The following is a 42,639-nucleotide window of genomic DNA, read 5'->3' as shown; positions in this document are numbered from 1 at the left end:
TCAATTCGTCGAATTATCAAAATGCACGGGTAAGAAAGTAATGGCCATCGTCATGAATGCAGAAACTTTCGATACCGCCACTGAAATAGATTATTTGATGAGTAATGTTGACTTGTCAACAGCGACAGAGGAGTGGATAGTAAAAACTTATTCAGAAAGAAATTGGGTTGAAGTTTTCTATCGGGAAGCCAAGGGATGGTTGGGATTAAATGAATATCAAGTCAGAGATGAAACCAGCCTAAAAAGACATTTCATTCTGGTGCAAACCTTTAAACACTTTTAATGATGCACTCCAAGCATTTCGGACAGCCATATCTTTTAGATTTGTGAAATGGTTGAACCAAAATTGGGACGTATTCTCGGCTTATAAAGCCAGTTTAGGCCTTGTTTGGGCTTAAAATTTGTTTAAGTCCCGCTAACAACTGCCCACTGTCAACTAACAACTGCCAACTGCCAACTGCCCACTGCCAACTGCCAACTGCCCACTGCCAACTGCCCACTGCCAACTGCCAACTGCCCACTGCCAACTGCCCACTGCCAACTGCCCACTGCCCACTGACAATTGACTATCCAATCACTTGAATTGGGCCGGTAACGCTGCCACTAAAAAATTGTTTAATTAACAAATTATCTGTCGATGCAATGTCGCTGACAGTTCCCTCCCACTGCACTTTGCCTTGATAGAGAAACACGATGCGATCGGCAGTCCGGCGAATGGTACTGTCTTGGTGAGTGACGATCGCATAAGTGCTACAAACTCCCTGAGCTCTCTGCAAATCCCGAATTAAATCTTCAATTACCGTCGAAGCGATCGGATCTAAACCCGCCGTCGGTTCGTCATACAGCAAAACCTCCGGATTGTCCCTCGCATTATCGGGATTTGCCATGATGGCGCGGGCAAAACTTACCCGCTTCCGCATTCCCCCAGACAACTGCGCTGGATAGCGTTCGCCAATTCCCCGCAAACCCACCATCTCTAACTTCTCCTCCACCAATTCCCGAATCCGGCGGCGCGGCAGCTTAGAATGCTGGTACAGTAAAAAACCGACATTCTCCTCTACCGTAAGCGAATCAAACAAAGCAGCTTGCTGAAACACCATCCCAATCCCGATCGGATCTGCCACGTCGTCCACCCATCCCATCCGTCGCTGTCCCTGAACGAAAACCTCGCCCGCATCCGGGGCCAACAAACCCGCAATTATCCGCAAAATCGTAGATTTCCCCGTCCCGGAAGGGCCAATAATTGCCAGGGCCTCTCCCCGATATATCCTCAGATCCACTCGATCGAGGATCGGGTTATCCCCGAAGGACTTACTTACCCCCTTGAGTTCGATTAGCGGCTCAGCCATAAGATGCGATCGATTATTATGTTGTCAGTCATCAGTCATCAGTCTAGCTAATGACTAATGACTAATGATTAATGACTAATGACTTAAATTGACTGCCAGAATCAAAACTCTCTTGTATTGTAAATTTGTCAGCTTGAGCTATTCCAATACCATTAAGACTAATTAACCATGTCAATTAGTTCATTTCCTAAAGCCCTGCGAGTCTTTGCCAAAGCTAAGCAGGTTTTTGTCCAATCCAGAAATCCTTACCCTCCCTCTTTGCGGAACGGGCGAGTTCACCAGTGGTTTAAGTGGTTGGCCCCCGGACTGTTGGTGAAACGGTGGCTGCTGATCAGTGCTAGCGGTGTGGTACTTGCCACTTTGGGTTTAGCGATTTGGACTGGGATGACTCCGATCTTTTTCATGTTGCAATTGTTGAGAAATTTTTTGACCTGGATTGCGGAAGTTATTCCCAATTACGTCTCTGGCCCGATCGTGATTGCAGGCGGAATTTTGTTAATTCTGTGGGGTCAAACTCGCAGTTTGAACTCGATTACCCAAGTGCTGATGCCGGAAGGGAATGAGGAATTGGTCGATCGACTCCTCAACCACCGCCGCTTGCACCGCGGCCCGAAAATTGTCGCAATTGGGGGGGGTACAGGCCTTTCTCATTTGCTTAGGGGATTGAAAGATTACAGTGCCAAAATTACTGCGATCGTCACGGTGGCCGATGATGGCGGGTCTTCCGGGCGGCTGCGGCGGGAAATTGGGGTATTGCCGCCGGGAGATATTCGCAATTGTTTGGCCGCTTTGGCCGATGAGGAAAAGTTATTAACTGAGTTATTTCAATATCGCTTTCAAGCCGGTGACGGTTTGGTTGGTCACAGTTTTGGGAATTTGTTTTTGACTGCGATGAGCGATATTGCTGGAGATTTGGAACAGGCGATCGCCGCCAGTTCTAAAGTTTTAGCTGTGAGGGGGGAGGTGCTGCCGGCTACTCTGAGCGACGTTTCTTTGTGGGCAGAACTGTCTGATGGCCGAAGAATTGAGGGGGAGTCCAGCATCACCAAAGCTAACGGAAAAATCGTCAAAATTGGCTGCAATCCGGCTAATCCTCCGGCTTTGCCCAGGGCCGTCGAAGCGCTGCGGGAAGCGGATTTTATTATTATTGGGCCGGGGAGTCTTTATACGAGTGTGATTCCGAATTTGTTGGTGAAGGAAATTGCTGATGCGATCGCCAATAGTGAAGTTCCGCGCATTTATGTGTGCAATATTATGACTCAGCCGGGAGAAACAGACGGATACAGCGTTGCCGATCACATTCGGGCGATCGATCGGGCTTGCGGCCGCCCCCTATTCGATGCTGTAGTAGTTCAAGGAAAAGTCCCATCTGCAAAATCTTTGATCCGCTATTCTCAGGAGAATTCCTATCCAGTTGTGCTCGATAGAGAAGCCATAACGCAACTGGGGCGGCGAATTGTCATCGCCAATGTCATGGATGAAGATAAAAATACCGGTTTAATTCGCCACAATTCCCAAAGATTGGCGGGGATGTTGCTGCGTTGGTACAGCCGCGCCCAGAATATTTAAGCTGCTGACTGTTGACTGTTAACTGTTGACTGTTGGGGAGCATCTCATGTTTGTAAAAAGGATTTTTTTATTTGAGTGCGAGCTTAAGAGCTCGCGTATTGTACAATACGCGAGCTCTTAAGCTCGCACTATAAATGAAAAACTGAGATGCTCCCTAACTGTTGACTAATGACTACTGGCTACTGACTACTGACTAATGACTACTGACTAATGACTAAAATGAAAACTTTGCTGCCAGATTTTGAGGCTACGCGCCAGTTTGGTATTGCGTTAGGTCGATCGCTTCCCCCAGGCACTGTAATCTTGTTACAAGGAGACTTAGGCGCCGGCAAAACCACCTTGGTTCAAGGTATCGCCGAAGGTTTGGGAATCTCCGAATCTGTGGAAAGTCCTACTTTCACCCTGATTAACGAGTATTTTGCAGGGCGGATTCCGCTGTACCATCTAGACTTGTATCGACTCGCACCCGAAGAAGCGGAGGCTTTGCACTTAGAGAGTTATTGGGACGGATTAGAAAGGGATTTGGGGATTGTGGCGATCGAATGGGCCGAAAGATTGCAGTACAAACCCGAAAAATATTTGCAAATTTCTTTGATTTATCTCGATAACGGGCGCCAAATTGAAGTGATGGGAACTGGCGAGTTATTGGATTGGGAATGGGAAAATTGAGAAAATGGCTATTCCCTACGGGATAGCTACAGCGCGTACTTACTGCGGCGGGCGGTTGACTCGAATCAATTTGCCCCTCAAAGTTTCTTCACCAGCAATAGCATCATTAATGCGTGTTGCCAATATTTCTACATTCCGATTTTTAGTGCAGACAATAATACCTGCATGGTCTGGCTTTCGGTTGTGCAGTCCGATAAAATCAAACCGATTTAATGTCAAAATAGCGCGATCGTTACTCACAGCAAATTCTAGCACTTCAGGATCGGGAATGCCCAGATTTGCTTTTCCTGCTTCCTGAACTGTAAGCACATTGTGACCAAAAGCCCGCAGCAATTCCACAACTGGCAAAGGAAATTGTTCGTCTGCATATAATAATGCCATAAGTTATGCTTCCTCATTTTTGCTGATTGCTTGTTCAATTTCCTCTATATGTGAATCAGCATAAGTCCAAACATTGACCAAATCAGCAGCACTTAGATGGGGATAAAATTGGAGAAGTTCGGAATCGCTTGAACCTTCATTGCGAAAACCAACAAGCAGCCACACTGGAATGCGAGTTTTGGCAATACAAGCATCGCCGCCGCACACTTCGGGAGTCTTGGTAATTCCCGGCCAGCTATTGCTTAAACTTTGGGTTAACAGCCGTATTGCTTCAGATTTCTCGGTCGGAGTTAAGGCAAGAAGTTGTGTTTCTAGTTCTTGGAGCATAGGTAATATCGCCTCGATCGTAAGGGAATATACTCTGATAATTTTAGCACAACTTTTGCTGTAATGTTTTAGGTATGTAGTTGCGCTTCAGCGCTGAAGCGCAACTACATACCTTTGTTTATATAAATTGACTACTCAACGTCAAATCTCAAGGCTTCTCCCCTCACATTTGTATCTAATTTACCGTTCTCAAAAACAACTTTTCCTCCCACAACTGTCACCACGGGCCATCCAGTTAAATTCCAACCTTCAAAGGAACTCCAGCCGCATTTGCTCGCCATTTCTGCTCCGATCACCGGGCGGTAGTTGTCCAAATCAACTAAGACTAAATCGGCGTCAAAACCCGGAGCGATCGCCCCTTTGTTCGGAATCTTATAAGCCTTAGCAACCGCCCCCGACATCCAATTAGCAACTTGTGCAACTGTACACCTTCCCTCGACTGCTTGCGTCAACATCAAAGGCAAAGAAGTTTCAACTCCGGGCATTCCCGATGGGCTATTTGGATATTCTTGAGCTTTTTCTTCTAAGGTGTGCGGCGCGTGATCGGTGGCGATAAAATCAATTACGCCGTCTAATAAGGCTTGCCAAAGTATTTCGTTATCGCGGGTATCGCGCAACGGCGGATTCATCTGGGCTAAACTACCAATCTTCTCATAGGCGCTGGTATTTAACAACAAATGCTGCGGCGTTACTTCCGCTGTTACCCAACTGGGTTTTTCTTGTCGCAAAAACTCAGCTTCGTCGCCAGTTGAAAGATGCAGGATATGCAAACGTCGCTGATATTTCTTAGAAAGTTTTACGGCTAGCTGAGTTGCTAACAAGGCTGCTTGATTGTCTTGAATTTGGGAGTGCACAGCTAAATCGGTACTGCCGGCAAATTCCTGACGGCGCTGATTAATTCTAGTTTGATCTTCGGCGTGTACTGCAATTAATCGATCGCCCTTTGCGAAAACTCGCTCTAAATTTTCCTCTCCATCCATCAACAACTGTCCGTGCATCGAACCCATAAACACCTTAATCCCCGGAGTCGGATTCGCATCCAACAAATCCGGTAAATTCTCCGGCGTCGCCCCAATAAAAAAGCCGTAATTGACCAAACACTTGTCAGCAGCGCGCCTTAGCTTGTCATCTAAGGCCGCTTGGGTTGTGGTTAGGGGGCGGGTATTCGGCATTTCCAAAAACGATGTCACGCCGCCCTTAGCGCAGGCACAGCTAGCCGTAAACAAATCTTCCTTGTGTTCCAAACCCGGTTCGCGGAAGTGTACCTGCGGGTCAATTACTCCGGGTAACAGAGTTAAGCCGATCGCATTTATTTCGCGATCGCCGGACATGGCAATCTCCGGAGCAACCCGAACAATTTTGCCATCGCTAATTTGCACGTCCCCTACCAAAAATTCGCCGTCAGGTAACAGAATGCGAGCGCGACGGATTAACAAACTTGATGTGGTCGGCATAAGCTATAATTAAATAGGTAATGTACGTAGAAGCCCAGACAAATTTTATCCTCAAAAGAGTTAGAAAAATACTAATAAATATAACTAGCTTTCAGGAAAATTGTAATTTTTACGATCGACCTCGGCGCACTTTACTCAACCAGATAGTACAAAAACTCACGTCTGGGGCGCAGATTTTGCAGATTTCCTCAAAAAACCCCGAAATAAGTTTATAATTTGTATCCAGCCCAGTGACTTAAATACTTATGACTCGTCTAGACAAGTCAGCCGACCAAAAACCCCCGCAAGATACCGAAAATCCTTGGATAGAAGGAATTAAGACGATCGGCTTAGCAGCATTCTTAGCCTTTGGTATCCGCACCCTGGTTGCTGAAGCTCGCTACATTCCCACCGGCTCAATGCTCCCAACCTTGCAAATTAACGATCGATTAATTATAGACAAGGTGAGCTATCGACTTCAAGACCCGCAGCGAGGAGATATTATCGTGTTTATGCCTCCCGATCCGGCGAGTTTGTGCACGGGACAGCCGCCGCCGATCAAAGATGCCTACATCAAGCGAGTGATCGGACTTCCGGGCGATACTGTGGAAGTCAAAGATGGAAAAGTTTATATCAACAAGCAGCCGCTACAGGAAAAATATATTGAAGAAATTCCGCAGTATCCCTACGGGCCTGTAGTTGTATCTCAAAATTCTTACTTGGTACTCGGGGACAACCGCAACGCAAGCTGTGACAGCCATTATTGGGGCTTTGTACCCAGACAAAATATCATCGGTAGGGCGATCGTCCGTTTTTGGCCTCTCAACCGCACAGGCTCGATCGACCCCACACCGATTTATCCCGCTAAAAAATAGCTACAACCTACAATTCCGCAGGGTAAAACCTGCGGTTGTCAGCTTAAATTACCAATTAACCCTTTCTGGCGATCGAGCAATCAACGGTTAAACGAGATTTAATATGAGATTTCGCGAGCCAGCACTTTCACAACTTTATGAGCTCAGAAACCTGGTTTCTCGCGCGCAAATCTCAAATGGAAAACCTGAAATAGACTTATAGCATTTATCAGAAAGATGAGGTATAGCGGTTCTCATAAAGATGAGGTACGTTGTTGGGCTTCAGCCCTCTTAGTTTAGTGGTTATACAAGATGTCAGTCATACCTCATCTTTTTGAGAAAGGCTATATAGCGGTTCTCATAAAGATTCGCGGACGTTGTTGGGCTTGGGCCCTCTTGGTTTAAGCGGTTATATAAGCTGTCAGTCATACCTCATCTTTTTGAGAAAGGCTATATGAATGTAAATGGAGTTTTTGATGCAACCTCGCTTACTATCCTCATAATAAAGATAAGAGGGCTAAAGCCCAACAACGTACCTCAACTATCAACTGAATGACGTTTCGCGATCGAGCACTTTCACAACCTTGTTATACATATCCTCAGCTTCTTGTGGCGAATTGCCAATACTCGTCAATCCCAATTTGCCAAACTCCGACAAACAACCCATTAAATGAAACACGCTCCCCGTCTCAGTACCAGTGTCAAAATGCAGTTGATTGTCAGCAATAATATCCATCAAATCATTCGGCAACAATCCCCGATACCGCTCCTTTTTCAAATTATCCGAAGCCACATAATATTTCGGACGCCCCTGCTGGCTGTAAAATAATCCCGTAGTTCGCTCGTACCGACCGTTTGTTAACAGCTTCAAAGCCATAAACGGATGAGTTGTACCTCCTTTACGCAAGTTAATTTCTATTGCTTGAATATCCCATTTCCCGTCCGATTGCTTGACAGCAACATAATCCACTCCAAATCGCTCCAAAGCACCTTTTGCTGCTAAATTTTTTCCCACTTTCCATCCCAATTCTTGCAACGCCAACCGATAGGATTCATCCGCCGGAAATCGGCAACCCAAGAAAATTTGACCGTCTGGGCCGCCTAAAATCTGGTCGTGGGTTGACAGAATTTCAACTTCGCCACTGGGGACAATTCGACCTTGAACGCTGGGCGATCGCTTTTCTTCTCCTTCGATAAATGCTTCGGCGATCGCCCCTAATTCGGGAATGCGGCTGCTGAAATTTTCCCAGGTTTCGCCTGTTGCTTGAAAGCGCAAATTGTGGAAGCAATCGCCAATTGCTTTAACTCTTTCTTGAGGTGCTTTACCTGCGATCGGCTTCAAATCTAAAATTGCATTTCCTTCCCCCGAAAAACCTTCATTTAACTTAATTACCATCCGCTGCAAATCCGGCTGTCTTTCCCACAACGCAGCCGCAGCTTGGGCCAAATCTTCTGCATTCCAAACCAACTCGGAACCGTCAGGATAAGGTACGCCAGCTTCTTGAAAAATTTGCCTGCTGCCGCTTTTTGTTCCCCAATCAATAAAGCAAATCCGGATCGCTAGCCCACAAAGGAATTCCCAATTTAACAGATAACTCGCGCTCTAAGGGCGTCGAGTTGTAACAAACCATATAAGATTTTGTCGGGCGTACTGCTTGGCGAATTCGCTCCATCAAGCGAGGACGTTCTAAAATTTTCTGGGTGAGGGATTTCGCCGATGCATCGTAAGCCGAGAACAGCAAAAGGCGATCGCGCGCGTGAGAAAATGGAATACCTGGGAGCAATTGCAGGTAATAATCTATAATCATGGGGTGCAGCGGCTCCGAGGTGATGTAAATTAAGCGCGTGCGAGGATTTCGCAGGCGAATCAATGAAAATAAATGCCGCTCTTCGTAGTGGTAAGCACCCTCAACTTTCAGAATTTCTTGCTGATCTAAGCTGAGAGAAGGAATGACGATAATATCACAATCTCCGCTGTCAAATTCTTCTATCTCTCGCCAACGTTCGCGTAATTCTGTCTGAAGATTGCGAAATTTTTGCGAGTATTCGGAAGATGAATTGTTTGACTCTTGCATGGCGTTTTCTCCTAATTATTCAAATAATTATTGCTAATGATGTAGGGTGCGTCAGCCCAAATAGTTGAGACAACTCAACTGGCACTCTTATAGGGGTTAATTTTTAGCTACGTTGTTGCGCTTGGGCGCTTACATATATAAAGAGCGCTGAAGCGCAACTACGTACCTTTGAGCGCTGAAGCGCAACTACGTACCAAGATGGCGCTGAAGCGCAACTACGTACCAAGATGGCGCCCAAGCGCAACTACGTACCAAGATGGCGCCCAAGCGCAACTACGTACTTTTATTTAAATTGACAAAATTCTCAAATAGTGACTTAAGGTGCCTCAGATCAAATATTTGAGACAAATCAAACAGTTTTTTTCACTCCGCACCCTATCGGGAACTAAGAAGTTCGTCGCACTCGAAAAAGTTTGGCGTATGGCAATATCGGCTCTAGGCGGCGTTGATTTTGCTTGAGTGCCGATCGCAATTTTTCCGAAGGGCGGAACACCAGAGGAGCCGAATATTTGTTCAGCATCTCGATATCGGGCGACTGACTCAGCAACATCAGCCGTACATCTTTGTCGAGCAAATAACTCAGGGAGAGCAAATCTCCCATGTTAGTAAAGTCATTACCGCGATCGCTAATTACAATTGTATCTTTAATCGAGCGATTAGCCATCGCCTCTTTGTTAATATTTCTCGCAACTTCAGCATTAAAATAACTCAAGTCTTTGCTCCACCAAGTATCAGAAACACCGCTGACTGTACAGGATGCTATGCTTGCTGTAAATACCCCGGCTAAAACGACTTGCCAAAACCGCTGCTGAGTTTTCACATTACTGGCCAGCAAGCAAGCAACTGCTAGCTGCACCCCCGGAAAGCAGGAAATCAGATACCGACTGACGGCGGAGCGTTTGCCACCTAGGATTATATCCGGTAAAACTAGCATCAAAAACGGGACGAAAATTGATGTTATAATAAACAGCAAAGTCGAAATATTTGTGCGGCGGCAGATGTTGTAAACGGCTGCCGCAATTAACAGCAAAAATGGCCATCTCAGCAGATAAGTCCAGATATTGTCAAAGCCGAAGTCGAAGTCAAAAAACAAGGCTGTAAAGCTGAGCGTCCACAATTTTGCCAGATACAGCCAACCAGGAGATATTCGCGTCCAATCTGTCGTTGCTGAGGCTCGTTCCAGGTTGGTCGCCAGCACGTAAATCCACGGCAGATACAAGATTAAAGCTGCTGTTACTGCTAAGAAAAATTGCGAATTAGTTAAGTGACCTCGCAATTTTCTTTTTTTGACAAACAGCCAGCAAGCAATTATAAAAACTCCATGTCCGACAAGTGTTAACGTGAAGAAAGGGTGAGTGTAGCAACCGATCGCGATCGCGATCGAGTAATACGCCCAATTTTGCCACCCCCGCAACCGCAATGCTCTCAGCAGCAGCCAACTGCTGCCAATCACCGTTGCAGTCAGCAAACTGTACTGCCTTGCTGTCTGAGCAAACAAGATGTCAAAGGGAGATAAAGCCAAAAGTGTTGTTGCTACTAAGGCTGCCAAATTTGAAGCGAAAAGTTCCTGGGCTAAAGCGTACATCAAAGGCAGCGACAGCAAACTCAATATTGCTGGCAAACTGCGGGATGCTGCAAGAGAACTGCCAAATTGCTGCATCCACAAACGAGCCATCAAAAAGTACAAAGGCGGATGCTGCGGGTCTTCTAGTGCTAAGGAACGTATTGTGTCTGCTGCTGTACTTCCCGGTTTTATCCGCTGATATTTCTGCAATTCTGGTGCGGGAATAATGCGGTTTTGAAATAGTTCGTCGTCGATTTCTTGCCTGGTGAAACCAGCGGCGCGGATTGATGTGTAAGCTTCGTCGTGCCAGTAAAGTTTGCGCTCGATCTCGAAGAACCGAAATCCGATACCTAGTAAAATGCCGATCGCCAATAACCAGATCAGCAACCGCGAATTTTGAGGATTTTTGGGATTAACAGATGTGTCTTGATGTGTTGTAGATGCCATGCTTGTCCTAATTGTAGCGATCGTCCCAGATGCGTACCGATCGACTCCGGGGACGATCGCACCACTACGCTCAGAAACCGGGTTTTTTACCGGGTTCGCCTGCTGCAACCTGTGTATTGCTGTGGAAAAACCCGGTTTCTCTCCACCCCCGTTTGGGCCCTGTAAAAGATCGATCGATACCTGTACAGATCCCAACCGACCATTATTCTACCTTCTGCCGAAAGCCTTCTACCTTCCAAGCAAGAGCCACCTTCAACAGTTGACAGTTGATAGTTGACAGTTGACAGTTGACCGAAGGAGAGCGACCTCTACCCTTAAATCCGAGGATTGGAGTAATGAATAGTCTGATTTTAATTTCTCTCTCGAAGGCGGGCGGGCTTTCAACCAATTCTTTCTGGTGAGGGCGCGATCGGGCCCAACCACCGCAAAATCAAGAATTCTAAACCAAATCCCCCCAGAACCTCCAGACCCCAAAAATAACTGCTAACATACGTGTTGTACAGTTAATCAACAAGCTCCGCAAGGGGTCTACCCGCGTACCGAAAATGGCAAAAAAAGAAGCTTCTACAAAAACTACTGAAAACACAGAAAAGCAAAAAGCCCTAACTTCCGTACTGTCCCAAATCGAGCGCAGCTTTGGCAAAGGAGCGATCGTCCGATTGGGAGACTCCACTCGCATGAGGGTAGAAACCATCCCCACCGGAGCTCTGACACTGGACATTGCTTTGGGCGGCGGTTTGCCAAAAGGCCGAGTAATTGAAATTTACGGCCCGGAAAGTTCCGGTAAAACTACTCTAGCGCTCCACGCGATCGCCGAAGTCCAAAAAACCGGCGGCATCGCAGCCTTCGTAGATGCCGAGCACGCCCTCGATCCCACCTACGCCTCAGCATTAGGCGTCGATATTGAAAATCTCTTAGTTTCCCAGCCGGATACCGGCGAAATGGCCCTAGAAATTGTCGATCAACTCGTGCGATCCGTCGCCGTCGATATCGTAGTCATTGACTCCGTAGCCGCCCTCGTCCCCCGCGCCGAAATCGAAGGCGACATGGGCGACTCCCACATGGGTTTGCAAGCCCGCTTGATGAGTCAAGCACTGCGGAAAATCACCGGCAACATCGGTAAATCCGGCTGTACCGTGATTTTCCTCAACCAATTGCGGCAGAAAATCGGCATAACTTACGGCAACCCCGAAACCACAACCGGCGGTAACGCCCTCAAATTTTACGCCAGCGTGCGGCTCGACATTCGCCGCATTCAAAGCTTGAAAAAAGGTACCGAAGAATACGGCAACCGCACAAAAGTTAAAGTTGCTAAAAATAAAGTTGCTCCGCCTTTCCGCATTGCCGAATTTGACATTGTATTTGGTAAAGGCATTTCTACCTTAGGCTGTCTGACTGACTTGGCAGACGAGATGGGAGTAATCCTGAAAAAAGGTTCTTGGTATAGTTACAACGGCGAGAACATCGCTCAAGGACGAGACAAAGTGATTCAACACATGGAGAAAAATATCGATTTCAAAAATGAGATCGAGCGGCTAGTACGGGAAAAACTTGATACTGGGGCAGTGGTTTCTGCTAATTCTGTCGCTCCTGTGGATGTCGATGCTGATGATGTCGATGCTGATGATGATGAGGTTGTTGATAATGATGACATTCAAGATGTAGGAGACATGGAAGAAATTTAAATTTTGTCGCGATCGGTCATTAGTTCTGTCCGCGAAGAGCGTATTGTATAATACGCTCTTCGCGGACACCACTAAAATCAAAAATGCTTGTTACAAAAATGAGATGCTCTCAAATTAAATGGGTGCATCTCATTTTTGCATCAATACTAGCTCGCTTCGAGTGCGTAGGCGCAAGCCGGGACGTAGCCATCGCCCGGGGAAATTTCTGTCACCGAGAGCTATTGAGGTGGGTCGCTACTCGAAAAGTCGATTTTAATTCAGTTTAATGGCGACACACCCTACGAATAATATTGCTACAGGGCAAGCTGTCAAATGTTTACTTCACCCTGCTTCTGGTCTCTTCACCTTGATTCACTTGGTAGCACTCGCATCACTGCGTTTACACGCTTCAGCTTCTGACTCATTGCAGGTGCAAATACTTAGGAGCAGAATAGATTCATATACGTAAGTAAAGGAGTTCCAATCACCGCTAAATACTGTGGAGTTTACGGTTACTTCCCTCTGGGTCAAGCTGCGGTAACTAACACTAGCCAGATTTTGACAACTGACAGATTTCACCTCTGAGGCTGTTTGTAAAGAAATGTAAAAGCTCCTGAAAGTTAATTGCTGTTACAGAATGTAGGATTTCTGAGCTGAACTGTAAAAAAAAGTTGTCTTGATTCATCGCAAAAATGAACTGGACAAACATGAATTTCATTTTTCAGGAACTTAAATTCTTATCCCAGGAGAATCAATCATGACTGACGGTCAATTAGGAGTTATATTAAAGATGGCTCAAACAATTAATCCTCAAATTGAGAGCGATCGACATTTTGAAATAGACTTGGAAAAATTGCGTCAACTGCCAGCAGGAACATTAGGGTGCGAAGTGGCGCGATTTCTAGACGAACAAGGGTTTGAGCCGATCGCATCTGGAGACTGGATTCAACGAAACCACGACGTTTAACCGGTTCTCACTGGTCTTTCACCTTCTGCCGAAGATGAATTTGTACTTCAAGCGTTTACTCGCGCTCAAGTATTTCGCCCTTCCTGTGCGATTTTAGTGTTAGTTGGATTGCTAAGTGGCAAATGCGCGATCGGACAAATTATCAAAGGTTTAAAACATGGAAAATTAGCCGAGCGGCTAATTGACTGGGACGTTGCATCTGATTGGGAAACTCCCTTATCTGAAGTCCGAGAGAAACTGGGGATTCTACCATTAATTGATTAATTTTTTAACTCGTCACTGCACTGCAAAACTATGCAAAGCACAATTTACAAACCGGTAATCAGCCTGAGCCCGCGAGAAAGAGCGATCGCCCAATTAGTAGCGCAAGGTCTGCCAAACAAATGTATTGCCAAAAATTTAAATATCAGTCACTGGACGGTTGCTACTTACGTGAGGCGGATTTTTATCAAACTCGGTGTTTGTTCTAGAACTGCGATGATTGCACTGTTGATGCAAGAAAATATGCTCTGGGACTCATGAGTCGATTTTAGATTTTAGATTTTACGTTGACTCACCTTGATGAATCAGGGAACTTGAACTATGGTCTAAAATTTGGGAATCGATTTTGACCCTCGTGTCGGGCATTTATACCTGTTTTTGAGGCGGAATAAGTTAGATATAGCGGTTCTCAGAAAGATGCGGTACGTAGTTGGGCTTCAGCCCTCTTAGTTTAGTGGTTATAGAAGCTGTCAACAGTTGACAGTTGACAGTTGACAGTTGACAGTTTGAGAGCGACCTTTACCCTTAAGTCCGAGGATTGGAGTAATGAATAGTCTGATTTTAATTTCTCCCTCAAAGACTTGGGGCTTTCAACCAATTCTTTCTGGTCAATCATACCTCATCTCTTTGAGAAAGGCTATAGTAGGGTGCGTCAGCCTGATTTAATTCTCTGGTAATACCAATTCACTATGAACCTGCACTTAATATAGCTTCAAGGATATAGTCCCAACCACAGAGAGATAAAACTTCTTCATTCGTGAGAGATTTGATAATTATATCTACCTGTTCTTTGAGTTTATCTAAACTCGAATAATTTGCCCACTTGAGGTCTTTTTTTGTGTGTTCCCACAATCTTTCAATCGGATTCAATTCAGGACTATAGGCAGGCAAATATATTGGCATCACATGGTCATGCCAGTCTAACAAGAGAGCTTTATGAAAGCTACCATTGTCCATGATAATTAGATTGAAATGGTATGAGTATTTTTCAGCAAATCCATTTAAAAACTCTTGAAAACAGTTGTGATTTAGCTGAGAGAATTCTTGATAATATTGTTCACCTGTTGATGGTTCTACGACTCCATAAACATAGAAGTTTCCTCGTTTCCATTGTTTTTTGCCGACGGGTTTTATCCCCTTCAATGTAATCATCCTGCCCTGCATAGTAATCAATCCAAATCTACTCTCGTCCTGGCACCATATCCTTACAGGCTGTCCTGTTCCGAAATATTTAATCATTACTTTGATAATCTCCCACAGTTTTTTTTTGAAGTTGGCTTGTGCAACTTCGTTCACTTTATTGCTTTGGGGTCTTGGGACTTTGAGGTACGATTTTAATTTATAATGAACTAGGTCATGTACGACTTTATAGCTCACTTTGAGTCCGCATTCTTTTTCTAGCCATATCTGTAATTTCCCATAACTTGTTTCCCCCTCGGGCTCTTGCAGTTTTTTGATTAATTTTTCTCTGACTTCGGGTGGTATATGTGGAGTCTTCCCGGGAGCTTTTTTAACTGTGAGTAATGAGGTAATTCCCCCTTGTTTGTAAGTTCTTAACCAACGATATATTGTTGAAGAGTCTCGCTTCAGCATTGTGGCTAATTCTTTTCTTGTTTTGATTTTTTTGGTGGCAATCCAGTATAATAGCAGTAATTTTTCTTTGCTTACTGCGGTTATAGCCCGTTTGAGTCGATGCTCTAGTTCCTCAACCGTTTCCTGGATTTCTACCTTAAATTTGTTGCCCATATTGGATCTCCTATACTTTTAGCCTAAATTTAGTGGTATCCGCTCAATAACTCGGGGTAGACTACTGCGTTTGGAACGATTTTGCGATGTTTGACGCTCATCATTGAGCGATTTACCCCGATTTATTGAGCGGATACATTTAGTGTACCTTCATAGTGAATTGGTATAACTCAGAAATTCTCTACTGACAAGCGAATTTCTTGATGGTACCCGCCACATGATTTATCCGTGGAATCAACCCAAATCGAAAATCGAAAATCCTCTCTTCCCCCGAATTTATCCGTGGGGTCGCCTCTAAAATCTAAAATCTAAAATCTAAAATCTAAAATCGATTGACGCACCCTACAGACATACTCGGAGAAAAATAAAAACCCAGTTTCCGTGTGAAACCGGGTTTTTATTTGCAATATTTAAAACCTTTTATGCCAAAGCCAAAGAACGAGAAGAATTTCTCAAAAAATTCAGCAATTCTCGATTCACCGTTTGCGGCGCTTCCTGCTGAATCCAGTGACCACAATTAGGGATTAATTTTAACTTAAACGGAGCGCTAATTAACCGATCCAAACCTTCTACAAGTGTGTGGCTCAAAAACGCATCTTCTTCTCCCCAAAGCACCAAAGTAGGCACTGTCACAGGATCTAACTTCTGCCCCCAATGCCAAAGACGCTGCGGGTGAAACATCTGCTGGTAATAATTCATCGCCGCCGCTAACACTCCTGGCTTTTCTAAAGCGGTTTGATAAATCTTAGTTTCCTCAGCGCTAAAAGCTCCTTTGCGAACAGCTTGTCCTTGCAAGATATTTTGCACAAAATCTTTCAAATTTTGCCGGATCAACCATTCAGGAATGCCGGGAACTTGAAATGCCAAAATATGCCAACTGCGGCGGAGTTGGTCTAAATTGCTTGCCATTTCCTGCACGAATCGCTGCGGGTGCGGAGCGTTTAAAATTGCCAAGCGGTTGAGTTTTTCGGGGAATTGTTGAGCTAAATGCCACGCGATCGCACCACCGCAATCGTGACCGACAATGTGCGCTTTTGTATAGCCCAGCCGATCGATCAAACCGCGAATATCAGCACTCAGCGTATCCAAATCATAACCGCTTTCCGGCTTGTCCGAATCGTTGTAGCCCCGCAAATCCGGCACCACAACCTTGAAATGACGCGCTAAGGCAGGAATTTGATGGCGCCAAGAGTACCAAAACTCAGGAAACCCGTGCAGGAGGATCACGAGCTCGCCTTCTCCTTGGGAAACGCAGTGCAAGCGGATGTTGTTGGTTTCGACAAAGATGTGTTGCTGTTCGGAATCTAAAGACTTCATAGTTGGAAAGTTAGACTTATTTTCGGGCTGTACAGAACTCGCCGACTGATAGCAGGTTCAAACAGCCCAATGGTTTTAATTCTTCTGTTTTTATTCTAGCTGCTTTTCGATCCCCGCCGCTGCAATCTCATTAAACTTAAAACTTGTAGAGTTTTTCGCCGAATAGCAAGGGTTTGAAGCCCTTACTCAGGTCGGCAGATTGTGATAAGAACGGAGTTTAAATCTATGTTCTTATCACTTCGCACTCAACTGTCAACTGTCAACTGTCAACTGTTTAACGTCTTGTTTTTTAGGTGTAACTACTTAGATAAACTTTCTCACCTTAAATCTGTGGTTTTAACAGCGGCGGAGGCGGTTTAATAATAGCACAATTTCGTCCGTTGCCGATCGCATTTTTGAAGCAGACAGATCGGATTGATTGATGATAATACTAAACACCAGCGGCTCGTAATTGGGAACTTCGATATATCCCGACAGCGCCGAAACTCCGCTCAAAGTTCCAGTTTTTGCTTGCAAAATTACGCGGTTTGATGTAGTATTTATGCGATTTTTCAAAGTGCCGCTATCGCCAGCCACGGGCAGTGATGCGCGGTAGATAGATCCAGTAGGTGAATTCGCCATCAATCTCAAAGTTTGCACCAAGGCTTCTGGACTAATTAAATTGTGGCGGGAAAGTCCGGAACCGTCGGCTAATATGTAGCTGTTTGGATTTACACCTAATTGAGTTAAAGCTATTTTTAACTCCTTCAAACCAATTTCACCTGTATCCTCTTGTGGCACAGGCATCTTGCCTATGACTGTTTGTGAAACAGGCAGGGAGCCTGTAATTTTCCCCAACAATCTCAATAAAACTTCTGCATAAAGATTGTTGCTTTCCCGATTAGTTTCTTTCACCAATTCCGCCAGCGGTGGCGATTCAACAAACGCTAATTCCTGATTAAAATTGCGAGGAACAGGGGCAACCAAAGCTTGTTTGACAGGGATTCCCTCAGCCACTAAAACTTGCTGAAAATGCTGTAAAAAATTATTAGCGGGATTGACAACTGCGACATAAGCTGATTCAGATTCCGCACCAACTTTCAACTGCCCGCCAACTCGAATGACAGGCCGATCGAACTCCCTGCCAACTTCAATAAACTCCGATTCGTTTTGAGAGACTGTGACTGAATTGTTCAGAATTTGCCACTGATTGGCTAACTTTGGTTCGGCAAAAGTGACTTTCAGAGGTTGCCCGATCGCCTGTGGGGACAAAACAAGCTCGATCGCATTTTGATTGTAAATTAAACTGTTAACCGGCGCGCCATAGCCAGCTTGGGCGTCTTCCCATTCCCAATTCGGATTGACTGCACTGCCTTGAAAATAGCTGTCATCGCCAATCAACTCATTTATGCGATCGACTCCACGACGTTTCAACTGCTGTGCCAAGTCCTTCAACTGAGCCTCTGCAAGGCTCGGATCGCCCCTACCGGCAACATACAAACTCCCATTTGCGCCGCTGTAAACCGATGTCTTAATCCGAAAATCGGCACCGAGTTTCTGCAAAGCAGCCGCTGTGGTTAGCAGCTTGACATTGGATGCTGGAATAAAATATTTGGTGGCGTCACGGCTGTAGAGAGTCGCCGCAGATGATAGCGGTTGAATCAAAATGCCCCAGCGCGATCGGCTAAATTCAGCACGATTGGCGATCGCATCTACCTTCGCCCCCAATTCCCCAGGACAAATATCCCCAGCCACCGCAGACGTTTGAGCGACTACCGCCGACGTGCGCCCCAAAATTAGGACTAACAAACTAACCGCAATTCCTTTAATTCTCAAAGCATCACTTCCATCACAATAGACTTCTTAGAAAAGTCCTTTAAATCAAATTTTCGGACGGGCAAGAAGCCCGTCCCACCAAAAAAATCTTTTCTTGTGGAACGGGCATCTTGCCCGTTCCAGGTATTTTTGCAAGAGGTGCGATCGCCATTCAAAATACTTTTTATCAAAATCGTATTTCTCTCTAAAAAATAGGGTACATCTCACTTGGGAAGAGGGCGAAGGCGAAGCATGACCGCATATAAGTTATTAGTTATCATCTCATATTGACTGCGGTCATGCTTCGCCCCTACGGATATATTCGCTTGCATTGAGATGCACCCGAAAAATATCTGCGTTCATCTGCGCTTATCTGCTTTAAATCTGCGGTTAACCACCAATCAAAGACTTAAGAGAAAAGTCCAAATTAGATGCAAACATATCTTATAAAAATCACCGAGTCAAGACTAATAATAATAACGCATATGAATTCTCGGATTGAACAGCGCCTCTACAGGTTTTCCGCCTTTGAGGTGCTGTTCCACGATCGACTCTACATCACTCGGTTTAACTCGACAATACCAAATTTGGTCTGGGGTGACTCGCACAGTCGGGCCCGTGTTGCACTGTCCCTGACAGCTAGAAGCTTCAACTTTTACTCCTGCGACTGGTTGGGCTTCAAAGGCAGCTAGCACTGCTGCTGAACCATGTCTCAGGCAAGATTGATACTGGCAAACTAATACACAGCGCGTTTCTGGTTGGGTATCTGCTTCTGCGGCGGTAGATTCTGGCATCGCTAAGAATTTATAGAAGAAGGAAGAGGGAAGAAGGAAGAGGGAAGAAGGAAGGGGGAAGAAGGAAGAGGGAATCTTCGGTAGGGATTTTGGAAATTAAGAACTTCCTCATCGTCGGGCACGGTTGGGATATCTGCTGTTTAACATATTTTAACAATGTTGTCAGGTCGATCGCCCGCGCGCTTGACTGACAAACGGCAGAATTCGTGAGTGCGATCGCAAAAACCTTGATAAATTCTGGCATTCAAACTATTTGAGTCCTTCTAGCTTGTCACGAATCCCTTCTCCCCGGCTGCTTTTCTTCAGTCTGTGTCACGCTTTCCCTATATGATCGGATGTAGAGCAACAACTAAATCAACCGCCAATCATGCCCAAAACAGTAGCCGATGTGATGAGTCGCGATCCGATTTTGGCGCGCCCCGAAACGCCCTTAAACGAAGCGATTAAAATTTTAGCCGATCGCCGTATTAGCGGCCTTCCCGTTGTAGATGAGAATGGTTTATTGGTAGGAGTCATCTCCGAAACCGACTTGATGTGGCGGGAAACCGGCGTTACTCCGCCCGCTTACATCATGGTACTCGACAGCGTGATTTATCTAGAAAATCCCTCGCGTTACGAGCGAGAACTCCACAAGGCTTTAGGGCAAACAGTAGGAGAAGCGATGAGTCAAGAACCCGTTACCATCGAACCAGACAAATCTGTCCAAGCAGCAGCCAAACTAATGCACGATCGCAGCATCCACCGATTGCCGGTAGTCGATAGTGCTGGCAAAGTAATCGGCATCCTCACTAGGGGAGATATTATCCGATGGATGGCGGCCCAGTCTTAATTAACTGTTTCAGTTGAAGGATTGTATCAGACAATGAGCCGATCGCTCCTTCAATCTCTAAGCTTTTGGCAATCACCAATTACCAATTACCAATTACCAATTACCAATTACCAATTTTAAAATCGCATGAGTATTACCCCTGAATCTGTCGAACAATTGCTAAATTCCGAGGATTTTGGCGAAAGGTTGCGGGCTGTCAACCAACTGCGGCAGCTAGAACCAGCGATCGCCTATAATTTGATTCAAATTGCGATCGGCGACAAAAACGTCCGCGTTAGATACGCAGCCGTCAGCCAAATGTCAACCCTCGGCGAGCAAAATCTGCCGAACGCTTTAGAGGTACTGCTTCACAGCTTGCGAAACGATCCCGAACCCGACGTGCAAGCAGCAGCAGCCGATGCTTTGGGCGCATTGAAATTAACCGCTGCTTTAGAAGATTTGCAGCAAGTTTACAGCAGTACATCTGAATGGTTGGTGCAACTCAGCATCGTCGCAGCTTTGGGAGAAATGGGCGATCCAAAAGCATTTCCGATGTTAGAAAATGCCCTGGGTTCTGAAAACGAATTGATCCAAACTATTGCCATCAGTGCATTAGGAGAATTAGGGGATAAACGGGCCCTGCCGCTGCTGCTTCCCTACGCTTCCAATGCAGATTGGCAGATTCGTTATAGAGTCGCCCAAGCTTTGGGGCGGTTGGGCGGTGTCGAAGCAGATGCAGCTTTGGAAATTCTTGCCAAAGATGAGGTTGAGCAAGTGTCTCAGGAGGCTAAAGTCGGACAAGATAATATTTTGAAATTGTGAGTTTTGAGCGGTGAATTTTGAATTAATTGAGAATTTTTTGTGAGGATTCTACTAAAAAATTAGTTGGCGCGCGATCGCTAACAAGAGTGAAACCCGGTTTCTTCGTAGATTTTTCGTAACTAAACGCAAAACTCGAAGAAACCGGGTTTCTAGCCCCCAGCCCGCGAACTGGACGCGCAATATGAACCTTAGTGACGCTCCTACATCAACCGCAAGCGGTATATTGTAGGCATCTGAGTCCTGTTAAGGATATCGAGATCTTCCTTCCCGCGGACTCCAATGGTTTCCCTTTACGGCGTTTTATAGTGAGGAACACGTCCCGCCCCACTTGTCACCTGAATTTTTTGGACTTAGACCCAGATTGTTATTCTTTGATCCAAGATCTAAGTATTTTACCACGACTATTGAACTTTTGTTCATCTCGTCATCCACCCGCCCACTGCTCAAAGCTGCGCTTTGAGATTATGGACAAGTGGAATCGGAGTCTCACACGCCTCTCATCCCACACTAACCTTCGATCGGTATAGTGTGGGGATTCCCGTCTGTTAAGCTAATCGGGAAAATCTCAAATCTCAAGCTCTATCTCAGATTCCGCACAGGGCGGTTTTATTGTCGTCAGACAAGTTAGGTACGTAGTTGCGCTTAAGCGCTCTTTCCTAATATTATAAAGAGCGCTTAAGCGCAACTACGTACCTCGCTCCAGATGCGAGCCGATCTTTGAGCGATACTTAGGGCATGGGGCATACCTCACTTTTTTTGAGAACCGCTATAAACTGTATTGTTGTACGTATATTAACGGTTAAACCTTAAAAAGCAAGTATAATAAATTACCTTAAAAATAATGTTGTGGGTAATTGTTCTGCGTGACGCGCTCGTGGCTGCGGAATCTCGGTTGTATTGATGCCACGGGCGATCGCACTCTTGGCTTTTTTCAACCAGAGTCCGGATATTGACATCCGCAGTTGAAGAATAGGTATAATAACAATAGATACAACAGTGGCAGGGATTAAGACAATTGTTGAAGCCTGCCCAGCCTGCGATCGGGGAAATTATCGTTAAGACGGTAAGCCATCTACCAGCTCAGCCCAGTCTTAAACATTTTTATCATCCCCATGCTTGAACAACTACAAAATTCCGATTCTCAGTCTGCGGACATTTTAACAGGAGAGCGATCGGCTTCTCAACTGTCACAACCCGCACCAGCCACAACCAATCTAAACTTTATTTATAAAGTTTTAGAACTTACGAACATAGAGCGCAGCAAATTGAGTTTGTCCCCCCTAACCTTAAATACTCAGTTGTTGAATGCGGCGCAAAATCACACCCAAAACATGGCAGTGCAAGACTTTTTCGATCACACCGGAAAAGATGGTTCGTCAATGGGAAATCGGATTACTGCAACGGGCTATAAATTCAGCTCGGCAGCAGAAAATATCGCTGCGGGATCGTCTACACCCGACCAAGTTGTATCATCATGGATGAACAGCAGTGGCCACCGGGCTAACATTCTTAATCCGAATCTGAAAGAGATTGGCATTGGTTACTATTTCCTAGCCAACGATACTGGCAGCGTCAATTACAATCACTATTGGACGCAAGTTTTTGCTACTTCCCTTGATGGTAGTGTCAATCCCGCACCACCTCCCACACCAACTCCAACTCCAACTCCCACACCAACTCCCGTACCAACTCCAACTCCAACTCCTACACCCAGCACATTAGTCTCCATTACTTCCCCAATACCCAATGCTACAGGGGACGGCACCCCGACGACAGCACCCAAGAATATAGCCAGCGGTGGCAATTATTTCCTATCAGATGCTGCTGATACTCAAATACCTGCCAGCGCTGTGGGATTGCAAATTTTTGCCCTTTCCGGGAAAGACAATCTCACTGGAGGAGCAGGCGCTGATACGATTAATGGAATGCAAGGCGCGGATACAATTAACGGCGCAGGTGGTAATGACATCTTATCCGGCGGTAAAGATTCGGATTTAATTGATGGCGGTGTTGGTAATGATTTTATCAGCGGCAACAATGATAACGATCGACTGATCGGAGGAGATGGTAACGATACTCTCCGGGGCGGCAAGGAAAACGATATCTTGATTGGTGGTAACGGCGATGATTTGCTGGGGGGCGATCGCGGGCAAGACATTCTGACCGGCGGTGCTGGTAATGATACGTTTATTCTGGCGGGTGGTTTGTCTGTTTCGGCTACCTTAGTTGGTGCCGATGTGATTACCGATTTTGTCGCCGGGGATAAGATTGGTTTAACCGACGGGATCGGATTTGCCAACTTGACTTTTGAAGCTGTGAGTTTGAAGTTGGATGGAGGTGCAATCAGCGCTTCTACGGCGATTAAGTCGGGGGCTAATTATTTGGGTATCGTGCAGGGTGTAAGTCAAAGTCAGCTTACATCTTCTGTTTTTGTGAGTGCAATTTAGGAAGTAGATCGGGCAGTTGAAACCGCGTCTATACAAACTAAACCCGCCTTCGCGGGTTGAAGATTACTCGTTACCAGGTACAGCGACAAGAACGAGTTAATCTTCTTTCTTCAGTCCGCGGAGGCGGACTTCGTGTGTGTAGACGCGGTTTCAACCGCCGAGTCTTCTCGTATTCTTCTTTCTTCAGTCCGCGGAGGCGGACTTCGTGTCTGTAGACGCGGTTTCAACCGCCGAGTATTCTTCTCGTATTCACGTAAAATCTACAATTGTATTGATGCTACAGCCGATCGCAAATTGCCTTGAAATTCGCCTAACAACAGGTGCGTCGCTTTGAGATTGTCGGTATGCAAGGCGAGGGATTTTCTGTGGCGACGCACCCTACGATCGCAAAAATCTACAATTGTATTGATGCTACTGCCGATCGCAAATTCCCTTGAAACTCGCCCAAAATTCGATCGCACTCTTGCTTCTCCAAACCAGTCCAGTGCATCATCAAAGCTAATTTTACAGACTTGCCGCTTTTTTCCAACAAAAAACCCGCTTCATCCCGGCCCAAATCAGTTAAATCTTGTAACATCCGTACCGCCCGATCGCGCAATTTCTTATTAGTCACCGCCACATCAACCATCCGATTGCCGTAAACCTTCCCCAGCTTGACCATTACGCCAGTCGAAAGAATATTCAAAGCCATTTTTGTCACAGTACCAGCTTTCAAGCGCGTCGAACCCGCGACTATCTCCGGGCCAACCAACAACCGAATATCCACATCAGCCTCAAAATTCACCTGTTCGACGGGTACGCAGGCGATAAACACTGTTTTCGCCCCCCGCTGGCGCGCCGCGTGTAAAGCACCCGCTACAAAGGGCGTTGTACCCCCAGCCGTAATCCCGACAACCACATCGAGATTGTTAATGTGACGGTGGGCGATCGACTCAGCGCCATCTTCAGCCCGATCCTCCAAATCCTCCGAACTCCGCACCAAAGCCCCCGCACCCCCGGCAATTATGCCCTGTACGAGTTCTGGCGGCGTGCAGAAGGTGGGGGGACACTCGGCGGCATCGAGTACCCCCAAACGCCCGGAAGTGCCCGCACCGACGTAAAATAGGCGGCCTCCTTGACGTAGAGATTCGGCAGCAATGTCGATCGCCCGGGCTAACTGTTCGCGGGCACGGGCGATCGCATTTAAGGTTTGGGCGTCTTCTGCGTTGAACAAGTCCACCAATTCGATCGAGCTAAGTTGGTCTAAATTCGCGCTGTTGGCATTCACCTGTTCCGTCAGCAGATGCCCCCGTTCTTCCAAATTCTTCATTTTTTGTCAGTTATTAACGATCCGTTGGCAATTTTTGCTTCTGGTGGGCAGAGTCAGGAGACATACAGAGTCCCAGCTTCAGCCTAGAAGCCTGTATCTAGAAATCGAGTCTAGGATTGAGAATGCTGGAAGATATCAAATTTATCCTTCTTCCTTCTTCCCTCTTCCTTCTTCCTTCTTCCCTCTTCCTTCTTCCTTCTTCCTTCGTGATTACAAAAGTCCTTCGAGTCGGCGGCGCATAGAATCCAGTTCGTCTTGAGAAACCTCAGAATCCGACTCCGGCTGTGACTCCGGTTCCGACTGCCCCTCTGCCTGCCACTGAGTCTGTGTTACATTGTCTTCTGGCGGAATCGCTAGTGCGCCCGCCGGCACAAGTTCCCAATCATAATCAACACTGTCGCAGAACTCCTTAATTTCCTCATCGTCGATCGCCTCGACAGCGGGTTCGGGAAAATCCTGAGCTTCCAACATCACGCCAAAGCGTGTGGCGTCGTCTTCTGACTCAAACATCAGAACTTTGTTGCGATCGCCGAGTTGAATGGTGTGAATTCCCTCATTCTCGGTGCGGGCATTGAAGAGTAAGACGAACACTCGCATAAGTTTTAAAGACCTTCTTAACCACCGTTTTTTTATCTTAGAAGCGATCGGGCAATTTTAGATTTTAGATTTTAGATTTTAGATTGACTGTCTGTTGTACGAGGTGTGGCGATTGTAGATTTTAGATTTTAGATTGACTGTCGGTTGTACGAGGTGTGACGATTTTAGATTAAGTTTGGTAAAGATTTCTGGAGTCTGTGCGACATAGGAGGGGGTGAATATTGAAGTTTCATTGTGCGATCGGCACTTCCAAGCTCAGTTATGAGTCTAGCAAAGACAGAAAGCCTTCGTCAGAATCCCAGAATTTTTCCGCTCTACTACTAAATTGTATATTTCAATTCTCGACCAAAACTCGTCAAATCCCCCCTCTCCCCCTCCCCCTCTCCCCCTCCCCCCCTCCCCCTCTCCCTTTCTCCCCCTCTTTCCTCTTCCTCTCTCAAACCGGCTGATTTCCTCAATTCCTGAATTCTCACAACCTTGAGAAATAAGCATGACTAACTCGGACGATGACAAAAAACAACTCGCACCCCGTTCTGGGCGCCACTGGTGGCGTATCTTGCTGCTTAGCGGTACGGGAGTGGGCATTCTCGGCCTGGTTGGGGCGGTAGCCGCACGGGAGTGGGTGCAGAAAAAGTTAGCTCCTTTGGTGGCCTCTGAGGTCAGTCAGACATTGAAGCGGCCAGTGCAAATCGGACGTTTGGAGCGATTTTCTCCGATCGGCTTGCGGTTTGGTCGATCGACTGTACCCGCAACTGCGATCGATCCAGATTACGCTTCCACAGAAGCAGTGGAAGTGAAATTTTCAATTTGGCCGCTGCTGTTCAACCGCACTCTCAAATTAGATATTACCTTAGTTAAACCTAGCGCTTATATCGAACAAGATGCTGAAGGCCGCTGGGTTAATATTCCCACCCAAGACAAAAAACCTGCGGGTTTATTTAAAACGGAAATTGAAGCAATTCGAGTTGAAAATGCCGGTGCAGTTTTAGTGCCTAGTCCCGAAGTCGGACAGAAAACTTCGGCGCCGATTTCTGTAAGTCTAAAAAATGGCAGCGCTTTATTTCGCGAGCAAAATCAGCGCGTTCTCTACGAACTTAACGGTCAGTTTACCAATAATGACAATTTTGCAGTCAAAGCAGACTCTCTGTTGCCTGCGGCTCAAACTAACGTGCTACTGCAATCGCAAAACTTACCTTTGTCCGACATCGCTCGCTTGCTTAAAATTTCCGGAATTTCTCTACAAAAAGGTCTGGCAAATAGCAATTTAACCGTGCAAGTGCGAGACAATAAATTATCTGGAATTACTGGAACAGCAAGTTTTGCCGGAGTGCAAGCAAGTATCAAACCGCTGAAACAGATTATCCAAAATGGTAGCGGTCAATTGCGGTTTCAGGGAACCAATTTAATTGTCGATAGTCTCACAGGTAATTACGGTCTAATTCCGGTTCAAATCGCCGGAACAGTTGCTACTGGAACTAATTTAAATACCGAACAAGCGAGTTTCAATCTGATAACTAACGTGCAACCGGTAGCTGTGGCAAGTGTTATTAGTGCGGTGGAGGCAGAGTTAGGGCAGAAAGTAGTATTGCCGATCGCAGTTGCCGGAGAAGTGAAGGCGGATGCTAAGCTGACTGGAACCGTTGCAAATCCAGTGCTCTCAGGTACGATCGCCTCGACAAAACCCGCTACAGTCGATCGCCTGCAATTAAACAATATTAGCACTAACTTTAAATTGGAACGCGGGAGAACAGCTCAAACTCCAACGCCGAATTCTCCACCGTCAACTGTGCCGTTGTCCTCTTTAGCTTTGACATTGAGCGATATATTAGTTGTGCCGGCGGCGGGCGGTAAAATTGGTGGCAAAGGTGAAGTCGATATAACGTTGGGAAGTGAGAATTCGCGATCGGGTTTGGTGTTCGATTTGCAAGCGGAAAATCTGCCCGGAGATGCGATCGCCCAAATTTACGCTCTCCCGATTCCCGCTGCTGTTAAAATTGGCAGTGTGTCCGCCAAAGCTCAAGTTTTCGGGCCGTTAAATAATATCCAAGCTAGAGCTAAATGGCAAGCACCACAAGGGACTTTTCCGGCTAGCGGCGAAATTCGCGCCGGAGGTAATACGGCGGATTTGCAAAATACCGTTGTCAAAATTGGCGATGCTACGGTGAATGTGGATGCGGCGATCCAAGACCGTCAGTGGGAAGCTATAATCAAGGGCGATCGCGTGGCAGTCAAAAGTTTGCAGCCACTGATTCCCCGACTTAATTTACCTCCAGAATTAGCAGGTTTGTTCAGCGGCACCGCCGAAGTTGCAGGAACTCTGGACGATTTGAGTTTAAATGGTATTTATGCTAGCGGCAAAGGAACGCTGAATGTTGTTGATAGTATTGTTGATGTTAATGCCAAACTAGAATCAGGCCGCTGGCAAGCTTCTGGCAAAACCGAAAAAGTTGCCATCAATGCCTTACTTGATATTGGCTTGCCATTTTTGGCGATCGCAAATTCTGCCAATCTCGAAAATCTAAAATCCAAAATCCAAAATCTAAAATCGTTGGATGGACAGCTAGCCGGAGAATTTCAAGCTGCGGGAAATGTTGACAATTTAACCGCTAGCGGCATCAATCTTAGCACCAACGGTAAACTCAATATTGCCGACAGCAGTGTCAATCTCAAAGGAGAATTGACAGACGGAAATTGGCAAGCAACCGCAGAAACCGATCGCACTTCCATCAGCCGCCTGGTAGATTTAACACTCCCGATTTTAGATGTGGCTTCCGCCTTCAATCCCGAAAATCAGCAATCTGCCAATCTAAAGTCTAAAATCCAAAATCTCAAATCGATCGACGGCCAATTATCGAGTCAATTTACAGCTTCTGGAAGTCTAGAAAATTTGACGGCTAGCGCAATTAATGTCAACGGTAGCGGCAAACTAAATCTGGGCGGTAGCAATGTCAATTTTAAAGGAGAATTGGCGGCGGGAAATTGGCAAGGAACCGCAGAAACCGATCGCACTTCGATCGGCAGCCTGGTAAATTTAGGATTGCCACTGTTAGATGTGGGCTTGGCTTTTACGGCTGACAATCCCCAAATAGTCGCCAATATCAACAATCTAAAATCCAAAATTCAAAATCTCAAATCGATTGACGGCCAAATATCAAATCAAATTCAAGCGGCGGGAAGTCTTGACAAATCAAGCATCGCCGATGTTTCTGTTAACAGCAGTGGCAAATTAAATATTGCCGACGGTACGGTTGATTTTAAGGGAAAATTAGATGCTGGACAATGGCAAGCTGTTGCGGATCTCGATCGAGTTATTCTCAGCCGCCTAGAACAAACAGTCCGCAATCTCCAACTGTTTCCGCTGACGGCGACTTTGCCTAAAGGATTTGACGGCAGAGTTAACGGCCAATACCAAGCATCGGGCAGTTTGGATAATTTGACAGCTAAAGGAATTCGTGCTAGTGGAGAAGGACGGATTTTGGTCGATCGACTCGGGGCGATCGATACTACGGCAAAATTGGAAAACGGCAACTTGGAAGCATCGCTAGCAACCAACGGAGTTACAGTCAGCAATTTAGAACAAACCCTCAAACAAACAGGTTTGCTGACAACCAATTTACCGCGAGAAATTGCCGGAACCCTCGATGGCAAAATCAGAATAGTGGGAAATACAGATAATTTAACCGCCAACGGCATCACAGCCAACGGCGACGGACAAATTCGACTCGCCAACGGTGGCGGAGTTGTCAACGCCAAAGGTAGCGCACAATCCGGGAATTGGCGCGCGTCAATTGAAGGCGACCAAATTGCCCTAAGTCGCTTCCAGAAAGCCTTTGAAGCCCAGCGGCAAAGCTTGCAAGGCAGCGGTTTAGTCTCCCAAGCCCAAAATCTCCCCCTACTGCGGGGACTATTTAACGGGAATGTTGATTTATCCGGCCCGATTGCTGCTGCTTCCCCGCAAAATGTTCGCGCCGGCGGCAGTTTCCGCATCTCGGAATTGCCCTTTCTCAAACAACCTTTTGATGCAATATTTAACTGGGATGGCAAACGGATAGAAGTAGAAAAAGCTGCAACTCGCGGTTTGACAGCCAGCGGATTTGTCGGCGTTGAGTTAGCTGGGAAAGGATTACCGTCAATTTCCAATCTAGATTTGGATGTAAAACTCTCCAACTTTAACCTGGAAGCCTTGCCAGCAGAACAGTTGGCATTTTTGACACCCATGGGTGCCAAAAAGTCTTCAGAGAAAAATCAGCCTGTGCGCGGCAATGTCGATTTCACGGGGCGCCTCACCGGAACATTGGCCGCCCTGAGTTTAGTTGGCGACGTGGAAGTGCGGAATTTAGCAGTAAATCAAGTCGCTTTCGATCCTGTACTGGCAGGAAAAGTGACGGCGAGTTCCGATAAAAGTGTAGATTTGCGTTTGGCTGGCCCCCAAGACAAAATCGAAGTCGCTTTAAATCAGTCGTTTCTGCCGACATCATTCTTAGTTAAACGCGGGGAATCCGTAGCCCGCGGCCAAGCTGAGGGCGAAACTTTGCGAGTTAATTTAAGCGATTTCCCGCTGGCTGCATTGAATCTCTCACCGGGAGAAGAGGCAGGTTTGGGGCCGATAACCGGTACTGTTTCGGGACAAGTCAACGTGCCCGGTTGGAAGATGCCGCTAAATCCGGCGACTTTGCAAGCCAACGGACAAATTGCGATCGCCCAACCGGCGATCGGCTACATTAAAGGTGACAGTTTCCAAGCCGAATTCAGCTATGCTAACGGCAGCGCCACTCTCACAAACGGCATCTTCCGGCAAGGTACCGGTCAATACTCCATTTCCGGTAACGTCAAAGCAGGCGCAAACCCCGAATTTGCCGGGAAAGTTAACATCCAGCAGGGGAATTTGCAGCAAGTTTTAGCAGCTTTGCGGTATTTCAATTTAGGAGATTTCGCGAGAGGCTTGAAACCTCCCGTTTACGGTAACAGCGGTGACGTGAAAACAGTCGCAGTCGGAGAACCGGAAGCGCCGTTAATCGAACAGTTGCGCCGCTTGGCAGAAATCGAAGTAATCTTGCAGCAGCAGCAAGCTGTGAAATCATCGGAAAAATTGCCTGCCTTATCTCAATTGCAGGGAACTTTTGGTGGCGAAATTGCAGTGGCAGGTTCTCTGCGAACAGGCGTGCAAGCTCAATTTAACGTCAAAGGCGATAATTGGCAGTGGGGAAAATATGTCGCCGAACAGTTCAGCATTGAGGGCAGTTTTCAGGACGGGATTTTAACCGTGTTGCCGCTGGAAATTCGATCGGGCAAAAGTGCGATCGGATTTTCGGGACAACTCGGACAGAAAGCTCAATCCGGGCAGTTGCGGGTAGAAAATGTACCCGTAGAAGAGTTAGCAAAACTAATCGAATTACCCTTTGTAGACGTTACTGGAAACTTAAATTTGCGGGCAAACTTAGCTGGAAGTTTAGAAAATCCGCAAGCCACCGGCGAATTAAGTTTGCTGGACGGGACGCTAAACGGAGAACCGATTAAAAAAGCCGACAGCAGTTTCAGTTATAGCAACGCCCGCCTGAATTTTGGGGGCAGCGCTTTGGTAACTCAAACCGAACCAATTGAAGTACAGGGAAGTTTGCCTTTCGAGTTACCCTTTGCTGCGGTAAAACCCGACAACAATCAAATAGATTTCAGGGCGAATTTGCAGAATGAAGGATTAGCAATTATTAATGTCTTAACTCCCCAACTTGCCTGGGTCAATGGCAAGGGACAGGTGCAAATTCGCGTTGGAGGGACGCTGCAACAGCCTGTAGCGCAAGGAATTGCGAATTTTGAAAATGCAACCGTCCGGGCGCGGGCTTTCCCAGAACCGATTACAGGGCTAACTGGGGCAGTGCGCTTTGAGGGCGATCGTATTCGAGTAGAACGAATTCGGGGACAATTGAGTAAAGGGGAAGTTGTAGCCCAGGGCGTGATTCCATTGTCTGTGCCTTTTGCGGAGGGCGATGTCGATGCAGCGAATCCTTTGGCTGTCAATCTAGATAAATTGGGATTGAATCTCAGAGGATTGTACCGCGGCGGCGCAGTCGGTCAAGTCCAAGCAAGGGGAACAGCTTTGCGGCCGCAGTTGAGCGGTAAAATTGAACTGTACGACGGCGAAGTATTTCTCCCCAGCGCCGGCGGCGGAACTAAGTTAGCTTCTTCCGATTCCCCTTCCCCTACGACATCTTCCCCTACGACTCCGACTGAGGTTTCTACTTCTCCTGCGACTCCGACTTCGCCGACATCTTCCCCTTCCTTTGAAGTTGGATTAAACGATTTGGCGCTGAAATTAGGCCGAGGAGTGCGGGTAACGAGTGCGCCGATATTGAATTTTCAGGCGACAGGGGCTTTGACGGTGAATGGAACTTTAGACGATATTCGCCCTGCGGGTACGATTCGGTTGACTTCGGGTGCGGTGAATTTGTTTACCACGCAGTTTAAGCTTGACAAAGGATACCCACAAACAGCTACCTTTGTACCAACACAAGGACTCGATCCGACATTGGACGTGAGATTAGCAACATCGGTACAAGAAGTCTCGCGGTTTCGCACTCCAGGAACATCTGTCGCGTCTGAAATAGCCGACGAACCGACAAGTTTCGGCAGCGTGCGGAGTGTCCGAATTCAAGCATTAGTCAAGGGTAAAGCCTCCCAGTTGGCCGAAAATATCGAGTTGAGGAGTTCTCCAGGGCGATCGCAAACAGAGATTGTAGCGCTATTAGGCGGCAGTTTCGTGCAAACATTAGGACAGGGAGACAGTACACTGGCGATCGCCAATTTAGCCGGTGCAGGATTATTAAACAACCTGCAATCCGTAATTACCAACGCCACCGGATTGAGCGAATTTAGGTTATTTCCCACACGAATTAGAGGAAACGAAGGACAAACAGCCAGTTCCAGTTCAGGGGCCGCAGCCGGTGCAGGTTCCCTCGGTATAGGCTTAGAAGTCGGGGCCGATATCACGCGCAATCTTTCAGCATCAATCATTCGAGTATTATCAGCAAATCAGCCAACAGAATTTAACGTGCGGTATCGTTTAAACGACAAAATATTGCTCAGAGGTTCAACCAATTTCCAAGGAGACAATCGCGTCACCGCCGAATACGAATTGAGATTTTAGTCATTAGTCATTAGTCAACAGTCAACAGTCATTAGTCATTAGTCAGCAGTCATTAGTCATTAGTCATAGTGCTGTCCCCGCTCGCTTTCCAACAGTCATTAGTCATAGTGCTGTCCCCGCTCGCTTTCCAACAGTCATTAGTCAACAGTCATTAGTTTGTAGATGCCCACTGCACTTAGTCTTAAGTTTTACACCCAATTACCAATTACCAATTACCAATTACCAATTACCAATTACCAATTCCCAATTACCAATTACCAATTCCCAATTCCCAATTCCGCATTAATTTGCTATAATATAAATAGCAAAACCAAAACGGTACTGCAAACCCCGCACACAAGGTTATGGGAGTTAAGTCAAATGGCAAACAAACTCCAAGTGAAAACACAGGCGATCGGCTACAGCGACTTATACTGGAACCGATTTAGTCCGAGAGTAGCGACTATCAGCAGCATCCGCAACGCCAACCACTGGGACGGCGGATTCATCACCTACATTGCATATCCCACAAAAGTAGAAGCCACAGCAGCAATGAAACATTTGCTACTGAACCAAAAAGCTGCGGATGTTGATATGCGGAAAGCCAAGCGGATGAAAGCAAAAGGCATTCGGTGGGAACTCAAAATTCGGGGTTTAGCTTTTAATGAAGTGTTGAAACTGGCAACAATGGATATAACTGGAAAGCTAGTTATGTCACCTGTAACAACTACTCAAGCCACAGGCTGATAGCTGAATTTAGATAATTTGTAAGGGCGGTGCCCATGCCCGCCCTAACTCCAGATTTTTCTCTTACCTCTACATCTTCCTCAGTGTCATCTGCTGTTCACGAAAAACTATAACTATATGCGTTTCATCAGCCCCAAAACAGACTTTGCATTCAAAAAAATCTTCGCATCTTCAGAACATCCAGAAATTTTAATCAGCTTCCTAAATGCAATGCTGTATAACGGAGAATCCACAATCGAAGAAATAGAAATAATTGACCCTTATTCAGCCGGAAGCGTCACAGGATTAAAAGACACCTACCTGGATGTCAAAGCCAAGATTACCGGAAACAAAACCGTAATTGTGGAAATGCAGGTACTCAACGTCGCCGCCTTTGAAAAACGAGTCGTGTACAACGCAGCCAAAACCTATTCTACTCAACTCAAAGCTGGAGACGGTTACTTAAGATTAAAACCAGTCATTGCCTTAACCATCACCGACTTCATCTTATTTGAAAACACCGAAAAACTAATTTCGCACTTTGAATTCACAGAAGCCGAAGAGAAATTCGTCTATCCCAACTGCGAAATCAAATTAGTGTTTGTCGAGTTACCGAAATTCAAAAAAGAATTGAATGAACTCGAAACCCTGCCAGAAAAATGGATTTACTTCATGAAAAACGCACCCTCATTGGAAGTAGTACCAGAGACATTGGGGTCAGTTGCAGAGATTAATGCCGCGATGGGAATTGCCAACCGAGCAAATTTGACCCTCGACGAATTAAATGATGTAGACAAGCGAGAAATGTTTATCCAAGACCAACTAGGTTCTGTGACAAAAGGGATAGAGATTGGTATTCAAAGGGGAATACAACAAGGAATACAACAAGGACTTCAACAAGGGATTGAACAAGGGATTGAACAAGGGATTGAACAAGGGATTGAACAGGGAATCGAAAGGGGTAAAATTGAGGGGGAAATAGGATTAATTATGCGTCAGATTGTGCGGCGGGTGGGTGATGTTACAATGGAAATTCAAACTCGCATCCAGGGGTTATCTGCGGCACAGTTAGATGATTTGGGAGAGGCTTTGTTGGATTTTACAAGTGAAGAGGATTTAATTGCGTGGTTAGATTCTGCGGTTGGATGAATAGCAGTTTGTAGATACCGTAGTTCAGCGGTAGGGTGCGTCAATCGATTTTAGATTTTAGATTTTAGATTTTAGAGGCGATCCCACGGATAAATTCGGGGGAAGAGAGGATTTTCGATTTTCGATTTGGGATTGATTCCACGGATAAATCCGGGGGCTTGTAGCACCTTTGAAATTCTCGATGAGTTTGGTAGTTCTCAATTATCACTAAAAATCTCATTCTGACGCACCATTTATTCCGGGCGTGCGTCATTTTTGAGATTGTGATGAAAGTAGCGAAAATCTCATTATTCTGACGCATTCTAATTCTAAATGAATCGTATTGAGATATAATAGAGTTTTAACAGAACACAAATTATTGTCCTATGAAAACCGTTGACAAAAGTCAATTAACCGCTCAATTACTCGAATTATTGCAACTTGTCGAGATTGAAGGCGAAGAGATTTTAGTGATGGATGGGAATAAACCAGTTGTGAGAATTTCTCAGTATGAAAAGTCTCTTTCAACTGAAGAATTATTTAAGGATATGCGCGGGAAAGTAAAATATTTTGAAGATTTAACTACGCCAACATTTATTTGATCGAGTATTTTGTAAGGTGCGTCGCTATGAAATTGTTGATTTTTGTTGAATATTTTTCGAGGCGACACACCCTACGACTACTGAACCTTATTGAATTGTACCGAATTAACCTATCTTCGCCTTCCCGGTGATGGCTGCGTAACACGACGCAGCCAACCTACATCATGTGAGTGAGAGGTACGCGAGCATTTTTATCCCAAATCCCAAAACCCAAAACCTGTTTGTCCAAACAGGTCATTTCTATGGCAACCTAAAAAACAGCAGACACAATTTTATAAACTTTAATTAGAGAACACCAGCCATCAATTATGCAAACTCTGCCCAATCCAACTAAAACCGTATCTAGCCAACCAGTATTCGACACCAGCATCAAACGCCGCAAAACCCGTCCCGTCAAAGTCGGCAGCATCACGATCGGCGGAGGCAACCCAGTCGTCGTACAATCGATGATTAACGAAGACACCCTCGACATCGACGGATCGGTCGCAGGAATTCGGCGCTTGCACGAGATTGGCTGCGAAATCGTCCGCGTTACGGTGCCCAGTATGGCCCACGCCAAAGCTTTAGCCGAAATTAAGCAAAAATTGCACGAAACCTACCAAGCCGTGCCCCTGGTTGCTGATGTCCACCACAACGGGATGAAAATTGCGCTGGAAGTCGCCAAACACGTAGACAAAGTGAGAATCAATCCCGGACTTTACGTGTTCGAGAAGCCGAAAGCCGACAGAAGCGAATACACTGAGGCGGAATTCGCCGAAATTGGGGATAAAATCCGCGAAACCCTGGAACCTCTGGTGATTTCCCTGCGAGATCAAGGTAAAGCTTTGCGAATCGGCGTCAATCACGGTTCCCTCGCGGAACGGATGCTGTTTACCTACGGCGACACCCCGGAAGGTATGGTGGAATCGGCCCTGGAATTTATTAGAATTTGCGAATCCCTGGACTTCCGCAACATCGTGATTTCCCTGAAAGCCTCCCGCGCGCCGGTGATGGTGGCTGCTTACCGCTTGATGGCGCACCGGATGGACGAATTGGGGATGGATTACCCGCTGCATTTGGGCGTTACGGAAGCTGGCGATGGCGAATACGGGCGCATCAAATCCACGGCTGGTATCGCACCGCTGTTGGCTGACGGTATCGGCGATACTATCCGCGTCTCGCTGACTGAGGCGCCGGAAAAGGAGATTCCTGTCTGCTACAGCATTCTGCAAGCTTTGGGATTGCGGAAAACTATGGTTGAGTATGTGGCTTGTCCTTCCTGTGGCCGCACTTTGTTTAATTTGGAGGAAGTGTTACATCAAGTGAGAGAGGCGACGAAGCATCTCACGGGTTTGGATATTGCAGTGATGGGCTGTATTGTCAATGGGCCGGGCGAAATGGCTGATGCTGATTATGGCTATGTGGGGAAGCAACCGGGTTATATTTCTCTGTACCGCGGCCGGGATGAAATTAAGAAGGTTCCTGAGTCTGAAGGTGTGGCAGAATTGATTAATTTGATTAAGTCGGACGATCGCTGGTTTGAACCAGAGTAGGCTTGACTGGATATAGTTTTGAGGTTTGGGGCGGGCAAGATGCCCACCCCACAACTCTTGTGGTGGCACAGGCATCTTGCCTGTTGCTTTTGGGGCGGGCAAGATGCCCACCCCACAACTCTTGTGGTGGCACAGGCATCTTGCCTGTGGCTTTTGGGGGCGGGCAAGATGCCCACCCCACAACTCTTGTGGTGGCACAGGCATCTTGCCTGTGGCTTTTGGGAATACAACTCGGCAAAGTTGAATAAATATGTATCCAAAATCCGACCAAGCCTTGCCTGTGTTAGATTGGGCGTGATTATTCTGAACTCTTTTCCTCCCGCGCGTCAGACAAATGGTTATAACAAAACGAGGGCTTGTTCTAAGTGCAGCAGCGGTGTTACTCACTGCTGCAACTCTTGCCAACACTGGTTGCAGTTCTAAATCCCTGGCTTCTTTTAGGGGAAGTCCTAAAGAATTGGTTGATGAAGTTTGGCAGATTATTGACAAAAGTTATGTTGATGGCACTTTTAACCAGGTTGACTGGAAAGCGGTGCGGAATGATTATTTGAACCGGACTTATACTAGCGATGAGGAAGCTTATAAAGCAATTCGAGAAATGCTGAAGAAGCTGGACGATCCTTATACGCGGTTTATGAACCCGGAAGAGTTCAAAAATATGCAGGTTGAAACTTCTGGTGAACTCACAGGAGTTGGGATTCAGTTGACTCAAGATGAGAAAACTAAGAAGTTGGTGGTGATTTCTCCCATTGAGGATACTCCTGCTTTTACTGCTGGTATTCTAGCAAAAGATATCATTACTAAGATTGATGGCAAAACTACTGAAGGGATGGATACGAATCAAGCGGTAAGTTTGATTCGCGGCCAGGCTAATACTGAGGTGACTCTGACTATTTTGCGGGACAAAAAGGAAATAGATTTTAAGCTGAAACGCGCTAAAATTGAAATTCATCCCGTGCGGAAGTCGGTGCAGAAAAGCCCGATCGGCGAAATCGGCTATATTCGCTTAAATCAGTTTAGCGCGAACGCTGCATCGGAAATGCGATCGGCAATTAAGGATTTGGAACAGAAAAAGGTGACGGGTTATATTCTAGACTTGCGTTCCAATCCGGGTGGGTTGCTCTACGGCAGTATTGAAATTGCTCGGATGTGGCTCAAAGAAGGTACGATCGTCTCTACGGTCGATCGCGTCGGTGAAGCCGATCGACAAACCGCAAACAAAGGAGAGATTACCGACAAACCTTTAGTTGTCCTCGTAGACGGCGGTTCAGCAAGTGCTAGCGAGATTCTATCCGGCGCTTTGCAAGACAACAAGCGCGCAGTTTTGGTGGGAACCAAGACGTTTGGTAAGGGTTTGGTTCAGTCGGTACGCGGCGTGGGAAATGGTGCCGGTTTGGCGGTGACAATTGCCAAGTATTTTACTCCCAACGGCACTGATATCAACCACATGGGAATTAAACCGGATTTTCTGGTTGAACTTACCGACGCTCAAAAACAGGATTTGAGGCGCGATCGCGATAAAATTGCTACGACGGCCGATCCGCAGTACGCCAAAGCTTTGGAAATTTTGACCAATAAAATTACTGGTAAAACAGGGAACGATAAGGCGGAGTCGAAACCGCAGGCGACGCCTTCTAAGCCCGCTGCTGCACAGGCTAAACCCAGTGCGGCACCTGCTAAATCTAAGTAGTTTTTAGTCACAAAAACTTCAGTAAAGAAGGACTAAAGTCCTCACTACAAACCAGGTTCGTAGTGAGGACTTTAGTCCTTCCAAGTTCTTTTATTTCGGTTGACATTTGCCAGCGCGAATTAAACCGATGCGTCGGGCGATCGCATCTTCAGCAGAATCGTAAGGGCCCCACTGTTCTATAATAGTGGGGCTTTGCTGTGCGATTTGGGCCGGCAAAATCTCGCAATTACCAGCAGGACGTTTGACAATATAAAATTTATCTGATTCTGTCATAGCTAAATTTCTCACCTAAAAGTTCAATACTAACTAATCGTACCGTTGAAACCGCGTCTGTACAAACGATGTCCGTGCCAATCGGACTAAAGACAATTACCGTCTAATCTTCAACCCCCTCTTAGAGTGCGTGAGTGTCTGTATAGATACAGTTTCAACCGTACATCCAATCTTCAGAATTAAGATAAGAATTAAAAAAAACTAACACTTTCGGAAGATGCCAGAAATTTTATCTATGATAAAAATATAGACATTTGTCTAAACTGTGCATTATATCAATTCTGGTTGTATCGGAATTATTTAACCGCAGAGAACGCAGAGGACACAGAGGGAGAGAAGAGAGAGATGAATAATTACTCGGCTAGACGGAATTGATATAATGCACTTTCTGTTCTCACCAAAATATTCTAATCAATACCGAAGAAACCCATGCAATTTATTCCCAAAACAGTCCCCGAAAATCAATCACAAATCATCCCAGTTAAAGAATCTCCCCCGCCAGAAGTTGTTACTTTCGATGTCGGTGGGATGAAATGTGCGGGTTGCGCTGCATCAGTTGAACGCCAACTCATGCAGCATTCAGGCGTAATTTCGGCTTGCGTTAACTTGGCCGTAGAAGTCGCAACGGTTGAGTGTCAACCAGGGACTGTCGATGCAGATGCTTTAGCGAAAAAGTTGACTGATAACGGATTTCCCTCTCAGTCTCGCTTAGGTGAAAATCAGCGGGAAGCAGAAGCGGCGGCAATTGAACGGCGGCGGCAAGAAATTCGACAGCAAATCAATCAATTGTCGATCGCCCTTATTCTAATTATTCTATCCGGTTTAGGACACATACTCGGCACCAAAGCCCCAATTCTCAGCAACATTTGGTTTCACTGGGGACTCGCCACCCTCGCATTGCTGCTACCTGGCCGCCCGATTATCGTTGACGGCTGTCGCAGTTTGTGGCGAAACGCACCAAACATGAACACTTTGGTAGCTTTAGGTGCAGTCACGGCTTACACGGCTAGCAATGCGGCGCTGCTGTTTCCACGCATGGGATGGGAGTGCTTTTTTGACGAACCGGTGATGCTTTTGGGCTTTATCTTGTTGGGCAAAACTCTCGAACAGCAAGCCAGACGGCGCGCTGCATCAGCTTTGCAAGCTTTAATCGCACTACAACCAGCGACAGCCCGCTTAGTTGATTTTAAACTGCCGATTTTAGATTTGGACTCTCAAGAATTGCCTGCAAACTCGACATCTGCGGTCTACAATCCACAATACATTGAAATTCCAGCCGATCGCGTCCGAGTCGGAGAATGGCTGCAAGTTTTACCCGGTGAAAAATTTCCGGTAGACGGCGAAGTCTGCGAAGGTAAAACAACCGTAGATGAATCGATGCTGACTGGCGAATCGATGCCAGTTTTGAAGCAACCAGGAGATACAGTCGCGGCGGGAACTATCAATAAATCCGGGGCAGTTGTGATGCGGGCAACTCGCACCGGTCAGGAAACAACTGTAGCTCAAATGGTGGCTTTGGTACAAGCCGCCCAAACTCGCAAAGCGCCGATTCAACACTTAGCTGATACTGTCGCCGGATATTTTGTCTATGGCGTAATGGCGATATCGGCTTTAACTTTCCTATTTTGGTATTTCGCCGGAACTCATATTTGGCCTTCTGTGCTTTTAGGACACAATATGGGGCATGGGGCATCGGGCATGGGGCATGGGGCATTGGGCATGGGAAATCAATTATCAATTACCGATTACCAATCGCCTTTGCTGTTAAGTTTGAAATTGGCGATCGCAGTTTTAGTCATTGCTTGTCCTTGTGCTTTGGGACTGGCTACCCCAACTGCAATTTTAGTCGGTTCTGGCATCGGGGCGGAGCGCGGACTTTTAATTCGCGGTGGCGATGTTTTAGAACGAGTGCATCAATTAGATACTGTGGTTTTTGACAAAACTGGGACTCTGACAACTGGAAATCTCACACTCACTGATTATTTGCCGATTTTCCAGAATTCAGAGTTGGATTTGAACTCGGATATTAATGTGGGAAACAAACAAGATATCTGTTCCACAATTTCCACAATTTCCACAATTGACTCAAAACTGCTGCAAATTGCCGCAGCAGTCGAAAGAGGCGCTTGTCATCCCATCGCCGCGGCGATTTTGCGGGAATCTCAACAGCAAGGTTTGCCGCTGCTACCTGCTGATGATTTCTACACGGAACCGGGCTTCGGGGTTTCTGCTTTAGTGGAGGGCCAGCGGGTGTTCGCGGGGAATGCTGAGTGGATGAACCAGCAGGGCGTCGCTGTGGCTGCGGAACTTTTGGAGTCTTGCCAAGGCAAAACGGCGGTTTACGTGGCTTCTGGGGGTGTTTTGCTGGGGGTAATCGGGCTAAAAGATACTCTGAGGCCAGATGCTAAGGCGGCAGTCGATCGCCTGCGGGGCATGGGATTGCGGGTAATCATGCTGACGGGCGATACGGCGTCGGCGGCGTTGGTGGTGGCGCAGCAGCTAGGTTTGGCGGCTGCTGATGTTTTGGCCGAAGTGCGACCGGAGGGGAAGGCTCGGGCGATCGCCAGTTTGCAAGCCCAAGGCTGTAAAGTGGCTGTAGTGGGAGATGGAATCAATGATGCCCCGGCTTTGGCTCAAGCTGATGTCGGTATCGGTTTGCACTGCGGGACTGATGTCGCGGTTGAGACTGCTCAAATTGTGCTAATGCGAAATGCTTTGATTGATGTTGTTGAGTCGATCGACCTTGGTCGCGCTACTTTTAATAAGATTCGCCAAAATTTATTCTGGGCTTTTGCTTATAATACTCTGGGAATTCCAATTGCGGCCGGTCTCTTGCTGCCTGCAACTGGAATTTTACTCAGTCCTGCGGCAGCAGGCGCATTTATGGCGTTTAGTTCTGTTAGCGTTGTTACCAATTCTTTGCTGCTGCGCCGGAAGTTTCGAGGTTAAATTTAGACCTTCCAAATAAAAGTCATCAGTAATTAGTCATTAGCCAGGAACTAATGACTGATGACTGATGACTGATGACTAATGATTTATGGCTACAGTGCCATACTCTCCAAAAGCCGCCAGTTATTGTTTTTCATAACTGAACGACTGACTAGCTCGAACATTTGACGGCAGTGGTTATTGGTTTGCAGGGGCAATTCCTCGTTTTTGATTACGAAGTTCATGCGAACTTCTGAGTCACTAGCCGTGTTTTTCTCAATTAGGACTTCGGCGGTGACCAGTTTCGGAATCGAAACTTGACCCGGAAGTTCGCGAGCCATCAGGGAATCTCCTGTATTGTAGATAATATCAAGATTGCATGACTCTAAAATTTCAATCAGGGATTGACGGAGACGGTCGATCGGAACTGCAACGATAAAAAAACCAGTATAGCGAGCCATAGAAAACTCCAACCATGAGGCACTGAGACTTTATTATCATACCGAACCTAGAACAGATATACGGGAGGATTCATATTTATTTTATTGAGGTGCAAAGTTAGGCAATGAAGGGCAAACTTATCGTATTTGAGGGGGTAGAAGGTGCTGGAAAAACTACACAAATGCAGCGATTGATACATTGGCTGCAAGTAAGTTATTTTCAGAAAGTCCGGTTGGTGGCTACTCGCGAACCGGGGGGTACGGAGTTGGGAAAAGGACTGCGGCATTTGTTACTCAAACAAGATCCGGGTGAATCTGTATCTGATGTAGCAGAATTACTCATGTACGCTGCCGATCGCGCTCAGCACGTCGAAACTTTTCTTAAACCCGAGTTATCGAAAGGAACGATTGTTTTATGCGATCGCTTTACAGACTCCACGATTGCTTATCAGGGCTACGGCCGCAATCTTAATTTAAATTTAATTAAGCAGTTGAATGCAATTGCCACCGGCGGCTTGGAAAGCGATCTGACTTTGTGGCTGGATATTAATGTGGAGGCGGGTTTGACAAGGGTAAGGGCCAGAGGAGAGCGCGATCGGATCGAGCAAGCTGATTTGCAGTTTCACAAGCGCGTACAGCAAGGTTTTACGGAGTTGGCACAGGAACATAAATCTCGAATTTTCCGGATCGATGCCGATCGCCCTGAAGATGCGATCGCCCAGCAAATTCAAGGTATCGTAAGTCACAAGTTAGAAGTTTGGGGATACTAAATAATCCCAATTCGGAAAATTAGAATGACATAGGCGGCCAGAAACCGGGTTTTTTAGGAAATATTTCCTAAAAATTCTCAATATCGATGAAAAACCCGGTTTCTTCCTTTTGTCCCAGCGCCGTTAACTGTAATTAACCGGGCGTTGCTGAATCAGGGTATGAGACGAGAAAAAATGCGAGATTGGAGCCGAAAATGATTTCTGGGATTTTGATTGGGAATTGGAACATCTCCAAA

Annotated in this window: 34 protein-coding genes and 2 pseudogenes; 20 read left to right on the top strand and 16 right to left on the bottom strand. The window is 46.3% G+C overall.

The window, feature by feature from the left end:
• A pseudogene (locus tag JGK14_RS25695) lies at nucleotides 1-398 on the top strand (IS701 family transposase); the annotation flags it as partial.
• 38 nt (nucleotides 399-436) lie between these two features.
• Here the strand turns inward: JGK14_RS25695 and JGK14_RS25690 are convergent.
• A complete protein-coding gene (locus tag JGK14_RS25690) occupies nucleotides 437-562 on the bottom strand; it encodes a hypothetical protein (RefSeq protein WP_293225656.1) in 126 nt (41 codons plus the stop codon).
• 4 nt (nucleotides 563-566) lie between these two features.
• Nucleotides 567-1,349, bottom strand: coding sequence for an ABC transporter ATP-binding protein (locus JGK14_RS25685; protein WP_293192047.1), 783 nt, complete (start codon nucleotides 1,347-1,349; stop codon nucleotides 567-569).
• A 168-nt stretch (nucleotides 1,350-1,517) separates the two neighbouring features.
• Between JGK14_RS25685 and JGK14_RS25680 the strand changes: the two genes are divergently transcribed.
• Both JGK14_RS25680 and tsaE read left to right on the top strand, forming a co-directional pair.
• Nucleotides 1,518-2,918: a gluconeogenesis factor YvcK family protein gene (locus JGK14_RS25680; protein ID WP_325315642.1), complete on the top strand. Its 1,401-nt coding sequence runs from the start codon at nucleotides 1,518-1,520 to the stop codon at nucleotides 2,916-2,918.
• 219 nt (nucleotides 2,919-3,137) lie between these two features.
• The gene (gene tsaE, locus JGK14_RS25675) at nucleotides 3,138-3,587 is read left to right on the top strand and encodes a tRNA (adenosine(37)-N6)-threonylcarbamoyltransferase complex ATPase subunit type 1 TsaE (protein ID WP_293233189.1); all 450 of its coding nucleotides are present in this window, start codon (nucleotides 3,138-3,140) and stop codon (nucleotides 3,585-3,587) included.
• A gap of 39 nt (nucleotides 3,588-3,626) precedes the next feature.
• Here the strand turns inward: tsaE and JGK14_RS25670 are convergent, their stop codons facing one another.
• The 3 genes from JGK14_RS25670 to JGK14_RS25660 all read right to left on the bottom strand — a co-directional run bounded on the left by JGK14_RS25670 (nucleotide 3,627) and on the right by JGK14_RS25660 (nucleotide 5,749).
• Complete coding sequence (locus tag JGK14_RS25670) at nucleotides 3,627-3,968, bottom strand: DUF5615 family PIN-like protein (protein WP_293192040.1); 342 nt, start codon at nucleotides 3,966-3,968, stop codon at nucleotides 3,627-3,629.
• Nucleotides 3,969-3,971: 3 nt separating this feature from the next.
• On the bottom strand, nucleotides 3,972-4,295 hold the full coding sequence (locus JGK14_RS25665) for a DUF433 domain-containing protein (RefSeq protein ID WP_293182674.1): 324 nt from the start codon (nucleotides 4,293-4,295) through the stop codon (nucleotides 3,972-3,974).
• Between the two features lie 131 nt (nucleotides 4,296-4,426).
• Nucleotides 4,427-5,749 (bottom strand): dihydroorotase, encoded by a 1,323-nt coding sequence (locus JGK14_RS25660; RefSeq protein ID WP_325315641.1) that lies wholly within the window; start codon nucleotides 5,747-5,749, stop codon nucleotides 4,427-4,429.
• Nucleotides 5,750-5,994: 245 nt separating this feature from the next.
• On the opposite strand from JGK14_RS25660, the gene lepB reads away from it, so the two are divergent.
• Nucleotides 5,995-6,603 carry a signal peptidase I gene (gene lepB, locus JGK14_RS25655; protein WP_293196220.1) on the top strand — a complete coding sequence of 203 codons (609 nt, stop codon included), beginning with the start codon at nucleotides 5,995-5,997 and terminating at the stop codon, nucleotides 6,601-6,603.
• 523 nt (nucleotides 6,604-7,126) lie between these two features.
• Here the strand turns inward: lepB and JGK14_RS25650 are convergent.
• Both JGK14_RS25650 and JGK14_RS25645 read right to left on the bottom strand, forming a co-directional pair.
• Nucleotides 7,127-8,657, bottom strand: a pseudogene (locus tag JGK14_RS25650) (peptide ligase PGM1-related protein).
• A gap of 385 nt (nucleotides 8,658-9,042) precedes the next feature.
• Nucleotides 9,043-10,863, bottom strand: coding sequence for a glycosyltransferase family 39 protein (locus JGK14_RS25645; protein ID WP_325315640.1), 1,821 nt, complete (start codon nucleotides 10,861-10,863; stop codon nucleotides 9,043-9,045).
• Between the two features lie 350 nt (nucleotides 10,864-11,213).
• Between JGK14_RS25645 and recA the strand changes: the two genes are divergently transcribed.
• The 4 genes from recA (at nucleotide 11,214) to JGK14_RS25625 (ending at nucleotide 13,821) form a co-directional block, all read left to right on the top strand.
• Entirely contained in the window at nucleotides 11,214-12,353 is a 1,140-nt protein-coding gene (recA, locus tag JGK14_RS25640) for a recombinase RecA (RefSeq protein ID WP_293182686.1), read from the top strand.
• Between the two features lie 736 nt (nucleotides 12,354-13,089).
• Nucleotides 13,090-13,299, top strand: coding sequence for a hypothetical protein (locus tag JGK14_RS25635; protein WP_293182688.1), 210 nt, complete (start codon nucleotides 13,090-13,092; stop codon nucleotides 13,297-13,299).
• A gap of 96 nt (nucleotides 13,300-13,395) precedes the next feature.
• Nucleotides 13,396-13,563 (top strand): hypothetical protein, encoded by a 168-nt coding sequence (locus tag JGK14_RS25630; protein ID WP_293317240.1) that lies wholly within the window; start codon nucleotides 13,396-13,398, stop codon nucleotides 13,561-13,563.
• Between the two features lie 30 nt (nucleotides 13,564-13,593).
• Nucleotides 13,594-13,821: a response regulator transcription factor gene (locus JGK14_RS25625; protein ID WP_293148388.1), complete on the top strand. Its 228-nt coding sequence runs from the start codon at nucleotides 13,594-13,596 to the stop codon at nucleotides 13,819-13,821.
• Nucleotides 13,822-14,247: 426 nt separating this feature from the next.
• Here the strand turns inward: JGK14_RS25625 and JGK14_RS25620 are convergent, their stop codons facing one another.
• From JGK14_RS25620 to JGK14_RS25605, 4 genes are all read right to left on the bottom strand, one after another.
• Nucleotides 14,248-15,306 carry an IS630 family transposase gene (locus tag JGK14_RS25620; protein WP_293190995.1) on the bottom strand — a complete coding sequence of 353 codons (1,059 nt, stop codon included), beginning with the start codon at nucleotides 15,304-15,306 and terminating at the stop codon, nucleotides 14,248-14,250.
• A gap of 420 nt (nucleotides 15,307-15,726) precedes the next feature.
• Nucleotides 15,727-16,623, bottom strand: coding sequence for an alpha/beta fold hydrolase (locus tag JGK14_RS25615; RefSeq protein ID WP_293218102.1), 897 nt, complete (start codon nucleotides 16,621-16,623; stop codon nucleotides 15,727-15,729).
• A gap of 336 nt (nucleotides 16,624-16,959) precedes the next feature.
• On the bottom strand, nucleotides 16,960-18,438 hold the full coding sequence (gene dacB / locus JGK14_RS25610) for a D-alanyl-D-alanine carboxypeptidase/D-alanyl-D-alanine endopeptidase (RefSeq protein WP_325315639.1): 1,479 nt from the start codon (nucleotides 18,436-18,438) through the stop codon (nucleotides 16,960-16,962).
• 446 nt (nucleotides 18,439-18,884) lie between these two features.
• On the bottom strand, nucleotides 18,885-19,211 hold the full coding sequence (locus JGK14_RS25605; protein ID WP_293182696.1) for a (2Fe-2S) ferredoxin domain-containing protein: 327 nt from the start codon (nucleotides 19,209-19,211) through the stop codon (nucleotides 18,885-18,887).
• A gap of 367 nt (nucleotides 19,212-19,578) precedes the next feature.
• On the opposite strand from JGK14_RS25605, the gene JGK14_RS25600 reads away from it, so the two are divergent.
• Nucleotides 19,579-20,040, top strand: coding sequence for a CBS domain-containing protein (locus JGK14_RS25600; RefSeq protein WP_293192036.1), 462 nt, complete (start codon nucleotides 19,579-19,581; stop codon nucleotides 20,038-20,040).
• Between the two features lie 126 nt (nucleotides 20,041-20,166).
• Complete coding sequence (gene nblB / locus JGK14_RS25595) at nucleotides 20,167-20,841, top strand: phycobilisome degradation protein NblB (protein WP_293182700.1); 675 nt, start codon at nucleotides 20,167-20,169, stop codon at nucleotides 20,839-20,841.
• Between the two features lie 827 nt (nucleotides 20,842-21,668).
• Here nblB and JGK14_RS25590 read toward each other — a convergent pair.
• Nucleotides 21,669-21,797 (bottom strand): hypothetical protein, encoded by a 129-nt coding sequence (locus JGK14_RS25590; RefSeq protein WP_293233675.1) that lies wholly within the window; start codon nucleotides 21,795-21,797, stop codon nucleotides 21,669-21,671.
• Between the two features lie 156 nt (nucleotides 21,798-21,953).
• On the opposite strand from JGK14_RS25590, the gene JGK14_RS25585 reads away from it, so the two are divergent.
• Nucleotides 21,954-23,288 carry a CAP domain-containing protein gene (locus tag JGK14_RS25585; protein ID WP_325315638.1) on the top strand — a complete coding sequence of 445 codons (1,335 nt, stop codon included), beginning with the start codon at nucleotides 21,954-21,956 and terminating at the stop codon, nucleotides 23,286-23,288.
• A 394-nt stretch (nucleotides 23,289-23,682) separates the two neighbouring features.
• On the opposite strand, the gene murQ is transcribed toward JGK14_RS25585, so the two are convergent.
• On the bottom strand, nucleotides 23,683-24,597 hold the full coding sequence (gene murQ, locus JGK14_RS25580) for an N-acetylmuramic acid 6-phosphate etherase (RefSeq protein WP_293182706.1): 915 nt from the start codon (nucleotides 24,595-24,597) through the stop codon (nucleotides 23,683-23,685).
• Nucleotides 24,598-24,807: 210 nt separating this feature from the next.
• Nucleotides 24,808-25,194, bottom strand: a complete 387-nt coding sequence (locus tag JGK14_RS25575; protein ID WP_293182710.1) for a DUF3110 domain-containing protein — start codon at nucleotides 25,192-25,194, stop codon at nucleotides 24,808-24,810.
• A 490-nt stretch (nucleotides 25,195-25,684) separates the two neighbouring features.
• Here JGK14_RS25575 and JGK14_RS25570 point away from each other — a divergent pair, with 490 nt between their 5' ends.
• The 7 genes from JGK14_RS25570 to ctpC all read left to right on the top strand — a co-directional run bounded on the left by JGK14_RS25570 (nucleotide 25,685) and on the right by ctpC (nucleotide 37,992).
• Nucleotides 25,685-32,335: a translocation/assembly module TamB domain-containing protein gene (locus tag JGK14_RS25570; protein ID WP_325315637.1), complete on the top strand. Its 6,651-nt coding sequence runs from the start codon at nucleotides 25,685-25,687 to the stop codon at nucleotides 32,333-32,335.
• Nucleotides 32,336-32,497: 162 nt separating this feature from the next.
• The gene (locus tag JGK14_RS25565; protein ID WP_325315636.1) at nucleotides 32,498-33,061 is read left to right on the top strand and encodes a hypothetical protein; all 564 of its coding nucleotides are present in this window, start codon (nucleotides 32,498-32,500) and stop codon (nucleotides 33,059-33,061) included.
• 117 nt (nucleotides 33,062-33,178) lie between these two features.
• Complete coding sequence (locus JGK14_RS25560; protein ID WP_293192028.1) at nucleotides 33,179-34,189, top strand: Rpn family recombination-promoting nuclease/putative transposase; 1,011 nt, start codon at nucleotides 33,179-33,181, stop codon at nucleotides 34,187-34,189.
• 365 nt (nucleotides 34,190-34,554) lie between these two features.
• Nucleotides 34,555-34,770, top strand: coding sequence for a prevent-host-death protein (locus JGK14_RS25555; protein ID WP_293192026.1), 216 nt, complete (start codon nucleotides 34,555-34,557; stop codon nucleotides 34,768-34,770).
• 308 nt (nucleotides 34,771-35,078) lie between these two features.
• Nucleotides 35,079-36,302, top strand: coding sequence for a (E)-4-hydroxy-3-methylbut-2-enyl-diphosphate synthase (gene ispG, locus JGK14_RS25550; protein ID WP_293192017.1), 1,224 nt, complete (start codon nucleotides 35,079-35,081; stop codon nucleotides 36,300-36,302).
• Nucleotides 36,303-36,304: 2 nt separating this feature from the next.
• Nucleotides 36,305-36,550, top strand: coding sequence for a hypothetical protein (locus tag JGK14_RS25545; protein WP_293192015.1), 246 nt, complete (start codon nucleotides 36,305-36,307; stop codon nucleotides 36,548-36,550).
• Nucleotides 36,551-36,636: 86 nt separating this feature from the next.
• Entirely contained in the window at nucleotides 36,637-37,992 is a 1,356-nt protein-coding gene (ctpC, locus tag JGK14_RS25540) for a carboxyl-terminal processing protease CtpC (RefSeq protein ID WP_325315635.1), read from the top strand.
• 90 nt (nucleotides 37,993-38,082) lie between these two features.
• Here ctpC and JGK14_RS25535 read toward each other — a convergent pair whose 3' ends face one another.
• The gene (locus JGK14_RS25535; RefSeq protein WP_293157588.1) at nucleotides 38,083-38,265 is read right to left on the bottom strand and encodes a DDE transposase family protein; all 183 of its coding nucleotides are present in this window, start codon (nucleotides 38,263-38,265) and stop codon (nucleotides 38,083-38,085) included.
• Between the two features lie 429 nt (nucleotides 38,266-38,694).
• Here JGK14_RS25535 and JGK14_RS25530 point away from each other — a divergent pair, with 429 nt between their 5' ends.
• Nucleotides 38,695-41,214, top strand: coding sequence for a heavy metal translocating P-type ATPase (locus JGK14_RS25530; protein WP_325315634.1), 2,520 nt, complete (start codon nucleotides 38,695-38,697; stop codon nucleotides 41,212-41,214).
• Between the two features lie 92 nt (nucleotides 41,215-41,306).
• On the opposite strand, the gene JGK14_RS25525 is transcribed toward JGK14_RS25530, so the two are convergent.
• Nucleotides 41,307-41,654 carry a hypothetical protein gene (locus JGK14_RS25525; protein ID WP_293158409.1) on the bottom strand — a complete coding sequence of 116 codons (348 nt, stop codon included), beginning with the start codon at nucleotides 41,652-41,654 and terminating at the stop codon, nucleotides 41,307-41,309.
• A 104-nt stretch (nucleotides 41,655-41,758) separates the two neighbouring features.
• On the opposite strand from JGK14_RS25525, the gene tmk reads away from it, so the two are divergent.
• Nucleotides 41,759-42,403: a dTMP kinase gene (gene tmk, locus JGK14_RS25520; protein ID WP_293182744.1), complete on the top strand. Its 645-nt coding sequence runs from the start codon at nucleotides 41,759-41,761 to the stop codon at nucleotides 42,401-42,403.
• The last annotated feature ends 236 nt before the right edge of the window (nucleotides 42,404-42,639 follow it).

The organism is Microcoleus sp. PH2017_28_MFU_U_A, from assembly GCF_020738035.1.
Classification (GTDB): domain Bacteria; phylum Cyanobacteriota; class Cyanobacteriia; order Cyanobacteriales; family Microcoleaceae; genus Microcoleus.
This window is presented reverse-complemented; position numbering and strand designations above follow the sequence as displayed.

Bases quoted from the DNA above. Each gene is read 5' to 3' on its own strand.
- JGK14_RS25685 (WP_293192047.1), bottom strand. From the start codon at position 1,349: ATGGCTGAGCCGCTAATCGAACTCAAGGGGGTAAGTAAGTCCTTCGGG.
- JGK14_RS25680 (WP_325315642.1), top strand. From the start codon at position 1,518: ATGTCAATTAGTTCATTTCCTAAAGCCCTGCGAGTCTTTGCCAAAGCT.
- tsaE (WP_293233189.1), top strand. From the start codon at position 3,138: ATGAAAACTTTGCTGCCAGATTTTGAGGCTACGCGCCAGTTTGGTATT.
- JGK14_RS25670 (WP_293192040.1), bottom strand. From the start codon at position 3,968: ATGGCATTATTATATGCAGACGAACAATTTCCTTTGCCAGTTGTGGAA.
- JGK14_RS25665 (WP_293182674.1), bottom strand. From the start codon at position 4,295: ATGCTCCAAGAACTAGAAACACAACTTCTTGCCTTAACTCCGACCGAG.
- JGK14_RS25660 (WP_325315641.1), bottom strand. From the start codon at position 5,749: ATGCCGACCACATCAAGTTTGTTAATCCGTCGCGCTCGCATTCTGTTA.
- lepB (WP_293196220.1), top strand. From the start codon at position 5,995: ATGACTCGTCTAGACAAGTCAGCCGACCAAAAACCCCCGCAAGATACC.
- recA (WP_293182686.1), top strand. From the start codon at position 11,214: ATGGCAAAAAAAGAAGCTTCTACAAAAACTACTGAAAACACAGAAAAG.
- JGK14_RS25635 (WP_293182688.1), top strand. From the start codon at position 13,090: ATGACTGACGGTCAATTAGGAGTTATATTAAAGATGGCTCAAACAATT.
- JGK14_RS25625 (WP_293148388.1), top strand. From the start codon at position 13,594: ATGCAAAGCACAATTTACAAACCGGTAATCAGCCTGAGCCCGCGAGAA.
- JGK14_RS25620 (WP_293190995.1), bottom strand. From the start codon at position 15,306: ATGGGCAACAAATTTAAGGTAGAAATCCAGGAAACGGTTGAGGAACTA.
- JGK14_RS25615 (WP_293218102.1), bottom strand. From the start codon at position 16,623: ATGAAGTCTTTAGATTCCGAACAGCAACACATCTTTGTCGAAACCAAC.
- JGK14_RS25605 (WP_293182696.1), bottom strand. From the start codon at position 19,211: ATGCCAGAATCTACCGCCGCAGAAGCAGATACCCAACCAGAAACGCGC.
- JGK14_RS25600 (WP_293192036.1), top strand. From the start codon at position 19,579: ATGCCCAAAACAGTAGCCGATGTGATGAGTCGCGATCCGATTTTGGCG.
- nblB (WP_293182700.1), top strand. From the start codon at position 20,167: ATGAGTATTACCCCTGAATCTGTCGAACAATTGCTAAATTCCGAGGAT.
- JGK14_RS25590 (WP_293233675.1), bottom strand. From the start codon at position 21,797: ATGTCAATATCCGGACTCTGGTTGAAAAAAGCCAAGAGTGCGATCGCC.
- JGK14_RS25585 (WP_325315638.1), top strand. From the start codon at position 21,954: ATGCTTGAACAACTACAAAATTCCGATTCTCAGTCTGCGGACATTTTA.
- murQ (WP_293182706.1), bottom strand. From the start codon at position 24,597: ATGAAGAATTTGGAAGAACGGGGGCATCTGCTGACGGAACAGGTGAAT.
- JGK14_RS25575 (WP_293182710.1), bottom strand. From the start codon at position 25,194: ATGCGAGTGTTCGTCTTACTCTTCAATGCCCGCACCGAGAATGAGGGA.
- JGK14_RS25570 (WP_325315637.1), top strand. From the start codon at position 25,685: ATGACTAACTCGGACGATGACAAAAAACAACTCGCACCCCGTTCTGGG.
- JGK14_RS25565 (WP_325315636.1), top strand. From the start codon at position 32,498: ATGCCCACTGCACTTAGTCTTAAGTTTTACACCCAATTACCAATTACC.
- JGK14_RS25560 (WP_293192028.1), top strand. From the start codon at position 33,179: ATGCGTTTCATCAGCCCCAAAACAGACTTTGCATTCAAAAAAATCTTC.
- JGK14_RS25555 (WP_293192026.1), top strand. From the start codon at position 34,555: ATGAAAACCGTTGACAAAAGTCAATTAACCGCTCAATTACTCGAATTA.
- ispG (WP_293192017.1), top strand. From the start codon at position 35,079: ATGCAAACTCTGCCCAATCCAACTAAAACCGTATCTAGCCAACCAGTA.
- ctpC (WP_325315635.1), top strand. From the start codon at position 36,637: ATGGTTATAACAAAACGAGGGCTTGTTCTAAGTGCAGCAGCGGTGTTA.
- JGK14_RS25535 (WP_293157588.1), bottom strand. From the start codon at position 38,265: ATGACAGAATCAGATAAATTTTATATTGTCAAACGTCCTGCTGGTAAT.
- JGK14_RS25530 (WP_325315634.1), top strand. From the start codon at position 38,695: ATGCAATTTATTCCCAAAACAGTCCCCGAAAATCAATCACAAATCATC.
- JGK14_RS25525 (WP_293158409.1), bottom strand. From the start codon at position 41,654: ATGGCTCGCTATACTGGTTTTTTTATCGTTGCAGTTCCGATCGACCGT.
- tmk (WP_293182744.1), top strand. From the start codon at position 41,759: ATGAAGGGCAAACTTATCGTATTTGAGGGGGTAGAAGGTGCTGGAAAA.